Genomic DNA, 57,671 nt, shown 5'->3' with positions numbered 1-57,671 from the left:
CATGCTGGTCGCCGGCTACCGCTGCTTCCCCGAGCGCCCCCTGGGCGCGCCCGGGCAGCCCGGCGACGACCCGGTGGCGGCGCTCACCCCGCGCGAGCTGGTGGTGCTGCGCAGCCTGGTGCGCGGCCAGAGCAACAAGCAGATCGCCGAGGAGCTGTTCCTCAGCCAGAAGACCGTCAGCACCTACAAGACGCGCATCCTCGAGAAACTGCAGCTGAACAGCCTGGTGGACCTGGTGGAGTTCGCCCGCCAGCACAACCTGCAGGCCTGAGCGCCGCGGCCGCGCTGCCACGGCTCAAGACTTGGAACTTTGCACGCGTGCCATACTCCGAGGTACGCCACGACGGAAAATGACTCCCGCTATGCCCAAAGGATTGATTCGCGCGATCGGCACCCTGGTGCTGCTGTTCCTCCTCTATTGCCTGCTGGGCTTCCTGATCCTCCCCGGCATCGCCCTGCGCGTGGCCAACCAGCAACTGGCCCAGTACGCCACCGTGCCGGCGCACATCGAGCGCATCGAACTCAACCCCTTCAGCCTGGAGCTGAACGTCTGGGGCCTGCGCATCGGCCAGCCCGGCCAGGAGCAGGTGGCCTTCGAGCGCCTGTACGCCAACCTGCAGCTCGACAGCCTGTGGACGCGCCAGCTGCACCTGGCCGACGTGCAACTGGACAAGCCCCATGGCGAAGTGGTGTTCGCCGAGGACGGCAGCCTCAACCTCGGCCGCCTGTTCAAGCTGCCGCCCAGCGAGCCCAAGCCCGAGCAGCCGGACAGCAAGCCCTTCCCGCTGCGCATCGAGCGCGTCGCCCTGAGCCAGGGCAGCGTGCACTTCCAGGACAACCGCCCGAGCGAGCAGGTGGATTTCGTCTTCGACCCGCTGGGCTTCGAGCTGCACAACCTCAGCACCCTGCCCGACAGCGGCGCGCAGATGACCCTGAGCGGCGCCGGCCCCCACGGCGGCAAGGTCGACTGGAAGGGCGACCTCAGCCTGACTCCGCTCGCCTCCAGCGGCAGCCTGTCGATCCAGGGCATTCCGCTCAAGGCCTGGTGGCCCTACGTGCGCGACAACGCGCCGCTGGAGTTGCAGAAGGGCATCCTCAGCGTTGCCACCGAGTACAAGCTGGACCTGAGCAAGGACACCCAGCTGCAGTTGGAAAAGACCAGCGCCAACCTGCGCGACCTCGACCTCAAGAGCCCGGCCGGCAAGCCGCTGGTCACCCTGGCCAGCCTCGACGTGGCCGAGACCAGCCTGGACCTGGCCAAGCGCGAAGTGCTGGTCGGCCAGATCCGCAGCCAGGGCCTGGAAACCTGGGCCGCCCGCGAGAAGGACGGCCAGCTCGACTGGCAGAAACTCTTCGCCGACTTCCAGAAGCCCGCGCGCAAGCCGGCCCCTGCCCCTGCCGAACAGCCGGTGCCCACGGCCGATGCCGCGGCGAAACCCGCCGACGCCACTGCGGCCGCCAAGCCCGTAGCGGACGCAGCCAGCCCTGCGCCCGCCAAGACCGATGCGGCCCCGGCGGACAAGACCGAAACCCAGGCCGCGGCGAAGCCCGAGGCCAAACCTGAAGCAGAGGCCCAAGCCCAAGCCCAAGCCCAAGCCCAAGCCCAAGCCCAAGCCCAAGCCGACCAGGCTGCGGCCGCCGCCGACAAGCCGGCAAGCCCGCCGCCGGAACCGGCCAGGCCGACCGAGCCGCAGAAGCCCTGGCACGTGGTCCTGCGCGACACCCAGCTGCGCGGCTACAAGGTGCACCTGGCCGACCGCGTGCCGGCCAGGTCGGTGGCCCTGGACGTCGGCCCGCTGGACCTCGACCTGCAGGACCTCGACAGCTCGCTGACCCAGGCGCTGCAGCTCAAGCTCAAGACCGGCATCGGCAACCGCGGGCTGATCGAGGCCAGCGGCAGCGTCATCCCCAACCCGGTCAGCGCCAGGCTCAAGGTCGCCACCCGCGACATCGACCTGCGCCTGGCGCAGTCGTACCTGGAGCCCTTCATCCGCCTGGAGCTGCGCAGCGGCTTCCTCGCCAGCAAGCTCGACGTCGACCTCAAGAGCACCGAGCCGCTGGCCTTCAGCGTCGGCGGCAGCGCCGAGGTCAGCCAGTTGCACACCCTGGACACCCTCAAGAGCCGCGACTTCGTCAAATGGCAGAAGCTCACCCTCGACGGGCTGGCCTACAAGCATGGCGACAGCCTGGTGATCCAGAGCGTGTCCTTCGAGCAGCCCTACGCGCGCTTCATCATCAACGAGGACCGCAGCACCAACGTCAGCGAGCTGATCATCGCCCAGCCCGAGCAGCCGGCGGCCAAGGGCGCCGCCAGCCCGGCCAAGGCCGGCAGCGACAAGCCCCTGGGCATCCACATCGGCGGCATCCGCATCAACGACGGCTCGGCCAACTTCGCCGACCTGACCCTGCGCCCGGACTTCGCCACCGCCATCCAGCAGCTGGGCGGCGAGATCGGCACCCTCGACAACCGCAACCCGCAGCCGGCCAGCGTCGACATCAAGGGCAAGGTCGACAAGTACGCCCCAGTCACCATCAAGGGCAGCCTCAACCCCTTCTCGCCGCTGGAAAAGCTGGATATCGCCACCAGCTTCAAGCGCGTCGAGTTGACCACCCTGACGCCCTACTCCGGCAAGTTCGCCGGCTACCGCATCCGCAAGGGCCGGCTCAACCTCGACCTGCACTACCAGATCACCAAGGGCCAGCTGAAGGCCGACAACAAGGTGCTGGTGGAACACCTGCAGCTGGGCGAGAAGGTCGACAGCCCCGACGCCGTCGACCTGCCGGTGAAGCTGGCGGTGGCCCTGCTCAAGGACACCAACGGCAACATCGACATCCAGCTGCCGGTGGAGGGCGACCTGAACAACCCGCAGTTCAGCGTCATGCCCATCGTCTGGCAGACCCTGCGCAACCTGGTGCTGCGCGCCGTGCAGGCGCCCTTCAAGTTCATCGCCGGCCTGGCCGCCGGCGGTGGCGACGAGGACCTGGGCAACGTGCCCTTCGCCGCCGGCTCCAGCGAGCTGACGCCCGCTGCGCAAGGCAACCTCGACAAGCTCGCCGCCGCGCTCAAGCAGCGCCCGGCGCTGAAGCTGGAAGTCGAGGGGGTGAGCGCCGCCGCGGCCGATGGCCCGCTGCTGGCCGAGCAGCGCCTGCAGCAGGAATTCCGTAGCAACTACTACAAGATGCTGCAGCGCCGCGGCGACAAGGTGCCCAGCGACGCCAGCCAGCTGGAGGTGCCGGAAGACCTGCAGCCGGCCCTGCTCGAAGGCATCTACCGCACGCGCCTGAAGAAACAGCCGCCGGCCGAGTGGCAGGAACTGGGCAAGGACGAGCGCACCGCCAAGCTGCGCCAGGCGGTGGTCGACTCCTGGAGCGGCAGCCAGTTGCTGCTGCGCAAGCTGGCCCAGGAGCGCGGCGCGCACATCAAGGACTATCTGGTCACCAAGGGCGGACTGGGGGATGATCGCATCTACCTGATCGACGTCAGCCAGGCCGAGGTGGAAAAGGGCGGCGAGGTCGTCACCCAGCTCCACCTCGACAGCGAATGAGGCACGCCCCGATGAAGTCCCTTCCCCTGCTGGCCGGCGCCCTGCTGCTGGCCAGCGCCGGCGCCCAGGCCGACAGCATGCGCTGCGGCAGCGCTCTGGTCAGCGTCGGCGACCGCGCCTGGGAAGTGGAGCAGAAGTGCGGCGCGCCGGACCATCGCGACGACGTCGGCTACACCCTCGGCGGCTACGACCGCCGCGAGTTCAAGGTCGAGGAATGGGTGTACGGCCCGCGCAACGGCGCCACCTACATCCTCACCTTCGAAGCCAACCGCCTCAAGCGCATCGAATTCAAGCGCGACTGACCGCAGCGGAGCCGCCATGCGCCTGTTCGTCCTCCCCCTGCTGCTGCTCGCCGCCGCCCCGGCGCTGGCCGACAGCCTGCGCTGCGGCAGCCGCCTGATCAGCAGCGGCGACAGCAGCAGCGACGTGCTCGAACGCTGCGGCCAGCCGGTGGACCGTTCCTACCTGGGCAACCGCATCGTCGTCGGCGACTGGGGCCATCGCGAGGAGGTGCGGGTGGAGGAATGGATCTACGGGCCCTGGAACGGCATGCTGTATTTCGTGCGCTTGCGCGGCAACCGCGTCGACGCCATCCAGAGCAAGCGCAGCAACTGACAGACAGCGCCCGATGCCGGTGATAGTCTCGCGCCATCACCGCCAAGGACAGGTCGCCCATGCTCATCGTGCCCGCCGAACACCCGCTGGACTGGAAGAAGCCGCCGCTGGTCACGCTGCTGCTGATCCTGCTCAACTGCCTGATCTTCTTCGTCTACCAGGGTGGCGACCGGGCCCGCCAGGAACAGGCCGTCGGCGTCTACCTGGAGCTGGACCTGCTGGGCCGCGAGCGCGCGCTGTTCGGCGAATCGCTGGCGCGCCGCGAGAAGCTGGACGACAACCAGAAGCGCGCCATCGAGGGCCTGCGCCGCCAGGACCTGGCGTGGCTGATCCTCCGCGACCTGGAGTTCGGCCATGAACTGCGCGGCCAGCCGGCCTTCCAGCAGGACCCGGCCTGGCAAGCGGCGCGGGCCAGCGCCGAGGCCGCGCGGGACCGCCTGAGCTCACTGCGCTTCGGCTTCATCCCCGCGCAATTCAGCCTGCAGGGGCTGTTCGGCTCCATGTTCCTACACGGCGACTTCTGGCACCTGGCCGGCAACATGGTGTTCCTGTTCATCTTCGGCTTCGCCCTGGAAATCGCCCTGGGCCGCCTCAAGTACCTCGCCCTGTACCTGGTCAGCGGGCTCTGCTCCGGGCTGCTGTGGTGGGCGCTGGACCCGGTATGGGTCACCGGCATCGGCGCCTCCGGCGCCATCTCCGGGCTGATGGGCATGTACATCGGCGTCTACGGGTTGCGGCGCATCCGCTTCTTCTACTGGCTGGGGCCGCTGCTCGGCTACTTCAGCGCGCCGGCACTGTGGATACTGCCGCTATGGATGGGTAAGGAGCTCTACGGCCTGCTGCGCGCCGCCGACCACGTCAACTACTACGCCCACCTCGGCGGCCTGGCCTCGGGCTTCCTGCTGGTGTGGCTGCCGCGCCGCTTCGGGCGGCTGAAGGTCGACGAAGCCTACCTGGCCAAGGAAGACCCCGACGCCGGCTTCAAGCGCGACCTGGCCGCCCTCGACGCCCTGATCGGCCGCTTCGCCCTGGACCAGGCGGCAAGCCGCGGACAGGACCTGCTGCTGCGCCACCCCGGGCGCCTGCTGCTGATCGAACGCCTGTACGGCGTGGCGGTCTCCCGCCAGGATGCGGCGCTGCTCGGCGCCGTGCTCAAGCAGCTGTTCGCCCTGCCGCCGAGCGAGGCCGCCGCCCTGTTGCGCCGTCTGGCCGACGACAGCGCCGCGGAGAAACAGCGCCAGTTGGCCCACCCCGCGGTGCAGTTGCACCTGCTGCAGAGGCTCCTGCAACTGGAAGACGGGCCGCGCGCCCTGGGAGCCTGGCGGCGCCTGGCGAAAAGCGGCCAGCATCCGGCGCAGCTGCCGCAGATGACTCTGCAACTGGCCAAGCGCCTCGGCGCCCAGCGCGACAGCCAGGGCCTGCGCGAACTGGCGCAGTTCCTTCGCCAGCGCTACCCCGAGGCCGAGCAGACGCGCCAGCTGGCGCTCTACCAGCAGCAACTGGCGCGCTGACGAAAAGGCCCCGCCGGCTTTCACCGGCGGGGCCTGGCGCAACGCTATGCGGGGTTACAGGCGGTCGCTGAAGTCGCGGACTTCCTGCTCTGCGCGGTCGCGGCTCCAGCCGTAGCGCTCCTGCAGCTTGCCGACCAGGTATTCGGCATGTCCGTCGGCCACCTGCAGGTCATCGTCGGTCAGCTTGCCCCACTTTTCCTTCAGGGTGCCGGACAGCTGCTTCCACTTGCCCTTGATCACGTCGGAATTCATCACGCTATTCCTCGTTCGATGGGCAGGCCCGGCGCGAGCCGGGCCGCCATTGTCAGTCCACGGCCTTCAGGCCGTCGGCGGAAACCGCCTTGACGCCCTTGATGCCCTTGGTGGTTTCGATCGCCAGGTCACGCTCGGCGTCGGTCTTCACGGTACCGGACAGGGAGACCACACCCTGGTTGGTTTCCACCTTGATGCTGGTGCCGCTGATGTCCTTGTTGGCGATCAGGCTGGATTTCACCTTGCTGGTGATCCAGGTATCGGAAACCGCTTCCTCGGTCTTCTGCACGGTGTCATTCGCAGCGAGGGTCGTCGGTTGCGCGAACACCGGGCTGGCGAGCGAGAAGCTCAGGGCGGAAGCGGTGGCAGCGGCAAGGGCCAGTTTGCTGAAACGGTGTTTCATGGCGATCTCTCCTGTACTTTGCAAGGAACTGCGACCATGCCTGGCGGCAGTTTCACAAGGGATATCGCAAGCTCCGGGCCAGTTTTTCCGCGAAGGCTAATTCCTTTTAAATCAAACACCTAGCAAAATCGCCCGGGGCCCCTGGACCGGCAAATTGCACACTGGGGGCCAAGGCGCCGTGCAATTTGCACGGGCTAACCGCCCTGGCGGGCCATCTTCTCCAGCACCTGTTCCAGGCTGGCCACCTCGGCGAGCAGCGGCGTGTCCGGGTAGCGCTGGCGGATGAACGCCAGCAGCTTGCCGGCCGGCTCCAGTTGCCCGAGGCCTTCGGCGAAGCCGCGCGCGGCCAGCAGGTACGCCCGCGGAATCTGCGGGTACTGCGGGAAGCGCTGGTGCAGGTTGCGCAGCAGGCTCAGGGCCTCGCGGGCCTTGTGCCGCTGCAGCAGCACCTCGGCGATGCGTTCGCACACCAGCGGATCGTCCGGCAGGTAGTCGGCCTGCAACTGCCGGGCATCGAGCAGCGCGCCGGCCGCCAGTTGCGGGTTCAGCCGCGTCGCCAGGGGCAGGTAGCCCGCCAGGTGGGCCAGGCAGGCCTCGCGCTCGTTCAGCCCGTACAGCAGTTGGTGGTAGCGCTCGTTCAGGCGCAGGTCCTCGGGGTCCTGGCGCAGGGCCGCGGCCAGGGTTTCCACGGCGGCGCCGCCCTGCCCTTCCTTCACCCGCACTTCGGCTTCTGCCAGCGCCCGGCGCCGGCGCCATTCGGCCTCGGGGAAGCCCTGCACGAGGTCATCGCCAGCCACCGCGTAGCCCAGCGCGCCCTGGTACTGGAACACGGCGTAACCCATCATTGCGCACATCACCACGCCGAAGTAGCCGAGCAGCGCCACCATCACCGGCATCAGCACCACCTTGGGCAGGCCGAAGCCGAGCAGCCAGGCCAGGTAGTTCGGCGATTGCCAGAGGATGAACAGGAACACGCAGAGGATCAGGTAGCGCCAGCCCATGGCGCCGATCACCTGGCCGACTTCCACCGGGCTGAGCGCCGCGCCCAGGCTCTTGTCCAGGGCCAGGCGGATGACGCTGGCCGGCAACACCAGCACCAGGGCGACGTTCACCGCCCAGAACAGCGAGGGATTGTCGAAGTCCGCGGCCAGCCAGAGCAGCACCGCGGCCACGACGAACACCGCCAGCTGGCGCAGGAAGGCGCCCAGGCTGGAGAGGTCGAAGGCCTCGCCCAGGCCGGGCGCATCGTTGCTGCCCAGGCTGACCGCCTCGATGACGCTGTGCAGGTACTTGGTGGCCACGCTCAGCAGGGCCAGCCACAGCAGCAGCATGCTGGGCATGAACAGGCTGGCCAGGGCCAGCGCCGCGGCGAACATCAGCGGGCCCGGTTGCAGGGCGTAGGCGAAGAACTTCGGCAGGCGCTCCCAGAACGGCTGGGCGCTGTTGGCCGCGCCCAGGTACTGCAGGCCGTTGCGGCACAGCGGGCAGGCCGGGGCGTATTCCGGCGCGTCGGCGTTCAGCGGCACGCAGCAGTCGCCGTAGTGGCGCTGGCACGGCAGGCAGAACCAGGTGGCGGGCTGCGCCTGGTGGTAGTGGCAGTAATGCTTGTCCATCGGCCTGGCTGTCCTTGCGTGCTGGCGAGGCGCCATTTTCCAGGCAAAAAAAGAGGGCCCGCAAGGGGCCCTCTTTCATTTTGCTACCGCTTAGACGCCGGAGGCTTCTGCGGCGGCTACATCCTTGATGGACAGCTTGATGCGGCCACGGTTGTCGACGTCCAGAACCAGGACCTTGACTTCCTCGCCTTCCTTGAGCACGTCGGTGACCTTGTCGATGCGCTTGTCGCTGATCTGCGAGATGTGCACCAGACCGTCCTTGCCCGGCAGGATGTTGACGAAGGCGCCGAAGTCGACGATACGCTCGACCTTGCCGACGTAGATCTTGCCGATCTCGGCTTCCGCGGTGATGCCCAGGACGCGCTGCTTGGCGGCCTCGGCGGCTTCCTTGGTTTCGCCGTAGATCTTCACGCTGCCGTCGTCCTCGATGTCGATCGAGGCCTTGGTCTCTTCGCAGATGCCGCGGATGGTGGCGCCGCCCTTGCCGATGACGTCGCGGATCTTGTCCGGATCGATCTTCATCGACAGCATGGTCGGGGCGTTTTCCGACAGCTCGGCGCGCGGCTGGGCGATGACCTGGTTCATCTGGCCGAGGATGTTCAGGCGCGCTTCCAGCGCCTGCTCCAGGGCGATCTCCATGATCTCTTCGGTGATGCCGTTGATCTTGATGTCCATCTGCAGGGCGGTGACGCCCTTGGCGGTACCGGCGACCTTGAAGTCCATGTCGCCCAGGTGGTCTTCGTCACCCAGGATGTCGGTCAGGACGGCGAACTTGTCGCCTTCCTTGACCAGGCCCATGGCGATCCCGGCAACCGGAGCGCGAACCGGCACGCCGGCGTCCATCAGCGCCAGGGAGGCGCCGCACACGGAAGCCATGGAGCTGGAACCGTTGGATTCGGTGATCTCGGAAACCACGCGGATGGTGTAGGGGAACTCGTCCTGCGACGGCAGCATGGCGGCGACGCCACGACGGGCCAGGCGGCCGTGGCCGATTTCGCGACGGCCCGGGCTGCCCATTCGGCCGCACTCGCCCACCGAGAACGGCGGGAAGTTGTAGTGCAGCATGAACGGGTCCTTGCGCTCGCCTTCGAGGGTGTCGAGCAACTGGGCGTCGCGGGCGGTGCCGAGGGTGGCGACGACCAGGGCCTGGGTTTCGCCACGGGTGAACAGGGCCGAGCCGTGGGTCTTGCCGAGCACGCCGACTTCGATCTTCAGCGGACGCACGGTGCGGGTGTCGCGACCGTCGATACGCGGCTTGCCGTTGACGATGTTCTCGCGAACGGTGCGGTATTCCAGCAGGCCGAAGACGTCCTTGACCTCGCTGGCCGAGTACTGGCCTTCGCCTTCGCCGGCGAACCTGGCGACGATCTCTTCGCGCAGGGCGTCCAGGGCGGCGTAGCGCTCCTGCTTGATGGTGATGGTGTAGGCGTCGGAAATGGCGGCGCCGAACTCGGCCTTGATGGCCTCGATCAGGGCGGTGTTCTCGGCCGGGGCGCTCCAGTTCCAGCTCGGCTTGCCGGCTTCGGTGGCCAGTTCGGCGACGGCGCGGATGACCGCCTGGAATTCTTCATGGGCGTACAGCACGGCGCCCAGCATCTGGTCTTCGGTCAGCTCGTCGGCTTCGGACTCGACCATCAGCACGGCGTCGGAGGTGCCGGCCACGACCATGTCGAGGCTGGAGCTCTGCAGTTGCTCGTAGGTCGGGTTGAGGATGTAGCCGACTTCCGGGTGGAAGCCCACGCGGGCGGCGCCGATCGGGCCGGCGAAGGGAATGCCGGAGATCGCCAGGGCGGCGGAGGTGCCGATCATGGCGGCGATGTCCGGATCGGTCTTCTTGCCGGTGGAAACGACGGTGCAGACGACCTGCACTTCGTTCATGAAGCCTTCGGGGAACAGCGGGCGGATCGGACGGTCGATCAGGCGCGAGGTCAGGGTTTCCTTCTCGGAAGGACGGCCTTCACGCTTGAAGAAACCACCGGGGATGCGGCCGGCTGCGTAGGTCTTTTCCTGGTAGTGGACGGACAGCGGGAAGAAGCCCTTGTTCGGGTCGGCCTGCTTGGCGCCCACGACGGTGACCAGCACGGTGACGTCGTCCATGGTGACCAGCACGGCGCCGGTGGCCTGGCGGGCGATGCGGCCAGTCTCGAGGGTTACGGTCGATTGACCGAACTGGAATTTCTTGGTTACCGGGTTCACGGTGTCTTTACCTTCACTTAGTTGCCTTGGGGGAAATCGTGGAAATGCCGGGAGTCGGACCCAAAATCATTCCCTAAAAAAGCCGAAAGCTGGAAGCCGAAAACCGGAAGCAAGAGCAACGCCCCACTTCCAGCTTCCCACTTCCAGCTTCCGGCTCGCTCACGTCTTAGCGACGCAGGCCCAGGCGACCGATCAGGGCGCTGTAACGAGCAGTGTCCTTGTTCTTCAGGTAGTCCAGCAGCTTGCGGCGCTGGTTGACCATGCGGATCAGGCCACGACGGGAGTGGTGGTCTTTGCCGTTGGCCTTGAAGTGGTCCTGCAGCTTGTTGATGTTGGCGGACAGCAGGGCAACCTGCACTTCCGGGGAACCGGTGTCGCCTTCAGCTTGCTTGTACTCGTTTACGATCTGGGCTTTCTCTTGGACGCTCAGTGCCATGATGGGCTTTCCTCTGAGGTAACAGGCCAGGGACTTTTCCCTGTGTTCATAAAGGAGGTGTGACCGTGCCTGTTGACAGCCACCCTCGGGTTTCCGGCCTTACGACCGAATCAGTCGACGCGGCGCGATGCGCCCGTCGTCGGTCACCTCACCGATACCGATGAAGCGACCTTCGTGATCCTGTACCCGCAGCATGCCGAACTTCGGCGCCTCGGGTGCGCGTACCGGCTGCCCGTGCAGCCAATAGTAGGCGCTGTGCTCGGACAGCTGCAGCAGCGGCCAGTGTTCCAGGCCGGCGTCCACCGGCAGCAGGAAGCGGTCGAGGGCCTCGTTGCCGCCCTCGGCATGGACCTGCACCAGTTCCTCCAGCGTCACCGCCTGGGCCAGGCCGAAGGGGCCCGCCTGGGTGCGCCGCAGCGCAGCCACGTGGGCGCCGCAGCCCAGCTCGCGGCCGATGTCCTCGACCAGGGTGCGGATGTAGGTGCCCTTGCTGCAGGAAACGGCCAGGGTGGCGCAAGGCGCCTCGAAGGCCAGCAGTTCCAAGCGCGCAATAGTAACAGAACGCGCCTCGCGCTCCACTACCTCTCCTGCGCGGGCCAACTTGTACAGCGGCTGGCCGTCCTTCTTCAGTGCCGAATACATCGGCGGCACCTGCTCTATTTCGCCGCGGAAGCGCGGCAGCAGGGCCTCCAGGGCCTCCCGACCGACGGTCACCTGGCGTTCCTCGAGCACCTCGCCCTCGGCGTCGCCGGTGGTGGTGGTGACGCCCAGCTGGGCCAGGGTCTCGTAGCCCTTGTCGGCATCCAGCAGGTACTGGGAGAACTTGGTGGCCTCGCCGAAGCACAGCGGCAGCACGCCGGTGGCCAGGGGGTCGAGGCTGCCGGTGTGCCCGGCCTTTTCCGCATTGAGCAGCCAGCGCACCTTCTGCAGGGCCTGGTTGGAGCTCATGCCGCGCGGCTTGTCGAGCACCAGCACGCCGTTGACCGCACGGCGGATACGTTTCACCTGGGCCACGCCTTACTCCTCGGAACCGCCACCGTGACGACGGTCTTCCGCCACCGCCCGCTCGATCAGCGCCGACAGCTCGGCGCCGCGGCGGATGCTGGCGTCGTAGCTGAAATGCAGCTGCGGCACGCTGCGCAGCTTCATCGCCTTGCCCAGGTGCATGCGCAGGAAGCCGGCGGCGTCGTTGAGGATCGAGACGTTCTGCTTGATCAGCTCGGCGTTGTCGTCCTGCCCCATCACGGTGATGAACACCTTGGCGTGGGACAGGTCGCGCGCCACGTCGACGCCAGTGATGGTCACCAGGCCCAGGCGCGGGTCCTTGACCTCGCGCTGGATCAGCAGCGCCAGTTCGCGCTGCATCTGATCGCCGATGCGTTGGGTACGGCTGTACTCTTTTGCCATTTTCCTAACCTGCTTCCGGTGGCCCAGGGGCACCGGACGAATAAGCGGCAAACGCCCGGATCAGCAAGGCTGACCCGGGCGCTGCGTTTACGCTCGTCGGCCCTTACAGGGTACGAGCGACTTCGACCTTCTCGAACACTTCGATCTTGTCGCCGACGCGGACGTCGTTGTAGCTCTTCACGCCGATACCGCACTCCATGCCGGCACGGACTTCGGCCACGTCGTCCTTGAAGCGGCGCAGCGATTCCAGCTCGCCTTCGAAGATCACCACGTCGTCGCGCAGTACGCGGATCGGACGGTTGCGGTGCACCAGGCCCTCGGTGACCATGCAGCCGGCGACCGCGCCGAACTTCGGCGAACGGAACACGTCACGCACTTCGGCGATACCCAGGATGTTCTCGCGGACATCGCTGCCGAGCATGCCGGTCAGGGCTTTCTTGACGTCTTCGATGATGTCGTAGATCACGTTGTAGTAACGCATGTCCAGGCCTTCGGCCTCGACGATCTTGCGCGCACCGGCGTCGGCACGGACGTTGAAGCCGAACAGCACCGCGTTGGAGGCCAGCGCCAGGTTGGCATCGGATTCGGTGATGCCACCGACGCCGCCGCCGACCACGCGGACCTGCACTTCTTCGTTGCCCAGGCCGCTGAGCGAGCCCTGCAGGGCTTCCAGGGAACCACGCACGTCGGCCTTGAGGACGATGTTGAGGGTCTTCTTCTCTTCCTGGCCCATGTTCTCGAAGATGTTTTCCAGCTTGGCCGACTGCTGGCGAGCCAGCTTGACCTCGCGGAACTTGCCCTGGCGGAACAGCGCGACTTCGCGGGCCTTCTTCTCGTCGGCGACCACGGTCACTTCGTCACCGGCATCCGGCGTGCCGTCCAGGCCGAGGATCTCGACCGGGATGGACGGGCCGGCTTCCTTGATCGGCTTGCCGTTCTCGTCGAGCATGGCGCGCACGCGGCCATAGTTCACGCCGCAGAGGATCATGTCGCCCTGGCGCAGGGTACCGTCCTGGACCAGCACGGTGGCTACCGGGCCACGGCCCTTGTCCAGGCGCGACTCGACCACCACGCCACGGCCGGGGGCCGACGGGGTGGCTTTGAGTTCCAGGACTTCGGCCTGCAGCAGCACGGCTTCGAGCAGCTCGTCGACACCGGTACCCATCTTCGCCGAGACCGGCACGAAGGGTGCGTCGCCGCCCCACTCTTCCGGGATCACGTCGAGCGCGGCCAGGCCGTTCTTGATGTTGTCCGGGTTGGCGTCGGGCTTGTCGATCTTGTTGATCGCGACCACGATCGGCACGCCAGCGGCTTTCGCGTGCTGGACGGCTTCCTGGGTCTGCGGCATGACGCCGTCGTCGGCCGCCACCACCAGGATGACGATGTCGGTCGCCTGGGCGCCACGGGCACGCATCGCGGTGAACGCGGCGTGGCCGGGGGTGTCGAGGAAGGTGACCATGCCGCGGTCGGTTTCCACGTGGTAGGCGCCGATGTGCTGGGTGATGCCGCCGGCTTCGCCCGCGGCCACCTTGGCACGGCGGATGTAGTCGAGCAGCGAGGTCTTGCCGTGGTCGACGTGGCCCATCACGGTCACTACCGGCGCACGGGCTACCGCCTCGCCTTCGAACTTCAGCGACTCGGCCAGTTGCTCTTCCAGTGCGTTCTCGCTGACCAGCTTGACCTTGTGGCCGAGTTCCTCGGCGATCAGTTGGGCGGTCTCCTGGTCGAGTACCTGGTTGATGGTCACCGGGGTGCCCATCTTGAACATGAACTTGACGACTTCGGCGCCCTTCACCGACATCTGCTGAGCCAGCTCAGCAACTGTGATGGTCTCACCGATACTCACTTCACGCACAATCGGTCCTGTCGGGCTCTGGAACCCGTGCTGGTTACGCTTCTTCAGCTTCGACTTGCCGCGACCGCCGCCACGGCGACCAAAACTGTCGTCGTCATCCACACCGGTGCGAACAACGCGCGGCGCGGAGGTCTTTTCCTTTTCCTTGATCGACGGGCGATGCTGGGCATGCTTGCGATCGCGACGCTCGTCTTCCTCTTCGCGCTTGGGCGGACGGCGTACTTCGGCTTCCTTCTTGCGCTCCTCGCCAGCAGCCGGAGCGGCGGCGGGCGCGACAGGCGCGGCAGTCGGAGCCCCGGCAGCGACAGCGGGGGCCGCAGGCTGGGGAGCCTGGTCAGGCTGGCGACGAGCCGCTTCCTCGGCCTGACGGCGGGCTTCGGCTTCGGCCTTCTGACGGGCTTCTTCCTCGGCCTTCAGGCGAGCCGCTTCCTCGGCGGCGCGCTGCTCTTCCAGCTCGCGCTGGCGCTCGGCCTCGATCTCGTCGGGGCTGCGCTTGACGTAGGTCTTCTTCTTGCGAACCTCGACGCTCACCGTCTTGCTGCCGGCCACCCGCAGGGTGGAGGTGGTCTTACGCTGCAGGGTGATCTTGCGCGGTTCTTCCAGGCGGTCGCCATGGGCACCCTTGAGGTGCGCCAGCAGAGCCTGCTTTTCGTTGTCGGTCACTACCTGCTCGGCACTGCTGTGCGGCAGGCCCGCCTCGCGCATCTGCTGCAGCAGGCGCTCGACCGGCGTATCGACCGTTTTGGCCAGTTCTTTCACCGTGACTTGCGTCATGCATTTCTCTCCTCAGGCCGCGAATGCTTACTCGAACCAATGGGCCCGGGCGGCCATGATCAACTTGCCGGCACGCTCTTCGTCCATGCCGTCGATGTCGAGCAAGTCGTCGATAGACTGCTCGGCAAGATCTTCACGGGTGGTTACGCCACGCAGCACCAGGTCCAAGGCCAGCTCTTTGGTCATGCCATCGAGGCTGAGCAGGTCTTCGGCCGGTTGCGCGTCGGCAAGTTTTTCCTCGGTCGCGATGGCTTTGGTCAACAGACGGTCCTTGGCGCGCGAGCGCAGCTCGTTGACGATGTCTTCGTCAAAGCCGTCGATGTTGAGCATCTCTTCCATCGGTACGTAGGCGATTTCTTCCAGGGTGGTGAAGCCTTCCTCGACCAGCACCTGGGCCAGCTCCTCGTCGACATCCAGCTCGTCGATGAAGCGCTGCAGGATGTCGCCGGTCTCGGCCTGCTGCTTGGCCTGGATGTCGGCCTCGGTCATCACGTTCAGCGTCCAGCCGGTCAGCTGGCTGGCCAGGCGGACGTTCTGGCCGCTGCGGCCGATGGCCTGGGCCAGGTTGTCCTCGGCGACGGCGATATCCATGGTGTGGGTATCTTCGTCGACGATGATCGCCGCCACTTCGGCCGGAGCCATGGCGTTGATGACGAACTGCGCGGGGTTGTCGTCCCACAGGACGATGTCCACGCGCTCGCCGCCCAGTTCGCCGGAAACGGCCTGGACGCGCGAACCGCGCATGCCGATGCAGGCGCCCTGCGGGTCGATGCGCTTGTCCTTGGAGCGTACCGCGATCTTGGCGCGCGAACCCGGGTCGCGGGCGGCGGCCATGACATCGATCAGCTGCTCGGCGATTTCCGGCACTTCGATGCGGAACAGCTCGACCAGCATTTCCGGCGCGGTCCGCGAGAGGACCAGTTGCGGGCCGCGGTTCTCGCTGCGGATTTCCTTGAGCAGGGCACGCACGCGGGTGCCGACGCGGAAGGTCTCGCGCGGGATGATCTGGTCGCGGGCCAGCAGCGCTTCGGCGTTGTTGCCCAGGTCGACGATGACGTTGTCGCGGGTGACCTTCTTGACGGTGCCGGAGATGATCTCGCCGACCTTCTCGCGGTAGGCGTCGACCACCTGGGCGCGCTCGGCCTCGCGGACCTTCTGCACGATGACCTGCTTGGCGGTCTGCGCGGCGATGCGGCCGAACTCGATGGACTCGATCTTCTCTTCGATGACGTCGCCGGCCTTGGTGCCCGGGTGGCTTTCCTGCACGTCCTCGACGGTCAGCTCGGCGGCCGGGTTGGAGTAGTCCTCGTCCTCGACCACGGTCCAGCGGCGGAAGGTGTCGTAGTTGCCGTTGGTGCGGTTGATCTGCACGCGCAGGTCGACCTCGTCCTCGAAACGCTTCTTGGTGGCGGTCGCCAGAGCCAGTTCCAGCGCCTCGAAAATCACGCCGGGCGGTACACCTTTCTCGTTGGATACCGACTCAACAACCAGCAGTACTTCTTTGCTCATCGTACGCCTCGCCTTTCAATCCATTGGAATCCGCTTGATCCGCGGCTCACTCAAATCGGGGAATGATGTTGGCCTTATCGATCGAATCGATCGGCAGCAGGTATTCATGGTCGTCCACCAGGACCACCACGTCCTGCTCCTCCACACCGCGGAGGACGCCCTGGAAGTTGCGGCGACGCTCGAAGGGCACGCGCAACTTGATCTTCACTTGCTCGCCAACGTAGCGGGCGAACTGCTCGAGGGTGAACAGCGGGCGGTCCATACCCGGGGAGGAAACTTCCAGGGTGTATTCGCCGCTGATCGGGTCCTCGACGTCGAGCACGCCGCTGACCTGACGACTGACCGTCTCGCAGTCCTCGATCAGGATGCCGTCGGCCTTGTCGATATAGACCCTCAGCAGGGAATGACGTCCCTGGGACAGGAACTCGAGGCCCCAGCACTCGTAGCCGAGCGCCTCTACCACAGGGGCCAGCAAGGCCTGCAACTGTTCTAGCTTGCTCGACACCTGATCGCCTCGCGTATGCCGTAGAAACGAAAAATGGGCGAAACGCCCATCCCTAAAGGGCCGCCCAGCAACGGCGGCGCGGACTGTCCAGCTAGCAAAAAGCCCCTGAAAAGGGGCTCTGCCATAACTGGTTGCGGGAGCTGGATTTGAACCAACGACCTTCGGGTTATGAGCCCGACGAGCTACCAGACTGCTCCATCCCGCGTCAAAGCTGGTGCGAAATTATACGGTTACACCCTATCCAGGTCAACCGACACACCGGAAACGAAAGCCCCGCATGCGGGGCTTCGTATATGGTACCGAGGAGGGGACTCGAACCCCTACAGCCTATGGCCACTACCACCTCAAGGTAGCGTGTCTACCAATTCCACCACCTCGGCAAAAACCTTTGCCTTACTTCTGCTCAGGAGCTGCCGGAACGTCACCGTTGCCAGCTGCCGGGGCTTGTTGCTGCCCCTGGGTCGCCGGCACGTCGGAGGTTGCCGGGACCTTCTCCTGATGCTGCTCCATCACTGCCGGATCAGGAAGTCCGATGTGACGTATCATATCAGCTTTTTCTTTAGCGAAATACGCTAAACCCAAGCTGGTAATGAAAAAAATTGCAGCCAGTACAGCAGTAAAACGACTGAGGAAGGTTGCGGAACCCTGGCTACCGAAAACGGTACCCGAAGCACCAGCGCCAAAGGAGGCACCGGCATCCGCACCCTTGCCATGCTGAAGCAGGACCAGTACAACCAGACCCAGCGCCATCAGCAGGTGAATCACGATTACAACTGTTTCCAGCATCTTCAGCTTCCCGCGGCGCGACAGATCGCACCGAACTCATCCGCATTCAGGGAGGCACCACCAATCAGCCCCCCATCGATGTCCGGCATGCCGAACAGTTCGACCGCATTCGCTGCCTTGACGCTACCGCCGTAAAGCAGGCGAACCCCGCGGGCGACCTCGGCTTTCTCTGCCGCCAATTGCGCACGGATGGCCGCATGTACTTCCTGGGCTTCTTCAGGCGAGGCGGTAAGCCCCGTCCCGATTGCCCACACCGGCTCGTAAGCCACTACGGCGCGGGAGAAAGCCCCGACGCCCAAATCTTCTATCACCGAGCTCAACTGACGCCCGACGACCTCGAGGGTCTTGCCGGCTTCGCGCTGTTCGCGGGTCTCGCCCACGCACAACACGGGAACCAGGCCACAGGATTGCGCCGCGGCGAACTTGCGACTGATGACACCGTCGCTTTCGCCCAGCACCTGGCGGCGCTCGGAGTGCCCCACCAGAACCAGGGAGCAACCGGCATCGGCCAGCTGGCTGGCAGCAATCTCGCCCGTGAGGGCGCCCTGCATCGGCTCGATCGCGCAATTCTGCGCACCGACCGCAACCGCCTTGCCATCCAGGCCCTGAAGAACCTGGTTGATGTACAGACAGGGCGGCAGAACCGCCACGTCGACACCTGTAGGCAGAGCCAGTTGTCGCAAGCCTTTGATCAGCTCCGCAACACTGGAGCGGGTACCGTGCATTTTCCAGTTCCCGGCCACTAAGGGTCGACGCATGCTGTACCTCGCTGAGCAAAGTGGGCGCAGATGTTACTCGACAAAAATCGGACTGACAAGAGAAATCAAGCACATACCTCGGTTACGACCTTCGCCAGCTGTTCGGCGTAGGCACGCACCCGGGTCTCTTCGTCGCCCTCGACCATCACCCGCACCAGCGGCTCGGTGCCGGACTTGCGCAGCAGCACGCGGCCACGGCCGGCCATGCTTTCGGTGACGCGGGCGCAAGCCTCCTTGACCGCCGGATGCTCGATGGGATCGACGTCCTTGCCCTGGTAGCGCACGTTGATCAGCACCTGCGGGAACCTGCGGATGCCCTGGCGCGCCTCGGCGAGGGTCTGGCCGCGGCTCTTCAGCGCCATCAGCACCTGCAGCGCGGCGATGATGGCGTCGCCGGTGGTGGTGTGCTGGGCGCAGACCACGTGGCCGGAGTTCTCGCCACCCAGCTGCCAGCCGCGATCGAGCATTTCCGCCATCACGTAGCGGTCGCCGACCTTGGCCCGGGTGAAGGGGATCTGCAGGTCGGCCAGGGCCAGCTCCAGGCCCAGGTTGCTCATCAGGGTGCCGACCACGCCGCCCTGCAGGCGGTTGCGCTCCTGCATGTCGCGGGCGATCAGGAAGAGGATCTCGTCGCCGTCCACCACCGCGCCGGTATGGTCGACCATCATCACGCGGTCGCCGTCGCCGTCGAAGGCGATGCCCATGTCGGCCTGCTCGGCGATGACCGCCGCCTGCAGCGCGGCGACGTGGGTGGAGCCGCAGTTGTCGTTGATGTTCAGGCCGTTGGGCTGCGCGCCGATCACCGAGACCTGGGCCCCCAGCTCGCGGAACACGCTGGGCGCGACCTTGTAGGTGGCGCCATGGGCGCAGTCGACGACCAGGCGCAGGCCGGAGAAGTCGGTGCTGGTGGGCACGCTGCTCTTGCAGAACTCGATGTAGCGGCCGGCGGCGTCGTTGATCCGCGAGACCTTGCCCAGGCGCGCGGAGTCGACCACCGTCATGGGCGTGTCGATCAGTTCTTCGATCATCAGCTCGACGTCGTCGGGCAGCTTGGTGCCCTGGCCGGAGAAGAACTTGATGCCGTTGTCGTCGTGGGGATTGTGCGAGGCGCTGATGACGATACCCGCCTCGGCGTGGAAGGTCCGCGTCAGGTAGGCGATGCCGGGGGTCGGCATCGGGCCCAGCAGCATCACGTCGGCACCGGCGGCCGACAGGCCGGCCTCCAGGGCCGATTCGAACATGTAGCCGGAAATCCGCGTGTCCTTGCCGACCAGCACGCGGCACTTGCCCTGCTGGCGGAAAGCCATGCCCACCGCCCAGCCCAGCTTGAGCACGAAGTCCGGCGTGATCGGCGGCGTGCCGACACGGCCACGGATGCCATCGGTACCGAAATATTTCCTGCTCATGCTGTCATTCCTTCTTCCTTAGCCTGTTCCACCGCATCGATCATGCGGACCACATCCACCGTTTCGGCAACGTCGTGCACGCGAATGATGCGCGCCCCCTTGGCCACGGCCAAGGCCGCCAGCGCCAGGCTGCCATACAGACGGTCACCGACCTCGCGCCCCAGGGCGCGGCCGATCATGCTCTTGCGCGACACTCCGACCAGCAGCGGGCAGCCCAGTTCCAGCAGACGCTCCATGCGCCGGAACAGCACCAGGTTGTGCGCCTGGGTCTTGGCGAAGCCGAAGCCGGGATCCAGCAACAGGCGCTCGCGCGTGATTCCCGCCGCCTCGCAGACGGCGATGCGCTCGGCGAGGAAGTCATGCACCTCGGCCAGGATGTCGGGGTAGCGCGGGTCGTTCTGCATGGTGCTCGGCTCGCCGCGCATGTGCATCAGGCACACGGCCAACCCGGCATCCACCGCGGCGTCCAGCGCGCCATCGCGCTGCAGCGAGCGCACGTCGTTGATCAGCCCGGCGCCCAGGCGCGCGGTCTCGCGCATCACGGCGGGGGTCGAGGTGTCGACGGAAATCACCACGTCCAGTTCGCGGGCGATGGCTTCCACCACCGGCGCCACGCGCTCCAGCTCCTCGGTCGGCGACACCAGGCGCGCGCCCGGGCGGGTCGACTCGCCGCCCACGTCGATCAGGGTGGCGCCGGCCTCGACCATCGCGGCGGCGTGGCGCAACGCGACGTCGCGCTGGCTGAAGCGGCCGCCGTCGGAGAAGGAGTCCGGGGTGACGTTGAGGATACCCATGACATGGGTACGCCCTAAATCAAGAACCCGGTTGCCGCAAGGCAACCGGGTCGGGTACAGCTCGAAACTCATCTAGTGCTCTCAGTGCTCGCCGGCGGGCCCACCGATGGGGTTTTCCTTGCGGCCACCCTCGTCGCGGCTGGCGGTCGCCGAGCCGGAGGAACCGGAACCGCCGCCCTGCCAGTCGCGCGGCTCGCGCGGCACGCGGCCGGCCATGATGTCGTCGATCTGGTCAGCATCGATGGTTTCGTACTTCATCAGCGCGTCGGCCATCATGTCCAGCTTGTCGCGGTTCTCTTCCAGCAGGCGCTTGGCGGTGCCGTAGCAGTCGTCGATGATGCGCCGCACTTCCTGGTCGATCAGCTTGGCGGTCTCGCCCGAGACGTTGGCGTGCTGGCTGCCGGCGCTGCGGCCGAGGAACACCTCGCCCTCCTCTTCGGCGTACATCAGCGGGCCGAGCTTCTCGGACAGGCCCCACTTGGTGACCATGTTCCGCGCCAGCTGGGTGGCACGCATGATGTCGTTGGAGGCGCCGGTGGTGACGCCTTCGAAGCCGAGGGTCATCTCTTCCGCGATACGGCCGCCGAACAGCGAGCAGATCTGGCTTTCCAGGGCGCGCTTGGACAGGCTGTAGCGATCCTCCTCGGGGAGGAACATGGTCACGCCCAGGGCGCGGCCGCGAGGGATGATGGAAACCTTGTAGACCGGGTCGTGCTCCGGCACCAGGCGGCCGACGATGGCGTGGCCGGCCTCGTGGAAGGCGGTGTTCTTCTTCTCCTTCTCGGACATGACCATGGTCTTGCGCTCGGCGCCCATCATGATCTTGTCCTTGGCCAGCTCGAACTCACGCATGTCGACGATGCGCTTGTTGGCGCGGGCGGCGAACAGCGAGGCCTCGTTGACCAGGTTGGCCAGGTCGGCGCCGGAGAAGCCCGGGGTACCGCGGGCGATCACCGCCGCGTCGACGTTGTCGCCCAGCGGGACCTTGCGCATGTGCACCTTGAGGATCTGCTCGCGGCCGCGGATGTCCGGCAGGCCGACCACCACCTGGCGGTCGAAGCGGCCCGGGCGCAGCAGCGCCGGGTCGAGCACGTCCGGACGGTTGGTCGCGGCGATGACGATGATGCCGTCGTTCATCTCGAAGCCGTCCATCTCCACCAGCAGCTGGTTGAGGGTCTGCTCGCGCTCGTCATGACCGCCGCCCAGGCCGGCGCCACGATGGCGGCCGACGGCGTCGATCTCGTCGATGAAGATGATGCACGGGGCGTGTTTCTTGGCCTGGTCGAACATGTCGCGCACGCGGGAGGCGCCCACGCCGACGAACATCTCGACGAAGTCGGAACCGGAGATGGTGAAGAACGGCACCTTGGCTTCGCCGGCGATGGCCTTGGCCAGCAGGGTCTTGCCGGTACCGGGCGGGCCGACCATCAGCACGCCGCGCGGGATGCGGCCGCCCAGGCGCTGGAACTTGCCCGGGTCGCGGAGGAACTCGACCAGCTCGCTGACCTCTTCCTTGGCCTCGTCGCAGCCGGCGACGTCAGCGAAGGTGGTCTTGACCTGGTCCTCGGACAGCAGGCGCGCCTTGCTCTTGCCGAAGCTCATCGGGCCGCCGCGGCCACCGCCGCCGCCCTGCATCTGGCGCATGAAGAACATGAACACGGCAATGATCACCAGGATCGGGAAGCTGGCGACCAGCAGTTGCGTCCAGATGCTCTGCTGCTCGGGCTGCTTGCCCTCGATGACCACGTTGTTGTTGACCAGGTCGCCGATCAGGCCGTTGTCCTGGATCGCCGGACGGACGGTCTTGAAGGTATCCCCGTCCTGGCGCTTGCCAGTGATCACGTAGCCGTCGACGGTAACCCGCTCGACCTTGCCTTCCTTCACCTGTTGGATGAAGTCCGAGTAGTTGAGCGTCTGCGGCTCGCTCGGACTGGAGAAGTTGTTCATCACGGTGACCAGCACCGCCGCGATGATCAACCACAGGATCAGGTTCTTTGCCATGTCGTTCAATTGATTACCCTCTGAAGCCGGCTCCGCCCTGGAAACCGCTTCACACGACGGCCAGACTCCTGCCGGCCAAATTACTACACAACCCCTAGCGACGTAGGAGGCGTCTGTAACCCTTTATGAACCCCGGCGCGAGCCGGGACAAGCCCTACTTGCGTGCAGTGGACGGACAGACGGCCCATTCGTCGCAGTCTAGGCCCCGCGGAAGCCCCGCGCGAGCAGATATTGCTCGCGGGAGCGGTCGCGGGAGGACAGCGGCTTGCGCATCTGTACCTTCTCGAAATTCTCGCGGACCGTCTTCAGGTAGGTGTCGAAGCCCTCGCCCTGGAAGATCTTGATCAGGAAATCGCCGCCCGGTCGCAACACCCGGGTGCACAGGTCCAGCGCCAGCTCGCAGAGGAACATCGCACGGGGCATGTCCACGGCGGGCAGTCCACTCATATTGGGGGCCATATCGGAAATCACAAGGTCTACCGGATTTTCTCCGATGGCCGCGAGCAACTGGGCGAAGACCGCGTCCTCGGTGAAGTCGCCCTGGATGAAGGTGACGTCCGGGATGCTGTCCATCGGCAGGATGTCCGAGGCGATCAGCGTGCCCTTGTCGCCGATCACCCGGCTGGTGACCTGCGACCAGCCGCCCGGCGCGGCGCCGAGGTCGACCACGGTCATGCCCGGGCACAGGATGCGATCCTTCTCCTGGATTTCCAGCAGCTTGTAGCTGGCGCGCGAGCGGTAGCCGTCGCGTTGCGCCATCTTCACGTACGGATCGTCGAAATGTTCTTTCAGCCAGCGATGGCTAGTCTTGGAACGGGCCACTTGTTACCTCGTCTGAGCGGGCACCCGGTAGAACCTAAACTCGGGTAAGATATCCGCCTTTTTTCCCAGGGGTCTGATTATGGCGCTCACTCAGGAGCAGAAGAAACAGTTCAAATCTATCGGCCACCACCTGAAGCCTGTATTGATCGTTGCCGAAAACGGTCTCACCGAAGGCGTCATGGCCGAGCTGGAGCGTGCGCTCAACGATCACGAACTGATCAAGGTGCAGTTCCGCATCACCGAGCGCGACGATCGCCGCGCGCTGATCGACGAGCTGTGCAGCAACGGCAGCTGCGAGCTGATCCAGACCATCGGCAAGATGGCCCTGGTCTATCGCCGCAACCCCAAGCCGAACCGCAACCTGTCGAACGTCAGCCGCTACAGCGGCCTGTGACAGCGCAGGCCGGGCGCCACGGCGCGCCTGGCCAGGTTCCCGCGCCGGCGCTCAGCGCGCCGCGTCCCGCCCCGGCACCGGCTGCAGCACCAGCAGCACGCCGCACAGGGCCAGCACCAGGTAGTTGAACAGCAGCCAGCGCTGGGCATCCGGCGCCAGTTGGTTCACCACCAGGTAGCTCGCCACCATCGCCAGCACCGTCAGCAGCAATTGCCCGCGCATCTCGCGCCAGAGGCTCGACAGCCCCTGCGCAGTCACCAGCACCAATACCTGGAGCAGCGCGCAGAAGCCGGCGAACCCCACCAGCAACGGCGTCAGGGCGTCGGCCACCGACTGCACCAGCAGCGGCGCCAGGCCAACCTTCTGCAGCGCCGGCAGGACCACGAAACGCAACAGCCAGAGGCCGCCGACCCAGAAGGTCTGGGCCAGCAACCAACTGGCTGCGGCGGCTTTCAGCGGACGCGACTCAGGCGTGGCGGACTTCAACGATCTCGTACTCGACGTCGCCGCCCGGGGTCTTCACCAGCACGGCGTCGCCCTCGGTCTTGCCGATCAGCGCGCGGGCGATCGGCGAGTTGACCGAGATCTTGCGCGCCTTGATGTCGGCCTCGTCGTCGCCGACGATCTGGTAGGTCACGGTCTCGTCGGTCTCGACGTTGGCGATGTCCACGGTGGTGCCGAAGATCACCTTGCCGGTGTGGGGGATGGTGGTGACGTCGATGATCTGCGCGTTGGACAGCTTGGCCTCGATGTCGCGGATGCGCGCCTCGGACATGCCCTGCTGCTCGCGGGCGGCATGGTACTCGGCGTTTTCCTTGAGGTCGCCCAGCTCACGCGCTTCGGCGATGGCCTGGGTGATCTGCGGGCGCAGAACGGTCTTCAAGTGTTTCAGTTCTTCTTCCAGGGCGCGGGCGCCCTGGACGGTCATCGGGAATTTGCTCATGCGTTGATTCCTGCATGCAGGTCCTGCAGCCGACGAACGGTCTTCTCGGGACCGAACTTGAGCGCCTCGCAGATCGCCTGCCCCGCCGCGATGGTGGTGGTGCAGTAGATCTTGTGCTGCAGGGCGTTACGACGGATCGAATAGGAATCGGCGATCGACTGGCGGCCTTCGGTGGTGTTGATGATCAGGGTGACTTCGTCGTTCTTGATCATGTCGACCACGTGGGGGCGGCCCTCGGTCACCTTGTTCACGCGACGCACCGGCAGGCCGGCCGCCTCGATCACCTTGGCGGTACCGGCGGTGGCGACCACCTCGAAGCCCAGCGCGACCAGGTCACGGGCGACCTGCACGGCCTGTGGCTTGTCGTCCTCGCGGACGCTGATGAAGGCGCAACCGGCGTTCGGCAGGATCTCGCTGGCGCCCAGCTGGGCCTTGGCGAAAGCCTCGCCGAAGCTGTCGCCCACGCCCATGACCTCGCCGGTGGATTTCATTTCCGGGCCGAGGATGGGGTCGACGCCAGGGAACTTGGCGAACGGGAACACCGCTTCCTTGACGCTATAGTACGGCGGGATCACCTCTTCGGTGAAGCCGACTTCGGCGAGGCTCTTGCCGGCCATGACGCGCGCCGCGATCTTGGCCAGGGATTCGCCGATGCACTTGGAGACGAAGGGCACGGTACGCGAGGCGCGCGGGTTCACCTCGATGACGTAGATGTCCTCGCCCTGCACGGCCATCTGCACGTTCATCAGGCCGACGACGCCCAGCTCCAAGGCCATCTTCTTGACCTGTTCGCGGATCTCGTCCTGGATGTGCCTGGGCAGCGAGTACGGCGGCAGCGAGCACGCGGAGTCGCCGGAGTGCACGCCGGCCTGCTCGATGTGCTGCATGATGGCGCCGATCACCACGGTCTCGCCGTCGCAGACCGCGTCGATGTCCACCTCGATGGCGCAGTTGAGGAAGCGGTCGAGCAGCACCGGGCTGTCGTTGGAAACCTTCACCGCCTCGCGCATGTAGCGCTTGAGCTCTTCTTCCTGGTAGACGATTTCCATCGCCCGGCCGCCCAGTACGTAGGACGGGCGCACCACCATCGGGTAGCCGATGTTCTTCGACAGGCTCAGGGCCTCGTCTTCGCTGCGCGCGGTGGCGTTGGCCGGCTGGCGCAGGTTCAGGCGCTGGACCATCTGCTGGAAGCGCTCGCGGTCCTCGGCGCGGTCGATGGCGTCGGGGCTGGTGCCGATGATCGGCACGCCGGCCTCTTCCAGGGCGCGACAGAGTTTCAGCGGGGTCTGGCCGCCATACTGGACGATCACGCCCTTGGGCTGCTCGACGCGGACGATCTCCAGCACGTCTTCCAGGGTCACCGGCTCGAAGTACAGGCGGTCGGAAGTGTCGTAGTCGGTGGAGACGGTCTCCGGGTTGCAGTTGACCATGATGGTCTCGTAGCCGTCTTCGCGCATCGCCAGCGCCGCGTGCACGCAGCAGTAGTCGAACTCGATGCCCTGGCCGATGCGGTTCGGACCGCCGCCGAGGATCATGATCTTGTCGCGGCCGGACGGGTTGGCCTCGCACTCTTCCTCGTAGGTCGAGTACATGTAGGCGGTGTCGGTGGCGAACTCGGCGGCGCAGGTGTCCACGCGCTTGTACACCGGCACGACCTTCAGCTTGTGGCGGTGGCTGCGCAGGTTCTTCTCGGTCACGCCCAGCAGCTTGGCCAGGCGCGCGTCGGAGAAGCCCTTGCGCTTGAGCTTGCGCATCAGGTCGGCGTCGATGCCGGACAGGCCGAGGGTCTTGACCTTCTCTTCTTCCTTGATCAGGTCCTCGATCTGCACCAGGAACCATTCGTCGATCTTGGTCAGGGCGAAGACTTCTTCGATGCTCTTGCCGGCGCGGAAGGCATCGGCCACGTACCAGATGCGCTCGGCGCCCGGCACGGTCAGCTCGCGGCGCAGGATGCCCTCGGCTTCCGGGTCGGCCAGGTCGAGCTTCGGATCGAAGCCGGCGACGCCCACTTCCAGGCCGCGCAGGGCTTTCTGCACCGACTCCTGGAAGGTACGGCCGATGGCCATGACCTCGCCCACGGACTTCATCTGGGTGGTCAGGCGGGCGTCGGCCTTGGGGAATTTCTCGAAGGCGAAGCGCGGCACCTTGGTCACGACGTAGTCGATGGCCGGCTCGAAGGACGCCGGGGTGCGGCCGCCGGTGATGTCGTTCTGCAGTTCGTCGAGGGTGTAGCCGACGGCCAGCTTGGCGGCGATCTTGGCGATCGGGAAGCCGGTGGCCTTGGAGGCCAGGGCCGAGGAGCGCGACACCCGCGGGTTCATCTCGATCACGACCATGCGCCCGGTGTCCGGGCAGATGCCGAACTGCACGTTGGAACCGCCGGTTTCCACGCCGATCTCGCGCAGCACCGCCAGGGAGGCGTTGCGCATGATCTGGTATTCCTTGTCGGTCAGGGTCTGCGCCGGGGCCACGGTGATGGAGTCACCGGTGTGCACGCCCATGGGGTCGAAGTTCTCGATGGAGCAGACGATGATGCAGTTGTCCTTCTTGTCGCGGACAACCTCCATCTCGTATTCCTTCCAGCCGATCAGCGATTCGTCGATCAGCAGCTCGTTGGTCGGCGACAGGTCCAGGCCGCGGGCGCAGATCTCTTCGAACTCCTCGCGGTTGTAGGCGATGCCGCCGCCGGTGCCGCCCATGGTGAAGGACGGACGGATGATGCAGGGGAAGCCGACCTGCTCCAGCACGCCGTAGGCTTCTTCCATGCTGTGGGCGATGCCCGAGCGCGGGCAGGCCAGGCCGATGGCCTTCATGGCCTTGTCGAAGCGCGAGCGGTCCTCGGCCTTGTCGATGGTGTCGGCGTTGGCGCCGATCATCTCGACGCCGAACTTCTCCAGCACGCCGTGGCGCTCCAGGTCCAGCGCGCAGTTCAGCGCGGTCTGGCCGCCCATGGTCGGCAGCAGCGCGTCGGGGCGCTCCTTCTCGATGATCTTGGCCACGGTCTGCCACTTGATCGGCTCGATGTAGGTGGCGTCGGCCATGGCCGGGTCGGTCATGATGGTGGCCGGGTTGGAGTTCACCAGGATGACGCGGAAGCCTTCTTCCTTCAGGGCCTTGCAGGCCTGGGCGCCGGAGTAGTCGAATTCGCAGGCCTGGCCGATGACGATGGGGCCGGCACCGAGGATCAGGATGCTCTTGATGTCTGTACGCTTGGGCATGGGACTCTCGTTGCAATATTCAGGAAAGGGTTGCGCTGGCCAGCTTCACGCCGAAACCGACGAACAGGGCGCCGACGCCGCTCGAGGCGCCGGCCGCCAGTCGTTGCCGGCGGCGGAACCAGGCCGCCAGGCGCACACCGGAAAAGATCAGGAAGCTGAGGTAGAGGGCGCTGATGACCTCGAGGATCGTGCCCAGCACCAGGAACGACACGCCGGGGTAGGCATAGCCCGGGTCGACGAACTGGATGAAGAAGGACACGAAGAAGAGGATCGCCTTGGGGTTCGACAGGCTCAGCAGCAGCGCCTTGCGGAACGGCTGGGCGACGTCCACTTCCTTCGCCGGGGCGGCCTGTTCCAGCGGCTGGCGCAGCTTCTGCAAGCCGCCGCGGAGCATGCCCAGGCCCAGGTAGAACAGGTAGGCGGCGCCGGCGTACTTCAGGCCGAGGAACAGCACCGGCTCGGCCTTGAGCAGCGAGGCGATGCCCAGGGCCGAGAGCAGCATCAGGATGGCATCGCCCAGGAACACCGCGCTGGCCGCCCGGTAGCCGGCGCCGACGCCACGCTGGGCGGCGGTGGCCAGCACGAACAGCGAGTTCGGGCCCGGCAGCAGGACGATGAACAGCGTACCCAGGACGTAGGTCCACAGGTCGGTGATTCCCAGGGTCGGCATCATCTTCGCTTACCTCTTCGCAGCTCTCAGCGACGCTCGGCCATGGCCGAGATGAAACGGTCGAACAGCGGCGCCACGTCGTGCGGGCCGGGGCTGGCTTCCGGGTGGCCCTGGAAGCTGAAGGCCACCTTGTCGGTGCGCTCGATGCCCTGCAGGGTGCCGTCGAACAGCGACTTGTGGGTGGCGCGCAGGTTGCCCGGCAGGGTTTCCTCGTCCACCGCGAAGCCGTGGTTCTGGCTGGTGATCATCACCACGCCGGTATCCAGGTCCTGCACCGGGTGGTTGGCGCCATGGTGGCCGTGGCCCATCTTCATGGTCTTGGCGCCCGACGCCAGGGCCAGCAGTTGGTGGCCGAGGCAGATGCCGAAGACCGGAATCTCGGTGTCGAGGAACTCGCGGATGGCCTGGATGGCGTAGTCGCACGGCTCGGGGTCGCCGGGGCCGTTGGAGAGGAAGATGCCGTCCGGGTTCAGCGCCAGCACTTCGCTGGCCGGGGTCTGCGCCGGCACCACGGTCAGGCGGCAGCCGCGGGCCACCAGCATGCGCAGGATGTTCAGCTTGACGCCGAAGTCGTAGGCGACCACGTGGTAGGGCAGCTCGGCGGCGGGGATTTCCGGGTGGCTGTCGGTTTCCAGGTTCCACACGCTGGAGCGCCACTCGTAGCGCTCGGTGGAGGACACCACCTTGGCCAGGTCCATGCCCTTCAGGCCCGGGAAGGAACGCGCCAGTTCCAGCGCCTTCTCTTCGGTGGCGTCGTCGCCGGCGAGGATGCAGCCGTTCTGCGAGCCCTTCTCGCGCAGGATGCGCGTCAGGCGGCGGGTGTCGATACCGGCGATGGCGACGGTGCCGTTTTCCTTCAGGTAGTCGGGCAGCGACTGCTTGTTGCGCCAGCTGCTGGCCAGCAGCGGCAGGTCGCGGATGATCAGGCCGGCGGCCCAGACGCGGTTGGCTTCGGCGTCTTCCGGGGTGGTCCCGGTGTTGCCGATGTGCGGGTAGGTCAGGGTGACGATCTGTTGGGCATAGGAAGGATCGGTAAGGATTTCCTGGTAGCCGGTCATGGCGGTGTTGAACACCACCTCGCCGACGGTCTGGCCGTCGGCACCGATGGCTTCACCGCGAAAAATGCTGCCGTCGGCAAGTGCAAGTATGGCTGGCTTAGTCAAGAAGACCTCCCGTGAATCAAGCCTGGCTGGGCGTGCGCAGGTTGTAAAAAAGCGGGATGACATCAGAAGAGGTCATCCCGCTTTTTATATGGTTCATGCTGCGCTGCTTTTAGTGGACACACTAAATCTGTAGTTTACAGAAACGCGACATAATGGTCCACCTTTTGCACGACGCGTGGCGCTACCGCTGGGTCATTTTTGCCCCGTCATGCCGACGCGCGGCAGGCGCTCAGCGCAGCCCGAGCACGTCCTGCATGTCGTACAGGCCGCTGCCCTGCCCTTCCAGCCACAGCGCCGCACGCACCGCGCCACGAGCGAAGGTCATGCGGCTGGAGGCCTTGTGGGTGATCTCCACGCGCTCGCCCTCGGCGGCGAACAGCACGGTGTGGTCGCCGACCACGTCACCGGCGCGCACGGTGGCGAAGCCGATGGTCTCGCGCTCGCGGGCGCCGGTCTGACCCTCGCGACCGTAGACCGCCACCTTCTCCAGATCACGCCCCAGGGCATTGGCCACCACTTCGCCCATGCGCAAGGCAGTGCCGGACGGCGCGTCGACCTTGTGCCGGTGGTGGGCCTCGATGATCTCGATGTCCACTTCGTCGCCCAGCACGCGGGCGGCGGTGTCCAGCAGCTTCAGGCAGAGGTTGACGCCGACGCTGTAGTTGGCGGCGAAGACGATCGGGATGTCCTTGGCGGCCTCGGCCAGCAGGGCCTTCTCTTCCACGGAGAAACCGGTGGTGCCGATGACCATGGCCTTGCCGGCCTTGCGGCAGACTTCCAGGTTTTTCAGGGTCACGGTGGGATGGGTGAAGTCGATCAGCACGTCGAACTCGTCGACCACCTTCGCCAGATCGCCCGACAGCGGCACGCCGATGCGCCCCAGGCCGGCCAGTTCACCGGCGTCGGCACCCACCAGGGTGCTGTCCGGGCGGTCGATGGCGGCGGTCAGGCCGGCGCTGCCGTTGGTCTGCTGCACCGCCTCGATCAGGTTCTTGCCCATGCGCCCGGCGGCGCCCATTACGGCTATACGTCGCATAACAGAAAGCTCCAAGCTGGAAGCCAGAAGCCGGAAGCCCGAGCCGGCCCGCTTCAAGCCTCCAGCTTCGAGCTTCCAGCCCATCACTTATAAATCGTCGAAGAAGCGCTTCATGCCTTCGAACCAGCCACTGGCGCGGGGCGAGTGGGAGGTGTCGCCCTGCAGGCTGCTGCGGAACTCCTCGAGCAGTTCGCGCTGGCGCTTGTCCAGGTTCACCGGGGTCTCGACCACCACGCGACACATCAAGTCGCCGGCGCCACCGCCGCGCACCGGGGCCACGCCCTTGCCGCGCAGGCGGAACAGCTTGCCGGTCTGGGTGCCTTCCGGGATCTTCAGCTTCACCCGGCCATCCAGCGTCGGCACTTCCAGCTCACCGCCCAGGGCGGCGTCGGCGAAGCTGATCGGCACTTCGCAGTACAGGTGCTTGCCGTCGCGCTGGAAGATGTCGTGCTCGCGCACGTTGACCACCACGTAGAGGTCGCCCGCCGGGCCGCCATGGGCCCCGGCCTCGCCCTCGCCGGTGAGGCGGATGCGGTCGCCGGTGTCGACGCCGGCCGGCACCTTGACCGACAGCGTCTTCTGCTCTTCCACGCGGCCCTGGCCATGGCAGGTGCCACAGGGGTCGCTGATCATCTTGCCGCTGCCATGGCAGCGCGGGCAGGTCTGCTGCACCGAGAAGAAGCCCTGCTGCATGCGCACCTGGCCGATGCCGCCGCAGGTGGTGCAGGTGACCGGCGAGGTGCCGGGCTTGGCGCCGCTGCCGCTGCAGGTCTTGCAGCCGACCAGGGTCGGCACGCGGATGGTCACGGTGGTGCCGCGGACCGCGTCTTCCAGGTCCAGGTCCAGGGTGTAGCGCAGGTCGGCGCCGCGCTGCGGGCCGCCGCGGCCGCCACGGCCACCGCCGCCGCCACCGAAGAAGTCGCTGAAGACGTCGCCGAAGATGTCCGAGAAGCTCGCGCCGCCGAAGCCGGCGCCACCGCCGCCCATCTGCGGGTCGACGCCGGCGTGGCCGTACTGGTCGTAGGCCGCGCGCCTGCTGGCGTCGGACAGGATCTCGTACGCCTCGTTGGCCTCCTTGAATTTATCCTCGGCTTCCTTGTCGCCGGGATTGCGGTCCGGGTGGTACTTCATGGCCAGCCGGCGGTAGGCCTTCTTCAGGTCCGACTCGCTGGCGCCACGCTCGACACCCAGTACCTCGTAGAAATCACGTTTGGCCATAAATTCTTTGCACCTTGAAAACCTCTCCCCCAGACACGCCGACGCGGGAGCAAGCCCCCGCGTGACGTTTCATGCGCACCGACACGCTGGTCGGTGCGCCGGAGCGCAAGCTTGCACGAGGCTTACTTGTTCTCCTTGACCTCTTCGAACTCGGCGTCGACCACGTCGTCGCCGGCCTTGTGGTCAGCATCGCCGGACTGGGCTTCGGCGCCCGGCTGCGGTTGCTCGGCGTACATCTTCTGCGCCAGCGGGGTGGACGCCTGGGACAGCGCGTTCATCTTCGCTTCGATCTCGGCCTTGTCGTCGCCCTTCACGGCGGCTTCCAGGTCGGCCAGCGCCTTCTCGATGGCAGCCTTCTCCTCGGCGGTGGCCTTGTCGCCAGCCTCGGTGACCATCTTGCGAGTCGCGTGGACCAGCGCATCGCCCTGGTTGCGGGCGGCGGCCAGTTCCTCGAACTTGCGGTCTTCCTCGGCGTTGGCCTCGGCATCGCGCACCATCTGCTGGATCTCGTCCTCGGACAGGCCCGAAGAGGCCTTGATCACGATGGACTGCTGCTTGCCGGTGGCCTTGTCCTTGGCGGACACGTGCAGGATGCCGTTGGCGTCGATGTCGAAGGTCACTTCGATCTGCGGCACGCCGCGCGGCGCCGGCGGGATGTCGGCCAGGTCGAACTTGCCCAGCGACTTGTTCTGCGCGGCCTGCTTGCGCTCGCCCTGCAGCACGTGGATGGTCACGGCGCCCTGGTTGTCGTCGGCGGTGGAGAACACCTGCGACTTCTTGGTCGGGATGGTGGTGTTCTTGTCGATCAGCGCGGTCATCACGCCACCCAGGGTCTCGATGCCCAGGGTCAGCGGGGTGACGTCGAGCAGCAGCACGTCCTTGACGTCGCCGGCCAGCACGGCGCCCTGGATGGCGGCACCCATGGCCACGGCTTCGTCCGGGTTGACGTCCTTGCGCGCTTCCTTGCCGAAGAACTCGGCGACGGTCTTCTGCACCAGCGGCATGCGGGTCTGACCGCCGACGAGGATCACTTCGTCGATCTTCGACACGTCCAGGCCGGCGTCCTTCAGGGCCACGCGGCAGGGCTCGATGGTGCGCTGCACCAGGTCTTCCACCAGGGACTCCAGCTTGGCGCGGGACACCTTGACGTTCAGGTGTTTCGGGCCGCTGGCGTCAGCGGTGATGTACGGCAGGTTGACGTCGGTCTGCTGGGTCGAGGACAGCTCGATCTTGGCCTTCTCGGCAGCCTCTTTCAGGCGCTGCATGGCCAGCGGGTCGCCCTTGAGGTCCATGCCGGTCTCTTTCTTGAACTCGTCGACGAGGTAGTCGATCAGGCGCAGGTCGAAGTCTTCGCCACCGAGGAAGGTGTCGCCGTTGGTGGCCAGCACTTCGAACTGGTGCTCGCCGTCGACTTCGGCGATCTCGATCACCGAGACGTCGAAGGTACCGCCGCCCAGGTCGTAGACGATGATGGTGTGGTCGCCCTTGGCCTTGTCCAGGCCGTAGGCCAGCGCAGCCGCGGTCGGCTCGTTGATGATGCGCTTGACGTCCAGGCCGGCGATGCGGCCGGCGTCCTTGGTGGCCTGGCGCTGGCTGTCGTTGAAGTAGGCCGGCACGGTGATGACCGCTTCGGTGACCGGCTCGCCCAGGTAGTCCTCGGCGGTCTTCTTCATCTTCTTCAGGACTTCGGCGGAAACCTGCGGCGGGGCCATCTTCTGGCCCTTGGCTTCGACCCAGGCGTCGCCGTTGTCAGCCTTGACGATGCTGTACGGCACCATCTTGATGTCTTTCTGCACGACGTCTTCTTCGAAGCGACGGCCGATCAGGCGCTTCACCGCGTACAGGGTGTTCTTCGGGTTGGTGACCGCCTGGCGCTTGGCCGGCTGGCCGACCAGGATCTCGCCATCGTTGGCGTAGCCGATGATCGACGGGGTGGTGCGAGCGCCTTCGGCGTTCTCGATCACCTTGACGCTGCCGTTTTCCAGGATGGAGACGCAGGAGTTGGTGGTCCCCAGGTCGATACCAATGATTTTGCCCATATTCACTCTCCAGAAATTAGATTCCGTGCTGATCCCGCTGCGGACCTTGTGCTCGGTTGATTACCCAGATGGGGACCGGGTGGCGGATTTCAAGCCTTCTCGTCGATCGAAGGCGGGGTTTGCTCGGGCGCCTTGCTGACCACGACCATGGCCGGGCGCAGCAGGCGACCGTTGAGCAGGTAGCCCTTCTGGAACACCTTGACCACGCTGCCGGGCTCCAGGTGCACGCTCTCCTCCATCGCCATCGCCTGGTGGTGCTCGGGGTTGAACGGCTCGCCGTGGGGGTCGACCGGCTCCAGGTTGTAGCGCTTGAGGGTGTCGTGGAACATCTTGAGGGTCAGCTCGATGCCTTCGCGCATCGGCTTGATCGCCTCGTCGTCCGGGCTGGACATCTCCAGCGCGCGCTCCAGGGTGTCGACCACCGGCAGCAGGTCGCCGGAGAATTTCTCCAGGGCGAACTTGTGCGCCTTCTCGATATCCTGCTCGGCGCGGCGACGCACGTTCTGCAGCTCGGCGGCGACGCGCAGGCTCTGGTCCTTGGCCGCGGCCAGCTGTTCCTCGAGGTCCAGCACGCGGGCGTTCAGGTCGTCGCCGGCAACCTGTTCCGGCTGCTCGTTCAGGTGCGAATCCTGAGTCTGTTGCTCGTCAGACATGCCACTCTCCTAAAAAAGAAAAAGCCTTTGAAAACAAAGCGAACCCAATGGCTCGCGGCTCTGCCGGCTATATGGGGGCCATTTGCGCCGGTTCAAGGGGCGGGCGATGAATTGCCAGCGGCAAAAAATACTGTATAAATAAACAGACCTTTTCACCGGAGCCGCCTCCATGCTGGTTCATCTCTCCGTGCACAACTACGCCATCGTCGAGCACCTCGATCTCGAGCTCGCCGCCGGCATGACCGTGATCACCGGCGAGACCGGCGCCGGCAAGTCGATCATGCTCGACGCCCTCGGCCTGGCCCTGGGCGACCGCGCCGACAGCGGCGTGGTGCGCCCCGGCGCGGACAAGGCCGACATCCTCGCCAGCTTCGACGTCGGCGCCATCGCCGAGGCCCGCGACTGGCTGGCCGAGCGCGACCTGGAGCAGGACGGCCCGTGCATCCTGCGCCGGGTGATCACCGCCGAGGGCCGCTCGCGGGGCTACATCAACGGCACGCCCTGCACCCTGGGCGACCTCAAGGCCCTGGGCGAACTGCTGATCGACATCCACAGCCAGCACGAGCACCAGTCGCTGCTCAAGGCCGACACCCACCGCCGCCTGCTCGACGAATACGCCGGCAGCCAGGACCTGGCGCGCCAGGTGCAACTGGCCGCGCAGCGCTGGAAGCAGACGCGCCAGGAACTCGACCGCCTGTCGCGCAGCAGCGACGAACAGCGCGCCCGCCACCAGTTGCTCAGCTACCAGTTGGACGAACTGGAGAACCTGGCCCTGGGCGAGAACGAACTGGAGGCGCTGGAAGCCGAGCACAAGACACTGAGCAACGCCGGCGCGCTGCTCGGCGCCTGCCGCCAGGTGGTGGACATGTGCAGCGAAAGCGACGCCGGCAACGTGCTGTCGGTGCTGACCGCCAGCCTCAACCGCCTGACCGCCTTCCAGAGCCAGCCCGCGGCGCTGGCCGAGGCGGTCAACCTGTTGTCCAGCGCGCAGATCCAGGTAGAGGAAGCGGTGGGCGAGCTGAACCGCTTCGTCGACAACTTCGACGCCGACCCCAGCCGCCTGCAGCTACTGGAAGAGCGCATGGACGCCATCTACAGCCTGGCCCGCAAGCACCGCGTGCAGCCCCACGACCTGCAAGCCCTGCAACAGCGCCTGCTGGAGGAACTGGAAGCGCTGAACGCCGACGACGAAGCCGCGGAACGCCTGGGCGAGGAACTGGCCGCCTACGAGCGCCATTACCAGGAAAAAGCCGCGGAACTCAGCGCCCTGCGCCGCCAGGCCGCCCCGCAGCTGGCCACCCTGGTGGAAACGGAAATGCAGCGCCTGGGCATGCCTGGCGGGCGCTTCGCCATCGAACTGAGCGACGCCCCCGCCGACGAGCCCCAGGCCAACGGCCTGGAACAGCTGGAATTCCTGGTCAGCGCCAACCCCGGGCAGCCGCTCAAGGGCCTGGCGCGGGTAGCCTCCGGCGGCGAACTGTCGCGCATCAGCCTGGCCATCCAGGTGATCACCGCGCAAACCTCGCGCACGCCCACCCTGGTCTTCGACGAAGTGGACGTCGGCATCGGCGGCCCCACCGCGGAAGTGGTCGGCCAACTGCTGCGCCGCCTGGGCGAAGGCGGCCAGGTGCTGACCGTCACCCACCTGCCGCAGGTCGCGGCCCAGGGCCACCAGCACCTGTTCGTGCACAAGGAACGCGGCAGCAGCGAAACCCGCACCGCGGTGGCCAACCTGAAGAAGGCCGAACGCATAGAAGAGATCGCCCGCATGCTCGGCGGCGTGGACATGACCAAGGAATCCCTGGCCCACGCCCGCAAGATGGTGGACCGGGCGCTGCAGGGCTGAACGATCGCGAACAAAGCCCTACGAACACGGCGGCTTCTCGTAGGAGCAGGCCCTGCCTGCGATTCGCGCGCAGGGCGCGCTCCTACAAGGGCACGGCGCATGGGCAACCTGTAGGAGCGGATCTCATCCGCGAATCGCGCCGAGACCTCCGACTATCGCGGACAAGGTCCGCTCCTACCGCATGAGCGAGCATGGCTTTTCGTAGGACGGTGTTGAGCGAAGCGATACCCATCACCGCAACCGCATGGGTTTCGCAAGCTCAACCCATCCTACGAAAAGCGCCTCGGCGCAGACAGTTGCGCCTACGCGCCAATCTCACCTGAAATTCCCCTGAAAATGAAAACGGCGGCCCCAGGGCCGCCGTTTTCCGTTCGTTGCAAGGCTACTTATTTCTTCTTGCGCACGTACAGGACCAGGTTGTGGTCCACCAGCTCGAAGCCGCGCTCCTTGACGATTTCCTTCTGGCGCTTCTCGATCTCGCTGTCCATGAACTCGATGACCTCGCCAGTATCCACGCAGACCATGTGGTCGTGGTGGCCGCTGTCGGCCAGCTCGAACACGGCATGGCCGCCGTCGAAGTTGTGGCGCACCACCAGGCCGGCTGCCTCGAACTGGGTCAACACGCGGTACACGGTGGCCAGGCCGACATCCTCGCCAGCCTCCATCAGCGCCTTGTAGACGTCCTCGGCGCTCATGTGGCGTTGCTCGGCGGAATCGAGCATCTGCAGGATCTTGACGCGCGGCAGGGTGACTTTCAGGCCGGCCTTGCGCAGTTCGCTATTTTCAACCATGTGTGCTTTCTCGGCGCGGAATGCTTCGCAGCATCCTTCAATGCGGGTATGATCGGGGTTTCGTCGCCCAGCCAAGATAGTGGAAGTCACCCCCCGATGCAAAACACCAAGCTCATGCTGACCAGTCTCGCATTCGCAATGGGACTAGCCGCACTCGCCGGTTGTTCGTTCCCGGGGGTCTACAAGATCGACATCCAGCAAGGCAACGTCGTAACACAAGACATGATAGACCAACTGAAGCCGGGAATGACCCGTCGGCAGGTGCGTTTCATCATGGGCAACCCGCTGATCGTGGATACCTTCCACCCCGACCGCTGGGACTACCTGTACAGCATCCAGCCCGGCGGCGGCCAGCGCCAGCAGGAGCGCGTCAGCCTGATGTTCAACGGCAACGACCAACTGATCGGCCTGAACGGCGACTTCCGCCCGGGCGTCAGCCGCGACGAGGCCATCCTCGGCAAGGAATCCACCCCCGCCTCGCCCGAGCAGCCGCAACAGCAGAAGCCGGAGCAGCCCAAGGAAGAGCCGGCCAAGCCGGGCTCGGTGGAAGAACAGCTGCAGCGCGAAGTCGACGAGGCCAAGCCGGTCGCCGTGCCCACCCCGGAACCGCTGGAAACCAATCCGCAGTAATCGGCACATCCATGAAAAAAGCCCGGCATCGACCGGGCTTTTTTCATGTCCGCGTGTTTCGCTCAGCCCTTGCTGGCCTTGGCGCGGGCGGCACGCTGCTTGCGCACTTCCTTGGGGTCGGCGATCAGCGGCCGGTAGATTTCCACCCGCTCGCCCTCCTCCAGCACCCGGCCGTCCGGGTCGGCGACCGCCTTGCCGAAGATGCCCAGCGGGCTGTCGAGCACGTCCAGTTCGGGGAACTGCGCAGCGATGCCGGACAACCTCACCGCCTCGCGCACCCGCGTGCCGTAGGGCACGCTCAGGCGCAGCAGGCGCTGGCGCTCGGGCAGCGCGCAGACCACCTCGATGACGATGCTGCGCTCATCAGCCATACAACTGCTTGGCACGCTGGCAGAAGGCGTCGACCATGGTGTTGGCCGCCTGGGTGAACAGCGGCCCGAGGGTCGCCTTGACCAGGGCGCCGGCGTAATCGAAGGTCAGGTCCAGGGTGATCTTGCAGGCCTTGTCGCCCAGGGCCTTGAAGGTCCACACGCCGTGCAGCTCGGAGAACGGGCCGTCCTCGAGGTTCATCTCGATGCTCTGCCCGGGCACCAGCACGTTGCGCGTGCTGAAGCGCTGCGACAGGTTGCCCTTGGCCACGCTGAGCTCGGCGCGCATCGCCGTTTCGCTTTCCTCCAGCACCTTGCTCGCCGAGCACCAGGGCAGGAACTCCGGGTAGCGCGCCACATCGTTGACCAGGTCGTACAGCGCCTTCGCGGGATAGGGCAGCAGGGCCGAACGCTGGATATGCGTGCTCATAGGGGTCTCGCTTCTTCAGTGGCGGACGCCGGCGAACCGGCCTCCAACGGTACGAAAAACAGCGCGCATTCTCCGAGATTAGCCACCCACCCTCAAGCGCGCATCCCGCCGCACCCGGAATTGGTCGTCCCCGATGGCGGCGCGACGAGCGACTCCCTATAATGCGCGGCCTATGGCTAAACAGAAGAAACACCCCCAGGGGACCATCGCGCAGAACAAGAAGGCTCTGCACGACTACTTCATCGAGCAACGCTTCGAGGCGGGCATCGCCCTGGCCGGCTGGGAGGTCAAGAGCCTGCGCGCCGGCAAGGCCCAGTTGGTCGACAGCTACGTCCTGCTCAAGGACGGCGAGGCCTGGCTGCTGGGCAGCCACATCACCCCGCTGACCACTGCCAGCACCCACGTGATCGCCGACCCGGTGCGCACGCGCAAGCTGCTGCTGCACAAGCGCGAGCTGGGCAAGCTGTTCGGCGCGGTGCAGCAGAAGGGCTACGCCTGCGTGGCGCTGTCGATGTACTGGAAGAAGCACCTGATCAAGTGCGAGATCGCGCTGGCCAAGGGCAAGAAGGAATACGACAAGCGCGACACCGAGAAGGAACGCGATTCCAATCGCGAGATCCAGCGCGCCATGCGGCACGGCAAGGACGACTGACGCCAGGCTTTTCGTAGGATGGGTGGAGCGGAGCGATACCCATCACCACGACCGCATGGGTTTCGCCAAGGCTCAACCCATCCTACGAAGCTGACGCCAGCCCCCGCTTTTCGTAGGAGCGAGCTTGCTCGCTCCTATTACAGGTTCCTGCCGTCAAACCCCCAACCTGCGCTGCGCCCGCTCCAGGCGCCGCACTTCGTCCTGTGCCTCCTCCAGCACTTCCCGCACATAGGAAATGTGCCGGTGGGAAATCTCCCGCGCCTCTTCCGCCCGGCCCTGCATGATCGCGTCGTACAGCTCGCGGTGCTGGCTCATCAGTTGCTCGCGGGTTTCCGTGCGCTGGGCGTACATGCCGCCGATGTTGGTCACCACGTTGTGCTTGAGCAGGTCGAACAGGCCGCGGATGGTGTGCAGCAGCACGGTGTTGTGGCTGGCCTCGGCGATGGCCAGGTGGAAGCTGGCGTCGGCCGCCCCCTCCTCCTCGCTGACCTTGTCGTTGCGCTGATAGCAGGCCTGCAGCGTCTCGAAGGCGCTGGTCAGGCGCTGGTGGTCCACCTCGGTGGCGCGCAGCGCGGCGTAGTAGGCGCAGGAGCCTTCCAGGGTGTGGCGGAACTCCAGCAGGTCGCGCTGCGCCTCGGGGTTGCTCTCCAGCAGGTGCAGCAACGGGTCGCTGAAGGTCGAGCCCAGGGACTGCGCGACATAGTTGCCGCCGCCCTGGCGGCTGACCAGCAGCCCCTTGGCCACCAGCTTCTGGATCGCCTCGCGCAGCGATGGCCGCGACACGCCGAACTGCTCCGCCAGCACGCGCTCGGCCGGCAGGCGTTCGCCCGCCTTGAGCGTGCCCTCGAGGATCATCGCCTCGAGGCGCTCGACGATATCGTCCGACAAGCGGCGCTGCCGTACCTGATTGAAAGCCATCTTTTCCCCACCTCTCGGCCCGCCTGGCGGAAGGCCCCGTTTCGCAGGGGCGGCAGCCTAACCAGCGGCACCCGACACAACAAGTCCGACGATCGCCGGGATCGCCCGGTCCGACAAAAGTTGTAGCGCCGCAAATTGACAGCCTACAGGGATGCTTTTACTCTGAGCGCTCGCTTTTGTAAATTGGTATTACCAATTTTCGCGAGATCCGCCGAGACGGTCGTCCGCCTGCCGCCAACCCCGCCCGGGGCGGCGCCAAACCCACGACACGGCGCAAGACTAGACTCCAATCAAAAAACAATTAGGAGCCAAAACAGCATGCAAACCTGGCAGCAGATCTATACCCCGCTCGGCAGCCTCGGCCTGTCCGCGCTGGTCGCCGTGATCCCGATCGTCTTCTTCTTCCTGGCGCTGGCCGTGTTCCGCCTCAAGGGCCACGTCGCCGGCACCATCACCCTGATCCTCTCCATCGTCGTCGCCATCGCCGCCTACGGCATGCCGGTCGGCAAGGCCCTGGGCGCCGCGTTCTACGGCTTCCTCTACGGCCTCTGGCCGATCGCCTGGATCATCGTCGCGGCGGTGTTCCTGTACAAACTGACGGTCAAGAGCGGGCAGTTCGAGATCATCCGCAGCTCGGTCCTGTCGATCACCTCCGACCAACGCCTGCAGGTGCTGCTGATCGGCTTCTCCTTCGGCGCCTTCCTGGAAGGCGCGGCCGGCTTCGGCGCGCCGGTGGCGATCACCGCCGCCCTGCTCGTCGGCCTGGGCTTCAACCCGCTGTACGCCGCCGGCCTGTGCCTGATCGCCAACACCGCGCCGGTGGCCTTCGGCGCCCTGGGCATTCCGATCATCGTCGCCGGCCAGGTCTCGGGCATCGACGCCTTCAAGATCGGCGCCATGGCCGGCCGCCAGCTGCCGCTGCTGTCGCTGCTGGTGCCGTTCTGGCTGGTGTTCATGATGGACGGCCTCAAGGGCGTGAAGGAAACCTGGCCGGCCGCCCTGGTCGCCGGCGGCAGCTTCGCCGTCAGCCAGTACTTCACCTCCAACTTCATCGGCCCGGAACTGCCGGACATCACCTCCGCGCTGATCAGCCTGGTGTGCCTGACCCTGTTCCTGAAAGTCTGGCAACCGGCCAACGCCGTCGAAGTGGTTGGCGTCTCCGGCGGCGCAGCCGTGGTCGGCGGCGGCAACGCGCCGCGCTCCGAACCCTCGCCCTACAGCACCGGCGAGATCATCAAGGCCTGGTCGCCGTTCCTGGTGCTCACCGTACTGGTCACCATCTGGACGCTGAAGCCGTTCAAGGCCATGTTCCTGCCCGGCGGCGCGCTCTACAGCCTGGTGTTCAACTTCCCGATCCCGGGCCTGGACCAACTGGTATTCAAGGGCCCGCCGATCGCTGCCGCCGCCACCGCGCTGCCGGCCGTGTTCAAGTTCGACCCGCTGGCCGCCACCGGCACCGCGATCCTGATCTCCGCGATCGTCTCGATGTTCATCCTGCGCATCGCCGCGAAAACTGGTCTGACCACCTTCAAGGAAACCCTGGTCGAGCTGAAGTGGCCGGTGCTGTCCATCGGCATGGTGCTGGCCTTCGCCTTCGTCACCAACTTCTCCGGCATGTCCACCACCCTGGCCCTGGTCCTGGCCGGCACCGGCGCGGCCTTCCCGTTCTTCTCGCCGTTCCTCGGCTGGCTGGGCGTGTTCCTGACCGGTTCGGACACCTCGTCCAACGCGCTGTTCGGCGCCCTGCAGGGCACCACCGCGCACCAGATCGGCGTCAACGACACCCTGCTGGTGGCCGCCAACACCACCGGCGGCGTGACCGGCAAGATGATCTCGCCGCAATCCATCGCCGTGGCCTGCGCCGCCACCGGCATGGTCGGCAAGGAATCCGACCTGTTCCGCTTCACCCTGAAGCACAGCCTGCTGTTCGCCGCGGTGATCGGCGTGATCACCCTGCTGCAGGCCTATGTCTTCACCGGCATGCTCGTTCACTAAGCTGTACCTGCCGGGCCCCAGCGCTACGGGGCCCGGCCTTCACCGTCCACCCCAACCGGTGCCCTGCCAGATGATCATTTCCGCCTCCACCGACTACCGCGCCGCGGCCCAACGCAAGATTCCGCCCTTCCTGTTCCACTACGCCGACGGCGGCGCCTACGCCGAGCACACCCTGCGCCGCAACGTGGCGGACCTGTCGGACATCGCCCTGCGCCAGCGCGTGCTGAAGAACATGTCCGAGCTGAGCCTGGAAACCAAACTGTTCAACGAGACCCTGGCGATGCCGGTGGCCCTGGCCCCGGTCGGCCTGACCGGCATGTACGCCCGCCGCGGCGAAGTGCAGGCGGCGCGCGCCGCGGCCTCCAAGGGCGTGCCCTTCACCCTGTCGACCGTCTCGGTGTGCCCGATCGAGGAAGTGGCGCCGGCCATCGACCGGCCCATGTGGTTCCAGCTCTACGTGCTGAAGGACCGCGGCTTCATGAAGAACGCCCTGGAGCGGGCCAAGGCCGCCGGCTGCTCGACCCTGGTGTTCACCGTGGACATGCCGGTGCCCGGCGCCCGCTACCGCGACGCGCACTCCGGCATGAGCGGCCCGAACGCCCCGCTGCGGCGCATGTGGCAGGCCATGACCCACCCGCAGTGGGCGCTGGACGTGGGCCTGCTGGGCCGCCCGCATGACCTGGGCAACATCTCCAAGTATCGCGGCAACCCCACGGGCCTGGCCGACTACATCGGCTGGCTGGGCGCCAACTTCGACCCGTCGATTTCCTGGAAGGACCTGGAGTGGATCCGCGATTTCTGGGAAGGCCCGATGGTGATCAAGGGCATCCTCGACCCCGAGGACGCCAAGGACGCGGTGAAATTCGGCGCCGACGGCATCGTCGTCTCCAACCACGGCGGCCGCCAGCTCGACGGCGTGCTATCCAGCGCCCGCGCCCTGCCGGCCATCGCCGACGCGGTGAAGGGCGATTTGACCATCCTCGCCGACTCCGGCATCCGCAACGGCCTGGACGTGGTGCGCATGATCGCCCTGGGCGCCGATAGCGTGCTGCTCGGCCGCGCCTTCCTCTACGCCCTGGCGGTGGACGGCGAGGCCGGCGTGCGCAACCTGCTGGAGCTGATCGAGAAGGAAATGCGCGTGGCCATGGTGCTCACCGGCGCCAAGTCGATCGGCGAAATCACCCGCGATTCGCTGGTGCGCGAACTCGGCGCCTGAAGGCGCCCCTGTAGGAGCGAGCTTGCCCGGCTCCGAGCCCGCCGGGTTCGCGAGCCAGCTCGCTCCTGCAAAACCAAAAGAACACCGATGGGCCGTCCAGCGGTCCACGCTCACCGATGATGACTGGAGCCGCCATGAGCCTGCCCGCCGCGTTCCTCGACACGGTAGAACACCTGATCCCCCGCGAGCGCCGCTTCGACGACCCGCTCTCGACCCTGGCCTTCGGCACCGACGCCAGCTTCTACCGGCTGATCCCCAAGCTGGTCATCCGCGTGGAGAGCGAAGACGAGGTGCGCACCCTGCTGCGCGCCGCCCACGCCCAGCAGGTGGCGGTGACCTTCCGCGCCGCCGGCACCAGCCTTTCCGGCCAGGCGGTCAGCGACTCGGTGCTGCTGGTGCTGGGCGACAACTGGAACGGCCGCGACATCCGCGCCGGCGGCGGGCAGATCCGCCTGCAACCCGGCGTCATCGGCGCCCAAGCCAACGCCTGGCTGGCGCCCTTCGGCCGCAAGATCGGCCCGGACCCGGCCTCGATCAACGCCTGCAAGATCGGCGGCATCGTCGCCAACAACGCCAGCGGCATGTGCTGCGGCACCGCGCAGAACAGCTACAACACCCTGGCCGGCCTGCGCCTGGTGCTGGCCGACGGCACCCTGCTGGACAGCGAGGACGCAGCCAGCATCGAGGCCTTCCAGGCCAGCCACGGCGAGCTGCTGGAACAACTGGCCGAACTGGGCCGGCAGACCCGCGCCAACACCGAGCTGGCGGCGAAGATCCGCCACAAGTACCGTCTGAAGAACACCACCGGCTTCTCGCTCAACGCCCTGGTGGACTACGACCAGCCGCTGGACATCCTCACCCACCTGATGGTCGGCTCCGAAGGCACCCTGGGCTTCATCAGCGCAGTGACCTACGACACCGTGCCGGACCACCCGCACAAGGCCAGCGCGCTGATCGTCTTCCCCGACGTGGAAACCTGCTGCAAGGCCGTGCCGGTGCTCAAGCAGCAGCCGGTGTCCGCCGTGGAACTGCTGGACCGCCGCAGCCTGCGCTCGGTGGAGAACATGCAGGGCATGCCGGTGTGGGTGAAGAGCCTGTCCGCCGGCGCCTGCGCGCTGCTCATCGAATCCCGCGCGGCGACGCAGACGCTGCTGCACGAACAGCTCGCGCAGATCATGGCCTCCATCGCCGAATTCCCGGTGGAGAAGCAGGTCGATTTCAGCGAAGACCCGCTCGTCTACAACCAGCTCTGGCGCATCCGCAAGGACACCTTCCCGGCGGTGGGCGCGGTGCGCGAGACCGGCACCACGGTGATCATCGAAGACGTCACCTTCCCCGTCGAACAGCTGGCCGAGGGCGTCAACCGCCTGATCGAGCTGTTCGACAAGCACGGCTACGACGAGGCGATCCTGTTCGGCCACGCGCTGGAGGGCAACCTACACTTCGTCTTCACCCAGGGCTTCGACTCGCCCGAGCAGGTGGCGCGCTACTCGGCCTTCATGGACGACGTGGCGCACCTGGTGGCGGTGGAATACGGCGGCTCGCTGAAGGCCGAGCACGGCACCGGGCGCAACATGGCGCCCTTCGTCGAGCTGGAATGGGGCCACGACGCCTACCAGCTGATGTGGCAGCTCAAGCGCCTGCTCGACCCCAAGGGCATCCTCAACCCCGGCGTCATCCTCACCGACGACCCGCAGCTGCACCTGAAGAACCTCAAGCCGCTGCCGGCCGCCGACGAGATCGTCGACAAGTGCATCGAGTGCGGCTTCTGCGAACCGGTGTGCCCGTCCAAGGGCCTGACCTTGAGCCCGCGCCAGCGCATCGTCATGTGGCGCGACATCCAGGCCAAGCGCCGCAGCGGCGTCGACACCACGCAACTGGAGCGCGACTACCAGTACCAGGGCATCGACACCTGCGCCGCCACCGGCCTGTGCGCCCAGCGTTGCCCGGTGAACATCAACACTGGCGAGCTGGTGAAGAAACTGCGCGGCGAGCAGGCCCACCACGCCGGCACCGCCACCTGGCTGGCGCGCAACTTCGCCACGGCGATGAAAGGCACGCGCTTCATGCTGCATGCCGCCAACGGCGCGCGCAGGCTGCTCGGCGCGCCGCGCCTGGCCAGCCTCAGCGCCTCCATCAGCCACGCCAGCAAGGGCCGCGTGCCGCAGTGGACGCCGGCCATGCCGCAGCCGGTGCGCTTCAGCCTGCCGGCGGCCAGCGACGCCACCGACAAGCCGCGGGTGGTCTACCTCACCGCCTGCGTGTCCCGCGCCATGGGCCCGGCAGCCGGCGACGAGGAACAGGTGCCGCTGATCGACAAGACCCGCCAGTTGCTGGAAAAGGCCGGCTACCAGGTGGTGTTCCCGGACAACGCCGACAACCTCTGCTGCGGCCAGCCGTTCGCCTCCAAGGGCTACAAGCAGCAGGCCGACGACAAGCGCGACGAACTGCTGGCCGCGCTGCTGCAGGCCAGCCGCGGCGGGCTCGACCCGATCTACTGCGACACCAGCCCCTGCACCCTGCGCCTGATCCAGGACCTGGCCGACAACCGACTGCGGATCTACGACCCGGTGAAGTTCATCCGCACCTTCCTCGTCGAACGCCTGGACTTCCAGCCGCTGGACAAGCCGGTGGCGGTGCACGTCACCTGCAGCACCCAGCACCTGGGCGAAAGCCAGGCGCTGATCGACCTGGTGCGCCGCTGCGCGAACGAAGTGGTGATCCCCGAAGGCATCCACTGCTGCGGCTTCGCCGGCGACAAGGGCTTCACCACCCCGGAGCTCAACGCCCACTCGCTACGCAGCCTGAAAGACGCGGTGCAGTACTGCGAAGAAGGCATCTCCACCAGCCGCACCTGCGAAATCGGCCTGAGCGCCCACAGCGGCATCGACTACCACGGCGTGGTCTACCTGGTGGACCGGGTAACCCGCCCCCGCGCGCAGGCGCAACGGATCGACGCACCGTAGGGCGAATAACCGTTCGCGGTCATCCGCCGTTGCCCCGGCACGCAACCACCCGGCGAGCTCCCCGTAGGATGGGTTGAGCGAAGCGATACCCATCACCACCACCGCATGGGTTTCGCAAGCTCAACCCATCCTACGAAAAGCGCCAGCCTTAACCCCACGTTAAGCGAGCCCTGCCAGCCTCTGCCGCGAAACCGCCGCTGCGGCTATCCTGCTCGGCGACAGCATGCGAATGGGGGCGAAGATGAGAATCCTGCTGGCTGAAGACGACCCGCTGCTGGGCGACGGCATCCGCGCCGGGCTGGGCCTGGAAGGCGACACCGTGGACTGGGTGACCGACGGCGTGGCCGCCGACCAGGCCCTGGCCACCGACGAGTTCGACCTGCTGGTGCTCGACCTCGGCCTGCCGCGCCGCGACGGCATGGAAGTGCTGCGCGGCCTGCGCAAGCGCGGCGACATGACCCCGGTGCTGATCCTCACCGCCCGCGACAAGGTGGCCGACCGCGTGGCCGGCCTGGACGCCGGCGCCGACGACTACCTGAGCAAGCCCTTCGACCTCGACGAACTGCTGGCCCGCGTGCGCGCCCTCACCCGCCGCCACACCGGCCGCGCCCAGCCGCTGCTGGAACACGGGGAGCTGCGCCTGGACCCGGCCACCCACCAGGTCAGCCTGGGCGGCGAGCCGGTGGAACTGGCCCCGCGCGAATACGCCCTGCTGCGCCTGCTGCTGGAACAGCGCGGCAAGGTGCTCTCGCGCACCCGCCTGGTGGAAGCCCTGTACGGCTGGGACGGCGAGCTGGAAAGCAACGCCATCGAAGTCCACGTCCACCACCTGCGGCGCAAGCTGGGCAACGAGCTGATCCGCACCGTGCGCGGCATCGGCTACGGCATCGACCGCCCGGCCAAGGACGCGCCTTGAGCGCCACGCCCGGCCGCACGCGCCGCGCCGGCTCGCTGAGCCGGCGCCTGCTGCTGCTGCTGATCGGCGGCGTGACGCTGTGCTGGCTGCTGGCCGGCACCCTCACCTACCACCTCGCCTCGCGCCAGGTGGACCGGCTCTACGACGAAGACATGATCGACTTCGGCGAGGCCGCCCTGCGCCTGGTGGACGTCGCCGGCGGCCAGGGCGAGCTGATCGCCCGCAGCCGCAAGGCCATCGAGGGCCTGCCGCTGATCAAGCGCGAATCCGCCCTGGGCTACAGCCTCTGGTACCAGGGCCAGCCGCTGTTCGCCACGCCCGGCCTGCCCACGGGCCTGGAAGCCCTGGAGACCGGCTTCTCCGAAATCAGGCACGACGGCATCACCTGGCGCATCCTGCAACTGAGCACCCGCGACGAAAACGCGCGCATCTGGGTGGTGGAAAACCTCCACCACCGCAGCCACACCCTGCACCTGCTGCTGCTCAGCGCCCTCTTCCCGCTGCTGCTGGCCCTGCCGCTGCTGGCCCTGCTGGTGTGGTTCGGCGTCAACAACGGCCTGGCGCCGCTGCGCAGCCTCACCGCGCAACTGCACCAGCGCAGCGCGCGCAGCCTGCAGCCGCTGGCGCTCAACCGCGCGCCGGTGGAAGTGCACAGCCTGGTCAACGAACTCAACCTGCTGCTCGAACGCCTGGGCACCGCCATGGAAGCCGAGCGCCGCCTGACCAGCGACGCCGCCCACGAAATCCGCACCCCCCTGGCCAGCCTGCGCACCCACGCCCAGGTGGCGCTGCGCTCCTCCGACCCGGCGGTGCTCGCCCACGGCCTGCAGCAGGTCAGCCGCAGCATCGAGCGCATCGGCACGCTGATGGAGCAGATCCTCCTGCTGGCGCGCCTGGACAACGAGGAACTGCACGAGACCTTCACCCCCGTCGACCTCGGCCAGCTCAGCGAGGAAACCATCGCCGACCTGGCGCCCCAGGCCATCGACAAGGGCATCGAGCTGACTCTGGAGAGCCAGGGCGCCGTGGTCATGGGCGTGCCGGTGTGGCTGGGCATCATGCTCGGCAATCTGGTGAGCAACGCCCTGCGCTACACCCCCGAGGGCGGCCGCGTGGAAGTGCGCCTGGGCACCGAGGGCAGCAAGGTGCAGCTGTGGGTGCTGGACTCCGGCCCCGGCGTGGCCGCCGCCGAGCAGGCCGCCATCTTCACCCGCTTCTACCGCAGCCCCGGCGTCGCCTCCGGCACCGGCGGCAGCGGCCTGGGGCTGCCCATCGTCAAGCGCGTGGTGGAAATCCACCAGGGCCACATCAGCCTGCACCCCGGCCTGGACGGGCGCGGCCTGGGCGTGCGGGTGGAACTGCCGTCCGCGCAACTTTCCTGAACCCCGGCACCTGCGGCGCAGTCCACCGTGCAGGCCCCGCTCGCCTGGCGAGTCGCCGCCTGTGACATGTTCAGCCGTACAGGTACAGCATCATGAAAACCACCATCCTGTTCATCAGTGCCGCGCTGCTCGCGTCGCCGGTGTTCGCCGCCGACCGCTGCAGCGACAACCTGCAGAGAATCGACGAGAGCATGCAGAGCACCAACCGCAGCGACAGCGTGCAGGAGCAGGCCATGCGGCTCCAGGAAAAGGCCGCCCAGGCCCAGGAACAGGGCAATACCCAGGCCTGCGTGGCCATGACCGAGAAGGCCCTCAAGCTGCTGAAAGCCTCGTCCAGCAGCTGAACCGACGCCCGGCGGGCGCCGCCGCGAGCGGGGAAACGCGGCGGCCCCGGGCCGCGGCAATCGACACATGAGGAAACAACCCCTTGAGCGCGCCGGGCAATCCGCTAGAATGCCCGGCGTCATTGGGGAGTAGCCGCCCGCCCGGAACACCGGCGGGGACCACGTCAACATCCTTGGCCGGCAGGCCATGGCGTGGCCAGCGCAAAGCCTGGCAAGACCTTTGACCATGCAACCTCCGCAACGGCCGGGGAGGCGCATGGTCATGGGTACTACACCGGCCGGGAGTTCCACCGTGATGCACCGCCTCCGTCCCGAATCGCCCTCCATCCGCGAGGAGCGCGCGCCATGCTGACCTTCGTCCTCGAACTGCTCGGCATGCTGTTGCTGATCCTGATCGCCGCCGAACTCTTCACCAACGCCCTGGAACACCTGGGCGAGCGCCTGGGCATCTCCGAAGGCGTCACCGGCTCGCTGTTCGCCGCCATCGGCACCGCCCTGCCGGAAACCCTGGTGCCGCTGCTGGCGCTGGTGGCCGGCACCAGCAACGTCTCGCTCAACGAAGAAGTGGGCGTGGGCGCCATCCTCGGCGCGCCGCTGATGCTCTCCACCCTGTCCACCTGCCTGATGGCCTGCTTCGTCCTCCGCGGCCGTGGCCTGCGCGGGCGCCTGGTGCCCGAGCGCAGCGGCCTGCTGCGCGACCTCAACTTCTTCCTCCTGGCCTTCTGCCTGGCCACGGTGGCGATGTTCGTGCCCTCGCAACTGCACAGCTACCGCATCGGCCTGAGCCTGCTGCTGGTGCTCACCTACGTCGGCTACATCACCCTCACCCTGCGCGCCTCCCGCGACCTGGTGGAAGACGGCCACGGCACCGCGGCGGAAAACCCCATGTGGCTGTCGCGCCTGGGCGTGCCGACCAACGCCTTCACCATCCTCCTGCAACTGGTGCTGGGCCTGGCCCTGCTGGTGCTCGGCGCCAAGGGCTTCATCCACGGCGTGGAGGGCCTGTCCGACCTGCTCGGCATCTCCGCCCTGCTGCTCTCGCTGCTGATCATCCCCATCGCCACCGAGCTGCCGGAGAAGGTCAACAGCATCCTCTGGGTGCGCCGCGGCAAGGACACCCTGGCCTTCGGCAACATCACCGGCGCCATGGTCTTCCAGGGCACCCTGCTGCCGGCCATCGGCATCCTGCTGACGCCCTGGCAGCCGCGCATCGAAGTGCTCACCGGGGTGCTGGTGACCCTCGGCGCGGCGCTCTGGCTGCGCCTCAACGCCCGCCACAATGGCATCGCCGTCTGGGTGCTGCTGGGCAACGGCGCGCTCTACGTCGCCTACCTGGCCATCACCCTCGGCCGCTGAATGCCGGCGCCGCCGTGCAAGCCACGGCGCAGCGCCTAAACTGACGGTTCCGCCAGGCGCCCGGCCGGCGCCTGCCGACACACCGCTGCATGCAAGGAGAGGCCATGAAGATCCTGGTAGTGCTCACATCCCACGACCAACTGGGCGACACCGGCAAGAAAACCGGCTTCTGGCTGGAGGAGTTCGCCGCGCCCTACTACGTGTTCAAGGACGCCGGCGCCGAACTGACGCTCGCCTCGCCCAAGGGCGGCCAGCCGCCGCTGGACCCGAAAAGCGACGAGCCCGACGCCCAGACGCCGGCCACCGAGCGCTTCCGCAAGGACCCCGAAGCCCAGGCCGCCCTGGCCAGCACGCGCAAGCTGGCCGAGGTGAACGAAGCCGACTACGACGCCGTGTTCTACCCCGGAGGCCACGGCCCCCTGTGGGACCTGGCCGAGGACAGGTACTCCATCGCCCTGATCGAATCCTTCGCCAGCGCCGGCAAGCCGGTCGCCGCCGTCTGCCACGCCCCCGGCGTGCTGCGCCACGTGAAGAACGGCGACGGCAAGCCGCTGGTCGAGGGCCGCCACGTCACCGGCTTCTCCAACAGCGAGGAAGAAGCCGTGGGCCTGACCAACGTGGTGCCCTTCCTGGTGCAGAGCGAACTCAAGGCCAAGGGCGGCCGCTACGCCAAGGCCGACGACTGGCAGAGCCACGTGGAAGTGGACCGCCTACTGATCACCGGGCAAAACCCCGCATCGAGCGAAGCGGTGGCCGCCGCCGTGCTGAAACTCCTGGCCTGACAGGGGCTTGCAGAGCCCCCGGTGGACTCGCCGGGGGCTTTGCCGTACACTGGCCGGGACCTTCAAAGGTTCTGGGGCCGATTAGGATTCGACGCCGGTAACAAAACTTGAGGGGCATGCCGAGTAGGTGACAGTTCTCGTAAATCCGCTGCCACAATTCATAGTTGCCAACGACGACAACTACGCTCTGGCCGCCTAAGGGCGCCAGCAGACCCTAGGGGATGCCTGTAAACCCGAAGATTAGGTCTGTCAGATAGAACAGGATCGCCGCCAAGTTCGCTGTAGACGTAACGGCTAAAACTCATACAGCTCGCTCCAAGCGCCCTGCCACTCGGGCCGCGCGGAGTTAACTCAGTAGAGATGGCTAAGCATGTAGAACCGATAGCGGAGAGCTGGCGGACGGGGGTTCAAATCCCCCCGGCTCCACCAAATAACCATCTAAAGACGTCCTCGGACGTCTTTTTTTGTGCCTGAAACCTAGTAAATACGGGGCCTCCAGCATCATCACGATCTGATAGCGTCCAGCAGGATCTATGAGATTCGGTATTCCAAGTGGTATTCCAAGCCATCCACTGGTAATTTTTGGAATACCGAAACCGTCCCTGGAATACCCCATGTGCGCCCAAGCTACCCGCCTATCTGATCTCAAGGTCAAAGCCGCCAAACCTCAGGAGAAGGACTATGTCCTGAGCGATGGTGACGGCCTACAGATGCGAGTGAGAAGCAATGGCTCCAAGCTCTGGAACTTCAACTACCGGCACCCGGTGACGAAGAACCGGATCAACATGGGCCTCGGAACCTTCCCCGAAGTTTCTTTGGCTCAAGCTCGCAAGCGCACCGTTGAGGCACGTGAACTTCTCGCCCACGGCATCGACCCCAAAGAGAAACGGGACGCCGTGCAGCAGGCCAAGAAAGCGGCAACCGAGCACACACTCCAGAACGTAGCGACGTCCTGGTATGAGCTGAAAAAGGATGCGGTGACACAGGCCTACGCCGAGGACATCTGGCGCTCCCTCACGCTGCACATCTTCCCGGATTTGGGCAGCACGCCGATTTCCGCCATCAATGCCCCCAAAGTCATCAACCTGCTCCGACCGCTCGAAACCAAGGGCAGCCTTGAGACCGTTAAACGGCTGACGCAGCGGCTCAACGAGATCATGACCTACGGGGTCAACTCGGGACTGATTCACGCGAACCCGCTCAGCGGGATCCGCTCCGTCTTCAAGAAACCAAAGAAGAAGAACATGGCGGCGCTCCCCCCCGATGAGCTGAAAGAGCTCATGGTGGCGATCGCCAATGCCAGCATCAAAAGAACGACCCGCTGCCTGATCGAATGGCAGCTTCACACTATGACCCGGCCAGCCGAGGCAGCGACCACCCGCTGGGTGGACATCGATATCGAGAAGAAGATCTGGACGATCCCTGCAGAACGCATGAAGAAACGCCGTACGCACATTGTCCCGCTCACAGAGCAGGCGCTCGCGCTCCTAGAAGCGATCAAACCCTACAGTGGGCACAGGGAATACGTGTTCCCCGCAGACCGGAACCCTCGCACCCACTGCAACAGCCAGACCGCCAACATGGCACTCAAACGCATGGGTTTCGAAGGGCGCCTGGTCAGCCACGGCATGCGCTCGATGGCGAGCACCATCCTCAACGAGCATGGCTGGGATCCTGAACTGATCGAGGTGGCGCTGGCTCACGTAGACAAGGACGAGGTTCGCAGCGCCTACAACCGGGCGGACTATATCGAGCGCAGACGTCCGATGATGGCGTGGTGGAGTGAACACATTCAGGAATCAGCTACCGGCAACCTTTCGATGTCAGCCATCAAGGAGAACCTGGACAGAAAAGTCGTGTCGCTTCGTTGAGCAATCAGATTAAAAGCAGGTTTTTCGCGGTACTGAAGGACTGACTGATGAAGCTTCCTCATTCCGCCAGATGCTCAATGCCCTAGGCTGGGGGCAAGTACAGCCCGTATGCCACACGGACAACAGGGAGTACCAGGCTCAATGAAATCGACTGGATCGAAAGACAACTGGCACATACCGAGTAGAACGCCGTTCGCCGCACCTACAACCATGCCGAGTACCTAGCCGACAGAGCGAAGATGATGCAACATTGGGCCGACATTCTGGATGACTGGAAGAAAGATAACCAATAGCATCTCTGATAATGCGGTAGTGGGGCTCGTTCAGTAAAAACGCAATACCAAGCGGCTTCAGACAGCTTGTAGTCAAAAACGCATGAAAGGAAAGGATGTCCAAAGTGAGAAGTAGAAATAGTGTACTGACAGAGGCTCAACGAAATGAATTGGTGGTTGAAGACTTCATCTACCATATCCTGAAATCAAGCGAAGATGAGCCCGACTACCTTGATGAAGTAGTTCTTTCTAGCGAGTCGCAGCGAAACTTCTTCAAGAAGATAATCGCCGAGACTGGCCGAGGAACCCAGTACAATTTCATCGACAAGGAAAACTCCCACCTTGTTGCCGCATGCAACTCTATAATTATAAATCCAAGCGCCGACTTTATTGATCAGTCGAAAGAAATAGCCCGACTTTTCCTCAATCAACACTCCGGGAAAACCGCCGACGGCGTACTAATTATTGCCAGAGTAACAATCAGCGCAAACACACAACGACAATCACTTATTGCGCTAATAAAGCTTGATTACTCAACAGTACTTAGACAACAACGGGACGCCAACCAATCCACAAAAGTTCGCTTAGAAGAGATTATAGAGGCCCTTTCCGAGCAGGCCGCCTCTGTTCAAAAGCGTGCTCTAATACAGCTTGACAACACCTTCTCATGGGACGTTCTCGCAGTTGAAAGAAAAAAGTCAGGAGCAGTTCTCGACACCGAGGATGCAATAACCGACTACTTTAAACGATTCTTAGGCGTCCGCCTTAAACAGAATGACTCTGCAATTACGAAGCAAGTGGTTGTAGCATGCCACAAATGGGCGAAGCAGTATGATGGAGATCTTGGCGGAAAAACCCCGGCAGACATCCGACACTCTGTAATTAGCTTGCTTGATGCATACTCTGAAGCTGAGCTATCGTTCGAAGAAATCAAAAACCAAATCTGTCGCCACTCCGATGCGGCGGAAGCAGAGAAAATGTCTTCCAGCTTCGACAGTTACATGGACGAGACTGGGCTGGGAGGAATTGTTTTCTCTCCAAAATCTGGATCCATCCCAAAAAAAGACAGAAAGGGCGAGTGGATTACTGATGCTGGCATCAAAGTAATTTGGGAAGGCGAACGCAACCCCAATATCTTGGACAAAAAGAAACAAGCCGACGGGTCATTCATAATCACTATTAAGGCCAGCACGATTGACGAGCGAGAATAGAAATGGCTCTAGATCTCTATCACACCTGCGCCATAATTACGAGCCTTGGAAAAAGCCCTGACTCACAATATTCCGAGAACTCTTTTGCTGTTAACTGCAGTGGAAAGATCACGAAAAAAACTCGCGAACTCCTACAGTCACTTGCAATGCTGATCACCACTGAAAATCTAGAGGCAATTAGACTTAAAGTGGATGATTTTGACGAATCCTGGGATGAAATTGACTTCTCCACATCAGAAGCCTCTGAGTGGACAATAAATTTAACCGATAAAAGCAAGCTTCTTCAGGCGGCACTAGTTACTAGTGTCGACCTAGAGTCATTACTATTCCTTAGCTTGGATTACTTCACAAAAACTTGGCTTCCCAATGTTTCCGGCTTGCTAGGCGGAGAGCTTGAATCTGCATTCAAAGCCGAGCGCCCGCTAAAAATATTTATCCATGGATTGGAAGCACCATTTGGCGGACCTAGAACAGCCATTATCCCCACAAAAGATTTTACTCAACCTCTACCAGCAGAGTGGCTTTCATCTACAAAACTTCCCCAACCAGAAAAAATACTAAAGCAGGTTCACTTCGTCTCCAACAATACTTTTACGACCTCCCCCGAGAAATTTCTTCTATCCTGGGGAAGAGTCAATCCTGAAATTGCATCCTATTTTGACAATGCTTTTTCCACGTACGCACTAATTTCTTTATGTCAAGAATTTTACAACTGGGAAAAAGTCATATTAAAAGGAAAAAGAAAACTTGAGATATCCGCACAAAACAAAGAGCTAAAAGCATTAAAGCCCACCGAAAAAGAAACCCTCATAAATTGCGTAGAATGGTGCTATGCGGAAAGCGACGAGGAAACACGGATATTACTTGTCATTGATCGGCTCAGCCTAGACATCAAGGAAGGCAGCTCCCTAATAGATGCCGTAAGACTAATACCTGCAGCTTTCACCGAAGCCAGGTCACGATACAAGTATGTCGTACTCGATAGAAAAAAAGACTATACCAAAGAACTCTCTGACATCCAGAAAGACCTATCTGGAGTCGTCGACAAATTCGTATCCACAAGCAATAATTTTGCAGGAAGCCTTCTTGCTGACATTCTAGCGCTTGCCTTTGTATTAACTGCCGGCGTGGTTTCACGAAGATTTATTGCCGAAGATGCACTCAGAAGCCCCGAAGCTGTAATACTCTTCAAATCGTTTTCTGTATATCTTGCCATAGCCATGCTATTGAGAGTCTGGGGCGCAATTTCAGTAAGCCTCATATCCACAAGGCTCTTCACCGACTGGAAAAAGATTGTCAGATCTCACATGTCAGCAGACGAGCTTCAAAGCATGATTGACAACTCTTTATTTCCCGTAAAAGTCAACTTCTGGATTTCATGCGGCGTCATCGTTTCAACCTACATTTTAATGGCATTAGCATGCTGGAATGCAGAACTTACGCTCAGTCTATTTGGAGTGCTGGAGAGAAGCTAAGCCCCTTACCCCCTTCAAATTGGTGTCCTTCCATCGCACCATGGAAGTCAGCTCTAACCCAATCGGAACACTAACCACGGCCGGTGGCTACCAGCAAAGTAGATATCTCCCGATGATTAATGGAAGTGATCGACTCAAATCTTGCCGTACACAGCGGGATCCCCTTCAGTGCATGAAGAAATGCGATCGGCGCGATGGTCAGAGTTTCCGAAGTCGACAGCCAAGCTGTCATGCACCGGACAGGTCGTCTGGTCCTAAATAGACAACATCGATTTTGCTGACATCCCGGGCGACCTGAGCGCGCGCAAGTCCAGTTCGTGCGATATTCAGCACGGCCTGGACCGTACCGAGCGGTGCACCGTCGGCCGCAAGCACAAGTGGTTGACCAACCCAATCGTGAATATGGACAGGGGTGCCCGGATGGGGTGGCGCGCCAAACCATTGCACGTTTGCTTGGTAGTGGCGATGTGTCCAGGTACGGTTCTCCCGCGGAGTGAGACTCTGCACAAACTCGGTCCACATCGCCTTCGTTTCGGCGGTTGGCCAATCGTTCTGAGCGCTCCACGCGGCAATGGCTGCCGAATTAAGCCATTGTCTAAGCTCATGTCCCGTTCGGAACGTCGCGTCTGTGTCAGCAACAGCTTTGATAGCAGCTAGCCTCGAGTTGAAGCCTGCTTGGATGAGAATCGAGGCCGAACGGTTCAGCGTCCCGGTTTCAACGGCGGGTACAGCCAAACCAAGTTCGAAGTCGTCGAGCAGGACGTCGTAGACGGTATCGCCATTGGCGACAGCACGAACTCGGATAGCCTCCATCGCCCAGGGCAGGCGATATACAACTCCCCCCTCAATAAACTGCAGCGTCTCCGACTCCTGCCCGGCGGCAATAGCAGCAAGAGGCTGGCCAAGAAGCCAAGTGCGCAGGATGTCGCGCCAATTTGTCGGCATGGGGTCGGGCGTGAAGGGATTGAAGGCAAAGACGAGTTCGGCGATACGTGTGATTGCGGTGATCGCCCCCTCGGCGTCGGCGTCGGCGTCGGCGTCGGCGTCGGCGTCGAGCATGCAATAATTCGCCTGAACGAGCAGGAGGTTTGCCTCCGCTGCAATGGCGTCTAACGCATGCCCTGTTTCCAGTCCGACACCCGCCAGGAAATATCCACGGCGCTGCTCCGCCGTTGACTTGTTCCAGATGTGCCGGGTGCGTGAAACCAGAGTAGCTTTGAGTACCTGCTGCACAGGTTCGCTCTGCCGAAGCAAACGACGGTGCCAGAGAGAAGACTGGAGAATATTGTCCAGTGCCACCTCGATACCGTCGTCGGGGATATCATTTTCTCCCATGAGGCTGAGGATGGCGGTATCGAGCGTTGCGACGTGACGCTCCCACTTGGCCAAGGCGACTTCGCGGTCCGCAGGCTGCTCGTTCGCGACATCGGGGAAGGCCCACGCTACGGCGTTGTTGACGACATATTCAATGAGCTGATTTAGATCGCCGCCGATATGGGCATGCATACGAGACAGCAGCGCTCCGACAAGCTGAACCAGGCCGCTCTCCATATCACGCGCACCGAGATCGCTGATCAATTCTACCCAGTTACGTCGCTTCTTTGCGATGCTGTCGAAAATGGGGAAAAGCACAACTCCCTCGACGTCGACATAGGCCCGCCCAGCACGCCCGACCACATTCTTGAACTCAGAAACTTCAATCCTTTCGCCGGCGCGATGGAGAGAATG

50 protein-coding genes, 2 tRNA genes, 1 other RNA gene, 1 pseudogene and 1 riboswitch (2 of these 55 cut by a window edge) are annotated in these 57,671 nt (G+C 65.0%); of the genes and pseudogenes, 22 read left to right on the top strand and 32 right to left on the bottom strand.

Annotated elements, in window-relative coordinates; all coding sequences use genetic code 11:
* The 5 genes from FG99_RS09645 to FG99_RS09625 all read left to right on the top strand — a co-directional run.
* On the top strand, positions 1-271 hold the end of the coding sequence (locus FG99_RS09645) for a response regulator transcription factor (RefSeq protein ID WP_009613026.1). It extends 350 nt beyond the left edge of the window; the window shows 271 of its 621 coding nt (coding positions 351-621); its start codon lies beyond the left edge, outside the window; its stop codon occupies positions 269-271.
* Between the two features lie 91 nt (positions 272-362).
* Positions 363-3,545 carry a DUF748 domain-containing protein gene (locus FG99_RS09640; RefSeq protein WP_043269025.1) on the top strand — a complete coding sequence of 1,061 codons (3,183 nt, stop codon included), beginning with the start codon at positions 363-365 and terminating at the stop codon, positions 3,543-3,545.
* Positions 3,546-3,556: 11 nt separating this feature from the next.
* Positions 3,557-3,847 (top strand): DUF2845 domain-containing protein, encoded by a 291-nt coding sequence (locus FG99_RS09635; RefSeq protein ID WP_043269023.1) that lies wholly within the window; start codon positions 3,557-3,559, stop codon positions 3,845-3,847.
* 16 nt (positions 3,848-3,863) lie between these two features.
* Positions 3,864-4,160 (top strand): DUF2845 domain-containing protein, encoded by a 297-nt coding sequence (locus FG99_RS09630; RefSeq protein ID WP_043269021.1) that lies wholly within the window; start codon positions 3,864-3,866, stop codon positions 4,158-4,160.
* Between the two features lie 59 nt (positions 4,161-4,219).
* A complete protein-coding gene (locus tag FG99_RS09625; protein WP_043269019.1) occupies positions 4,220-5,671 on the top strand; it encodes a rhomboid family intramembrane serine protease in 1,452 nt (483 codons plus the stop codon).
* 54 nt (positions 5,672-5,725) lie between these two features.
* On the opposite strand, the gene FG99_RS09620 is transcribed toward FG99_RS09625, so the two are convergent.
* The 18 genes from FG99_RS09620 to rlmE form a co-directional block, all read right to left on the bottom strand.
* A complete protein-coding gene (locus FG99_RS09620; protein WP_009613031.1) occupies positions 5,726-5,923 on the bottom strand; it encodes a CsbD family protein in 198 nt (65 codons plus the stop codon).
* A 52-nt stretch (positions 5,924-5,975) separates the two neighbouring features.
* Positions 5,976-6,326 carry a BON domain-containing protein gene (locus FG99_RS09615; protein WP_009613032.1) on the bottom strand — a complete coding sequence of 117 codons (351 nt, stop codon included), beginning with the start codon at positions 6,324-6,326 and terminating at the stop codon, positions 5,976-5,978.
* Positions 6,327-6,520: 194 nt separating this feature from the next.
* The gene (locus FG99_RS09610; protein ID WP_043269017.1) at positions 6,521-7,939 is read right to left on the bottom strand and encodes a hypothetical protein; all 1,419 of its coding nucleotides are present in this window, start codon (positions 7,937-7,939) and stop codon (positions 6,521-6,523) included.
* Between the two features lie 90 nt (positions 7,940-8,029).
* Positions 8,030-10,135, bottom strand: a complete 2,106-nt coding sequence (gene pnp / locus FG99_RS09605; protein ID WP_009613034.1) for a polyribonucleotide nucleotidyltransferase — start codon at positions 10,133-10,135, stop codon at positions 8,030-8,032.
* 166 nt (positions 10,136-10,301) lie between these two features.
* Positions 10,302-10,571, bottom strand: a complete 270-nt coding sequence (rpsO, locus tag FG99_RS09600; protein ID WP_009613036.1) for a 30S ribosomal protein S15 — start codon at positions 10,569-10,571, stop codon at positions 10,302-10,304.
* Between the two features lie 99 nt (positions 10,572-10,670).
* The gene (truB, locus tag FG99_RS09595; RefSeq protein ID WP_043269015.1) at positions 10,671-11,585 is read right to left on the bottom strand and encodes a tRNA pseudouridine(55) synthase TruB; all 915 of its coding nucleotides are present in this window, start codon (positions 11,583-11,585) and stop codon (positions 10,671-10,673) included.
* Positions 11,586-11,588: 3 nt separating this feature from the next.
* Complete coding sequence (gene rbfA, locus FG99_RS09590; protein WP_009613040.1) at positions 11,589-11,978, bottom strand: 30S ribosome-binding factor RbfA; 390 nt, start codon at positions 11,976-11,978, stop codon at positions 11,589-11,591.
* A 103-nt stretch (positions 11,979-12,081) separates the two neighbouring features.
* Positions 12,082-14,607, bottom strand: a complete 2,526-nt coding sequence (infB, locus tag FG99_RS09585; RefSeq protein WP_043269013.1) for a translation initiation factor IF-2 — start codon at positions 14,605-14,607, stop codon at positions 12,082-12,084.
* A 27-nt stretch (positions 14,608-14,634) separates the two neighbouring features.
* Positions 14,635-16,116 (bottom strand): transcription termination factor NusA, encoded by a 1,482-nt coding sequence (gene nusA, locus FG99_RS09580; protein ID WP_009613044.1) that lies wholly within the window; start codon positions 16,114-16,116, stop codon positions 14,635-14,637.
* A gap of 46 nt (positions 16,117-16,162) precedes the next feature.
* Positions 16,163-16,621, bottom strand: a complete 459-nt coding sequence (rimP, locus tag FG99_RS09575) for a ribosome maturation factor RimP (protein WP_009613046.1) — start codon at positions 16,619-16,621, stop codon at positions 16,163-16,165.
* A 128-nt stretch (positions 16,622-16,749) separates the two neighbouring features.
* Positions 16,750-16,826, bottom strand: a tRNA-Met gene (locus FG99_RS09570).
* Positions 16,827-16,915: 89 nt separating this feature from the next.
* A tRNA-Leu gene (locus FG99_RS09565) sits at positions 16,916-17,001 on the bottom strand.
* A gap of 13 nt (positions 17,002-17,014) precedes the next feature.
* Positions 17,015-17,407, bottom strand: coding sequence for a preprotein translocase subunit SecG (gene secG / locus FG99_RS09560; protein ID WP_043269011.1), 393 nt, complete (start codon positions 17,405-17,407; stop codon positions 17,015-17,017).
* Positions 17,408-17,409: 2 nt separating this feature from the next.
* Positions 17,410-18,165, bottom strand: coding sequence for a triose-phosphate isomerase (gene tpiA / locus FG99_RS09555; protein WP_043269009.1), 756 nt, complete (start codon positions 18,163-18,165; stop codon positions 17,410-17,412).
* Between the two features lie 65 nt (positions 18,166-18,230).
* A complete protein-coding gene (gene glmM / locus FG99_RS09550; RefSeq protein WP_009613051.1) occupies positions 18,231-19,571 on the bottom strand; it encodes a phosphoglucosamine mutase in 1,341 nt (446 codons plus the stop codon).
* Complete coding sequence (gene folP, locus FG99_RS09545) at positions 19,568-20,437, bottom strand: dihydropteroate synthase (protein ID WP_043269007.1); 870 nt, start codon at positions 20,435-20,437, stop codon at positions 19,568-19,570. Before folP ends, glmM begins: the two co-directional genes overlap by 4 nt.
* A gap of 9 nt (positions 20,438-20,446) precedes the next feature.
* Entirely contained in the window at positions 20,447-22,366 is a 1,920-nt protein-coding gene (gene ftsH / locus FG99_RS09540) for an ATP-dependent zinc metalloprotease FtsH (protein ID WP_024128095.1), read from the bottom strand.
* A gap of 198 nt (positions 22,367-22,564) precedes the next feature.
* Positions 22,565-23,188, bottom strand: a complete 624-nt coding sequence (gene rlmE, locus FG99_RS09535) for a 23S rRNA (uridine(2552)-2'-O)-methyltransferase RlmE (protein WP_043269005.1) — start codon at positions 23,186-23,188, stop codon at positions 22,565-22,567.
* Between the two features lie 79 nt (positions 23,189-23,267).
* Between rlmE and FG99_RS09530 the strand changes: the two genes are divergently transcribed.
* Complete coding sequence (locus FG99_RS09530; protein ID WP_043269003.1) at positions 23,268-23,582, top strand: YhbY family RNA-binding protein; 315 nt, start codon at positions 23,268-23,270, stop codon at positions 23,580-23,582.
* Between the two features lie 51 nt (positions 23,583-23,633).
* Here FG99_RS09530 and FG99_RS09525 read toward each other — a convergent pair whose 3' ends face one another.
* The 9 genes from FG99_RS09525 to grpE form a co-directional block, all read right to left on the bottom strand.
* On the bottom strand, positions 23,634-24,038 hold the full coding sequence (locus tag FG99_RS09525) for a hypothetical protein (protein WP_024128096.1): 405 nt from the start codon (positions 24,036-24,038) through the stop codon (positions 23,634-23,636).
* Between the two features lie 10 nt (positions 24,039-24,048).
* Positions 24,049-24,525, bottom strand: coding sequence for a transcription elongation factor GreA (gene greA, locus FG99_RS09520; protein WP_009613057.1), 477 nt, complete (start codon positions 24,523-24,525; stop codon positions 24,049-24,051).
* A complete protein-coding gene (gene carB / locus FG99_RS09515) occupies positions 24,522-27,743 on the bottom strand; it encodes a carbamoyl-phosphate synthase large subunit (RefSeq protein ID WP_009613059.1) in 3,222 nt (1,073 codons plus the stop codon). Before carB ends, greA begins: the two co-directional genes overlap by 4 nt.
* A gap of 19 nt (positions 27,744-27,762) precedes the next feature.
* Positions 27,763-28,413 (bottom strand): leucine efflux protein LeuE, encoded by a 651-nt coding sequence (leuE, locus tag FG99_RS09510; protein ID WP_099049140.1) that lies wholly within the window; start codon positions 28,411-28,413, stop codon positions 27,763-27,765.
* A gap of 26 nt (positions 28,414-28,439) precedes the next feature.
* Positions 28,440-29,576 carry a glutamine-hydrolyzing carbamoyl-phosphate synthase small subunit gene (gene carA / locus FG99_RS09505; RefSeq protein ID WP_043269001.1) on the bottom strand — a complete coding sequence of 379 codons (1,137 nt, stop codon included), beginning with the start codon at positions 29,574-29,576 and terminating at the stop codon, positions 28,440-28,442.
* Between the two features lie 229 nt (positions 29,577-29,805).
* Complete coding sequence (gene dapB / locus FG99_RS09500) at positions 29,806-30,612, bottom strand: 4-hydroxy-tetrahydrodipicolinate reductase (protein WP_009613065.1); 807 nt, start codon at positions 30,610-30,612, stop codon at positions 29,806-29,808.
* A gap of 87 nt (positions 30,613-30,699) precedes the next feature.
* The gene (gene dnaJ / locus FG99_RS09495; RefSeq protein WP_009613066.1) at positions 30,700-31,830 is read right to left on the bottom strand and encodes a molecular chaperone DnaJ; all 1,131 of its coding nucleotides are present in this window, start codon (positions 31,828-31,830) and stop codon (positions 30,700-30,702) included.
* A gap of 122 nt (positions 31,831-31,952) precedes the next feature.
* Positions 31,953-33,869 carry a molecular chaperone DnaK gene (gene dnaK / locus FG99_RS09490; RefSeq protein ID WP_009613067.1) on the bottom strand — a complete coding sequence of 639 codons (1,917 nt, stop codon included), beginning with the start codon at positions 33,867-33,869 and terminating at the stop codon, positions 31,953-31,955.
* 89 nt (positions 33,870-33,958) lie between these two features.
* Complete coding sequence (gene grpE, locus FG99_RS09485) at positions 33,959-34,522, bottom strand: nucleotide exchange factor GrpE (protein ID WP_009613068.1); 564 nt, start codon at positions 34,520-34,522, stop codon at positions 33,959-33,961.
* A 169-nt stretch (positions 34,523-34,691) separates the two neighbouring features.
* Here grpE and recN point away from each other — a divergent pair, with 169 nt between their 5' ends.
* Entirely contained in the window at positions 34,692-36,368 is a 1,677-nt protein-coding gene (gene recN, locus FG99_RS09480; protein WP_043268999.1) for a DNA repair protein RecN, read from the top strand.
* Positions 36,369-36,754: 386 nt separating this feature from the next.
* Here the strand turns inward: recN and fur are convergent, their stop codons facing one another.
* The gene (gene fur, locus FG99_RS09475; protein WP_009613072.1) at positions 36,755-37,159 is read right to left on the bottom strand and encodes a ferric iron uptake transcriptional regulator; all 405 of its coding nucleotides are present in this window, start codon (positions 37,157-37,159) and stop codon (positions 36,755-36,757) included.
* A 96-nt stretch (positions 37,160-37,255) separates the two neighbouring features.
* Between fur and FG99_RS09470 the strand changes: the two genes are divergently transcribed.
* Positions 37,256-37,789 (top strand): outer membrane protein assembly factor BamE, encoded by a 534-nt coding sequence (locus FG99_RS09470; RefSeq protein ID WP_043268997.1) that lies wholly within the window; start codon positions 37,256-37,258, stop codon positions 37,787-37,789.
* A gap of 62 nt (positions 37,790-37,851) precedes the next feature.
* Here the strand turns inward: FG99_RS09470 and FG99_RS09465 are convergent, their stop codons facing one another.
* Together FG99_RS09465 and FG99_RS09460 are read right to left on the bottom strand one after the other, a co-directional pair.
* Positions 37,852-38,160 (bottom strand): RnfH family protein, encoded by a 309-nt coding sequence (locus FG99_RS09465; protein WP_043268994.1) that lies wholly within the window; start codon positions 38,158-38,160, stop codon positions 37,852-37,854.
* Positions 38,153-38,587, bottom strand: a complete 435-nt coding sequence (locus tag FG99_RS09460; RefSeq protein ID WP_043268992.1) for a type II toxin-antitoxin system RatA family toxin — start codon at positions 38,585-38,587, stop codon at positions 38,153-38,155. Before FG99_RS09460 ends, FG99_RS09465 begins: the two co-directional genes overlap by 8 nt.
* 172 nt (positions 38,588-38,759) lie before the next feature.
* On the opposite strand from FG99_RS09460, the gene smpB reads away from it, so the two are divergent.
* Positions 38,760-39,239 (top strand): SsrA-binding protein SmpB, encoded by a 480-nt coding sequence (smpB, locus tag FG99_RS09455; RefSeq protein ID WP_043268990.1) that lies wholly within the window; start codon positions 38,760-38,762, stop codon positions 39,237-39,239.
* 153 nt (positions 39,240-39,392) lie between these two features.
* Here the strand turns inward: smpB and FG99_RS09450 are convergent, their stop codons facing one another.
* Positions 39,393-40,157, bottom strand: coding sequence for an FCD domain-containing protein (locus tag FG99_RS09450; protein ID WP_009613080.1), 765 nt, complete (start codon positions 40,155-40,157; stop codon positions 39,393-39,395).
* A 318-nt stretch (positions 40,158-40,475) separates the two neighbouring features.
* Here FG99_RS09450 and FG99_RS09445 point away from each other — a divergent pair, with 318 nt between their 5' ends.
* The 13 genes and pseudogenes from FG99_RS09445 (at position 40,476) to FG99_RS32040 (ending at position 55,943) form a co-directional block, all read left to right on the top strand.
* Positions 40,476-42,152 (top strand): lactate permease LctP family transporter, encoded by a 1,677-nt coding sequence (locus FG99_RS09445; RefSeq protein WP_009613081.1) that lies wholly within the window; start codon positions 40,476-40,478, stop codon positions 42,150-42,152.
* Positions 42,153-42,222: 70 nt separating this feature from the next.
* The gene (lldD, locus tag FG99_RS09440; protein ID WP_009613082.1) at positions 42,223-43,368 is read left to right on the top strand and encodes an FMN-dependent L-lactate dehydrogenase LldD; all 1,146 of its coding nucleotides are present in this window, start codon (positions 42,223-42,225) and stop codon (positions 43,366-43,368) included.
* Between the two features lie 134 nt (positions 43,369-43,502).
* Complete coding sequence (locus FG99_RS09435; RefSeq protein ID WP_043268988.1) at positions 43,503-46,334, top strand: FAD-binding and (Fe-S)-binding domain-containing protein; 2,832 nt, start codon at positions 43,503-43,505, stop codon at positions 46,332-46,334.
* Positions 46,335-46,575: 241 nt separating this feature from the next.
* A complete protein-coding gene (locus FG99_RS09430) occupies positions 46,576-47,250 on the top strand; it encodes a response regulator (protein ID WP_043268986.1) in 675 nt (224 codons plus the stop codon).
* The gene (locus FG99_RS09425) at positions 47,247-48,632 is read left to right on the top strand and encodes a sensor histidine kinase (protein ID WP_043268984.1); all 1,386 of its coding nucleotides are present in this window, start codon (positions 47,247-47,249) and stop codon (positions 48,630-48,632) included. Before FG99_RS09430 ends, FG99_RS09425 begins: the two co-directional genes overlap by 4 nt.
* A 92-nt stretch (positions 48,633-48,724) precedes the next feature.
* Positions 48,725-48,976: a hypothetical protein gene (locus FG99_RS09420; protein WP_043268982.1), complete on the top strand. Its 252-nt coding sequence runs from the start codon at positions 48,725-48,727 to the stop codon at positions 48,974-48,976.
* A 112-nt stretch (positions 48,977-49,088) separates the two neighbouring features.
* Positions 49,089-49,257, top strand: a riboswitch (yybP-ykoY riboswitch).
* Positions 49,258-49,321: 64 nt separating this feature from the next.
* Positions 49,322-50,332 (top strand): sodium:calcium antiporter, encoded by a 1,011-nt coding sequence (locus FG99_RS09415; protein WP_043268980.1) that lies wholly within the window; start codon positions 49,322-49,324, stop codon positions 50,330-50,332.
* 104 nt (positions 50,333-50,436) lie between these two features.
* Positions 50,437-51,114: a type 1 glutamine amidotransferase domain-containing protein gene (locus FG99_RS09410; protein WP_043268979.1), complete on the top strand. Its 678-nt coding sequence runs from the start codon at positions 50,437-50,439 to the stop codon at positions 51,112-51,114.
* 73 nt (positions 51,115-51,187) lie between these two features.
* Positions 51,188-51,543, top strand: a transfer-messenger RNA (tmRNA) gene (ssrA, locus tag FG99_RS31265).
* 185 nt (positions 51,544-51,728) lie between these two features.
* On the top strand, positions 51,729-52,985 hold the full coding sequence (locus FG99_RS09405) for an integrase domain-containing protein (RefSeq protein ID WP_043268977.1): 1,257 nt from the start codon (positions 51,729-51,731) through the stop codon (positions 52,983-52,985).
* Positions 52,986-53,037: 52 nt separating this feature from the next.
* Positions 53,038-53,278: pseudogene (locus tag FG99_RS32805) on the top strand (integrase); the annotation flags it as partial.
* A 95-nt stretch (positions 53,279-53,373) separates the two neighbouring features.
* Positions 53,374-54,468 carry a nucleoid-associated protein gene (locus FG99_RS31255; RefSeq protein ID WP_081884601.1) on the top strand — a complete coding sequence of 365 codons (1,095 nt, stop codon included), beginning with the start codon at positions 53,374-53,376 and terminating at the stop codon, positions 54,466-54,468.
* 2 nt (positions 54,469-54,470) lie between these two features.
* Positions 54,471-55,943: a hypothetical protein gene (locus tag FG99_RS32040; RefSeq protein WP_156060058.1), complete on the top strand. Its 1,473-nt coding sequence runs from the start codon at positions 54,471-54,473 to the stop codon at positions 55,941-55,943.
* 228 nt (positions 55,944-56,171) lie between these two features.
* Here the strand turns inward: FG99_RS32040 and FG99_RS09400 are convergent, their stop codons facing one another.
* Positions 56,172-57,671: the 3' portion of a DEAD/DEAH box helicase gene (locus FG99_RS09400; protein WP_043268975.1), read on the bottom strand. It continues 2,043 nt past the right edge of the window; only the last 1,500 of its 3,543 coding nucleotides appear in the window; its start codon lies beyond the right edge, outside the window — the gene reads right to left on this strand; its stop codon occupies positions 56,172-56,174.

This window comes from Pseudomonas sp. AAC, from assembly GCF_000725445.1.
In the GTDB taxonomy this organism is placed as follows: Bacteria; Pseudomonadota; Gammaproteobacteria; order Pseudomonadales; family Pseudomonadaceae; genus Pseudomonas; species Pseudomonas citronellolis.
Note: the sequence above shows the minus strand (reverse complement) of the source record. Positions and strands in the feature narration are given on the sequence as shown.

Coding starts and splice junctions, on each gene's coding strand:
- FG99_RS31255 (WP_081884601.1), top strand. CDS start 53,374: ATGTCCAAAGTGAGAAGTAGAAATAGTGTACTGACAGAGGCTCAACGA.
- FG99_RS09635 (WP_043269023.1), top strand. CDS start 3,557: ATGAAGTCCCTTCCCCTGCTGGCCGGCGCCCTGCTGCTGGCCAGCGCC.
- leuE (WP_099049140.1), bottom strand. CDS start 28,413: ATGCCGACCCTGGGAATCACCGACCTGTGGACCTACGTCCTGGGTACG.
- FG99_RS09530 (WP_043269003.1), top strand. CDS start 23,268: ATGGCGCTCACTCAGGAGCAGAAGAAACAGTTCAAATCTATCGGCCAC.
- carB (WP_009613059.1), bottom strand. CDS start 27,743: ATGCCCAAGCGTACAGACATCAAGAGCATCCTGATCCTCGGTGCCGGC.
- FG99_RS32040 (WP_156060058.1), top strand. CDS start 54,471: ATGGCTCTAGATCTCTATCACACCTGCGCCATAATTACGAGCCTTGGA.
- FG99_RS09630 (WP_043269021.1), top strand. CDS start 3,864: ATGCGCCTGTTCGTCCTCCCCCTGCTGCTGCTCGCCGCCGCCCCGGCG.
- folP (WP_043269007.1), bottom strand. CDS start 20,437: ATGAGTTTCGAGCTGTACCCGACCCGGTTGCCTTGCGGCAACCGGGTT.
- dnaJ (WP_009613066.1), bottom strand. CDS start 31,830: ATGGCCAAACGTGATTTCTACGAGGTACTGGGTGTCGAGCGTGGCGCC.
- greA (WP_009613057.1), bottom strand. CDS start 24,525: ATGAGCAAATTCCCGATGACCGTCCAGGGCGCCCGCGCCCTGGAAGAA.
- FG99_RS09410 (WP_043268979.1), top strand. CDS start 50,437: ATGAAGATCCTGGTAGTGCTCACATCCCACGACCAACTGGGCGACACC.
- FG99_RS09465 (WP_043268994.1), bottom strand. CDS start 38,160: ATGGCTGATGAGCGCAGCATCGTCATCGAGGTGGTCTGCGCGCTGCCC.
- FG99_RS09610 (WP_043269017.1), bottom strand. CDS start 7,939: ATGGACAAGCATTACTGCCACTACCACCAGGCGCAGCCCGCCACCTGG.
- FG99_RS09415 (WP_043268980.1), top strand. CDS start 49,322: ATGCTGACCTTCGTCCTCGAACTGCTCGGCATGCTGTTGCTGATCCTG.
- grpE (WP_009613068.1), bottom strand. CDS start 34,522: ATGTCTGACGAGCAACAGACTCAGGATTCGCACCTGAACGAGCAGCCG.
- lldD (WP_009613082.1), top strand. CDS start 42,223: ATGATCATTTCCGCCTCCACCGACTACCGCGCCGCGGCCCAACGCAAG.
- secG (WP_043269011.1), bottom strand. CDS start 17,407: ATGCTGGAAACAGTTGTAATCGTGATTCACCTGCTGATGGCGCTGGGT.
- FG99_RS09470 (WP_043268997.1), top strand. CDS start 37,256: ATGCAAAACACCAAGCTCATGCTGACCAGTCTCGCATTCGCAATGGGA.
- FG99_RS09620 (WP_009613031.1), bottom strand. CDS start 5,923: ATGAATTCCGACGTGATCAAGGGCAAGTGGAAGCAGCTGTCCGGCACC.
- FG99_RS09460 (WP_043268992.1), bottom strand. CDS start 38,587: ATGAGCACGCATATCCAGCGTTCGGCCCTGCTGCCCTATCCCGCGAAG.
- glmM (WP_009613051.1), bottom strand. CDS start 19,571: ATGAGCAGGAAATATTTCGGTACCGATGGCATCCGTGGCCGTGTCGGC.
- FG99_RS09640 (WP_043269025.1), top strand. CDS start 363: ATGCCCAAAGGATTGATTCGCGCGATCGGCACCCTGGTGCTGCTGTTC.
- dapB (WP_009613065.1), bottom strand. CDS start 30,612: ATGCGACGTATAGCCGTAATGGGCGCCGCCGGGCGCATGGGCAAGAAC.
- FG99_RS09435 (WP_043268988.1), top strand. CDS start 43,503: ATGAGCCTGCCCGCCGCGTTCCTCGACACGGTAGAACACCTGATCCCC.
- FG99_RS09615 (WP_009613032.1), bottom strand. CDS start 6,326: ATGAAACACCGTTTCAGCAAACTGGCCCTTGCCGCTGCCACCGCTTCC.
- FG99_RS09450 (WP_009613080.1), bottom strand. CDS start 40,157: ATGGCTTTCAATCAGGTACGGCAGCGCCGCTTGTCGGACGATATCGTC.
- FG99_RS09430 (WP_043268986.1), top strand. CDS start 46,576: ATGAGAATCCTGCTGGCTGAAGACGACCCGCTGCTGGGCGACGGCATC.
- ftsH (WP_024128095.1), bottom strand. CDS start 22,366: ATGGCAAAGAACCTGATCCTGTGGTTGATCATCGCGGCGGTGCTGGTC.
- FG99_RS09405 (WP_043268977.1), top strand. CDS start 51,729: ATGTGCGCCCAAGCTACCCGCCTATCTGATCTCAAGGTCAAAGCCGCC.
- rpsO (WP_009613036.1), bottom strand. CDS start 10,571: ATGGCACTGAGCGTCCAAGAGAAAGCCCAGATCGTAAACGAGTACAAG.
- rbfA (WP_009613040.1), bottom strand. CDS start 11,978: ATGGCAAAAGAGTACAGCCGTACCCAACGCATCGGCGATCAGATGCAG.
- FG99_RS09625 (WP_043269019.1), top strand. CDS start 4,220: ATGCTCATCGTGCCCGCCGAACACCCGCTGGACTGGAAGAAGCCGCCG.
- dnaK (WP_009613067.1), bottom strand. CDS start 33,869: ATGGGCAAAATCATTGGTATCGACCTGGGGACCACCAACTCCTGCGTC.
- nusA (WP_009613044.1), bottom strand. CDS start 16,116: ATGAGCAAAGAAGTACTGCTGGTTGTTGAGTCGGTATCCAACGAGAAA.
- FG99_RS09420 (WP_043268982.1), top strand. CDS start 48,725: ATGAAAACCACCATCCTGTTCATCAGTGCCGCGCTGCTCGCGTCGCCG.
- recN (WP_043268999.1), top strand. CDS start 34,692: ATGCTGGTTCATCTCTCCGTGCACAACTACGCCATCGTCGAGCACCTC.
- infB (WP_043269013.1), bottom strand. CDS start 14,607: ATGACGCAAGTCACGGTGAAAGAACTGGCCAAAACGGTCGATACGCCG.
- fur (WP_009613072.1), bottom strand. CDS start 37,159: ATGGTTGAAAATAGCGAACTGCGCAAGGCCGGCCTGAAAGTCACCCTG.
- FG99_RS09445 (WP_009613081.1), top strand. CDS start 40,476: ATGCAAACCTGGCAGCAGATCTATACCCCGCTCGGCAGCCTCGGCCTG.
- smpB (WP_043268990.1), top strand. CDS start 38,760: ATGGCTAAACAGAAGAAACACCCCCAGGGGACCATCGCGCAGAACAAG.
- tpiA (WP_043269009.1), bottom strand. CDS start 18,165: ATGCGTCGACCCTTAGTGGCCGGGAACTGGAAAATGCACGGTACCCGC.